48 protein-coding genes and 1 tRNA gene (1 of these 49 running past the window's edge) are annotated in these 45499 nt (G+C 43.1%); 39 read left to right on the top strand and 10 right to left on the bottom strand.

The genetic code is table 11. The annotated features are described in order from the left end of the window. Positions 1-119: 119 nt before the first annotated feature. On the top strand, positions 120-875 hold the full coding sequence (locus ARB69_RS03615; RefSeq protein WP_055151163.1) for an N-acetylmuramoyl-L-alanine amidase family protein: 756 nt from the start codon (positions 120-122) through the stop codon (positions 873-875). Between the two features lie 18 nt (positions 876-893). On the opposite strand, the gene ARB69_RS03610 is transcribed toward ARB69_RS03615, so the two are convergent. The 5 genes from ARB69_RS03610 to ARB69_RS03595 all read right to left on the bottom strand — a co-directional run bounded on the left by ARB69_RS03610 (position 894) and on the right by ARB69_RS03595 (position 2352). Next, positions 894-1151 carry a hypothetical protein gene (locus tag ARB69_RS03610; RefSeq protein ID WP_055151161.1) on the bottom strand — a complete coding sequence of 86 codons (258 nt, stop codon included), beginning with the start codon at positions 1149-1151 and terminating at the stop codon, positions 894-896. Further along, complete coding sequence (locus ARB69_RS03605) at positions 1144-1470, bottom strand: hypothetical protein (protein ID WP_055151158.1); 327 nt, start codon at positions 1468-1470, stop codon at positions 1144-1146. The genes ARB69_RS03610 and ARB69_RS03605 overlap by 8 nt, the downstream gene beginning before the upstream one ends. Before the next feature lie 23 nt (positions 1471-1493). After that, positions 1494-1787 carry a hypothetical protein gene (locus ARB69_RS03600; RefSeq protein WP_055151155.1) on the bottom strand — a complete coding sequence of 98 codons (294 nt, stop codon included), beginning with the start codon at positions 1785-1787 and terminating at the stop codon, positions 1494-1496. A gap of 86 nt (positions 1788-1873) precedes the next feature. Continuing rightward, entirely contained in the window at positions 1874-2014 is a 141-nt protein-coding gene (locus tag ARB69_RS26590) for a hypothetical protein (RefSeq protein ID WP_157355612.1), read from the bottom strand. Between the two features lie 83 nt (positions 2015-2097). Beyond that, complete coding sequence (locus ARB69_RS03595; protein ID WP_242857520.1) at positions 2098-2352, bottom strand: helix-turn-helix domain-containing protein; 255 nt, start codon at positions 2350-2352, stop codon at positions 2098-2100. Between the two features lie 162 nt (positions 2353-2514). Between ARB69_RS03595 and ARB69_RS03590 the strand changes: the two genes are divergently transcribed. From ARB69_RS03590 to ARB69_RS03560, 6 genes are all read left to right on the top strand, one after another. Next, positions 2515-2820, top strand: coding sequence for a ParB N-terminal domain-containing protein (locus tag ARB69_RS03590; RefSeq protein WP_055151149.1), 306 nt, complete (start codon positions 2515-2517; stop codon positions 2818-2820). Positions 2821-2872: 52 nt separating this feature from the next. Next, the gene (locus tag ARB69_RS03585) at positions 2873-3325 is read left to right on the top strand and encodes a hypothetical protein (RefSeq protein WP_167702480.1); all 453 of its coding nucleotides are present in this window, start codon (positions 2873-2875) and stop codon (positions 3323-3325) included. A 202-nt stretch (positions 3326-3527) separates the two neighbouring features. Beyond that, on the top strand, positions 3528-4235 hold the full coding sequence (locus ARB69_RS03580) for a hypothetical protein (RefSeq protein WP_055151142.1): 708 nt from the start codon (positions 3528-3530) through the stop codon (positions 4233-4235). 571 nt (positions 4236-4806) lie between these two features. After that, positions 4807-4878, top strand: a tRNA-Lys gene (locus ARB69_RS03570). 230 nt (positions 4879-5108) lie between these two features. Continuing rightward, positions 5109-6539 (top strand): aminotransferase class I/II-fold pyridoxal phosphate-dependent enzyme, encoded by a 1431-nt coding sequence (locus ARB69_RS03565; protein WP_055151134.1) that lies wholly within the window; start codon positions 5109-5111, stop codon positions 6537-6539. After that, complete coding sequence (locus ARB69_RS03560) at positions 6532-7125, top strand: guanylate kinase (protein WP_055151131.1); 594 nt, start codon at positions 6532-6534, stop codon at positions 7123-7125. The genes ARB69_RS03565 and ARB69_RS03560 overlap by 8 nt, the downstream gene beginning before the upstream one ends. A 28-nt stretch (positions 7126-7153) precedes the next feature. On the opposite strand, the gene ARB69_RS27080 is transcribed toward ARB69_RS03560, so the two are convergent. Continuing rightward, positions 7154-7309, bottom strand: a complete 156-nt coding sequence (locus ARB69_RS27080; protein ID WP_025653901.1) for a hypothetical protein — start codon at positions 7307-7309, stop codon at positions 7154-7156. Positions 7310-7911: 602 nt separating this feature from the next. Between ARB69_RS27080 and ARB69_RS03550 the strand changes: the two genes are divergently transcribed. The 15 genes from ARB69_RS03550 to ARB69_RS03480 all read left to right on the top strand — a co-directional run bounded on the left by ARB69_RS03550 (position 7912) and on the right by ARB69_RS03480 (position 23904). Continuing rightward, the gene (locus tag ARB69_RS03550; RefSeq protein ID WP_050639247.1) at positions 7912-8907 is read left to right on the top strand and encodes an ATP-binding protein; all 996 of its coding nucleotides are present in this window, start codon (positions 7912-7914) and stop codon (positions 8905-8907) included. Between the two features lie 4 nt (positions 8908-8911). Further along, positions 8912-9817 carry a PSP1 domain-containing protein gene (locus ARB69_RS03545; protein WP_050639248.1) on the top strand — a complete coding sequence of 302 codons (906 nt, stop codon included), beginning with the start codon at positions 8912-8914 and terminating at the stop codon, positions 9815-9817. Then, on the top strand, positions 9807-10502 hold the full coding sequence (locus tag ARB69_RS03540) for a tRNA1(Val) (adenine(37)-N6)-methyltransferase (RefSeq protein ID WP_050639249.1): 696 nt from the start codon (positions 9807-9809) through the stop codon (positions 10500-10502). The genes ARB69_RS03545 and ARB69_RS03540 overlap by 11 nt, the downstream gene beginning before the upstream one ends. 76 nt (positions 10503-10578) lie before the next feature. Then, the gene (gene rsmI / locus ARB69_RS03535; protein ID WP_050639250.1) at positions 10579-11424 is read left to right on the top strand and encodes a 16S rRNA (cytidine(1402)-2'-O)-methyltransferase; all 846 of its coding nucleotides are present in this window, start codon (positions 10579-10581) and stop codon (positions 11422-11424) included. Between the two features lie 807 nt (positions 11425-12231). Continuing rightward, complete coding sequence (locus ARB69_RS03530; RefSeq protein WP_055151128.1) at positions 12232-13389, top strand: pyridoxal phosphate-dependent aminotransferase; 1158 nt, start codon at positions 12232-12234, stop codon at positions 13387-13389. Between the two features lie 19 nt (positions 13390-13408). Then, positions 13409-14584, top strand: a complete 1176-nt coding sequence (locus tag ARB69_RS03525) for a M20 family metallo-hydrolase (protein ID WP_050639252.1) — start codon at positions 13409-13411, stop codon at positions 14582-14584. A 15-nt stretch (positions 14585-14599) separates the two neighbouring features. Further along, positions 14600-15364: an aspartate/glutamate racemase family protein gene (locus tag ARB69_RS03520; RefSeq protein ID WP_055151125.1), complete on the top strand. Its 765-nt coding sequence runs from the start codon at positions 14600-14602 to the stop codon at positions 15362-15364. A 12-nt stretch (positions 15365-15376) separates the two neighbouring features. Then, complete coding sequence (locus ARB69_RS03515; protein ID WP_050639254.1) at positions 15377-16423, top strand: sugar ABC transporter substrate-binding protein; 1047 nt, start codon at positions 15377-15379, stop codon at positions 16421-16423. 72 nt (positions 16424-16495) lie between these two features. Beyond that, positions 16496-17995, top strand: a complete 1500-nt coding sequence (locus ARB69_RS03510) for a sugar ABC transporter ATP-binding protein (RefSeq protein ID WP_055151122.1) — start codon at positions 16496-16498, stop codon at positions 17993-17995. Between the two features lies 1 nt (position 17996). Beyond that, complete coding sequence (locus ARB69_RS03505) at positions 17997-18968, top strand: ABC transporter permease (protein WP_025653924.1); 972 nt, start codon at positions 17997-17999, stop codon at positions 18966-18968. 18 nt (positions 18969-18986) lie between these two features. Next, positions 18987-20393 (top strand): dihydropyrimidinase, encoded by a 1407-nt coding sequence (hydA, locus tag ARB69_RS03500; RefSeq protein ID WP_055151119.1) that lies wholly within the window; start codon positions 18987-18989, stop codon positions 20391-20393. A gap of 15 nt (positions 20394-20408) precedes the next feature. Then, a complete protein-coding gene (locus tag ARB69_RS03495; protein ID WP_050639257.1) occupies positions 20409-21365 on the top strand; it encodes a bifunctional 4-hydroxy-2-oxoglutarate aldolase/2-dehydro-3-deoxy-phosphogluconate aldolase in 957 nt (318 codons plus the stop codon). A 20-nt stretch (positions 21366-21385) separates the two neighbouring features. Further along, positions 21386-22144 carry an IclR family transcriptional regulator gene (locus ARB69_RS03490; RefSeq protein WP_050639258.1) on the top strand — a complete coding sequence of 253 codons (759 nt, stop codon included), beginning with the start codon at positions 21386-21388 and terminating at the stop codon, positions 22142-22144. Positions 22145-22493: 349 nt separating this feature from the next. Beyond that, complete coding sequence (locus tag ARB69_RS03485; protein WP_242857521.1) at positions 22494-23438, top strand: sugar kinase; 945 nt, start codon at positions 22494-22496, stop codon at positions 23436-23438. A 10-nt stretch (positions 23439-23448) separates the two neighbouring features. Beyond that, the gene (locus ARB69_RS03480) at positions 23449-23904 is read left to right on the top strand and encodes an Lrp/AsnC family transcriptional regulator (RefSeq protein ID WP_025653928.1); all 456 of its coding nucleotides are present in this window, start codon (positions 23449-23451) and stop codon (positions 23902-23904) included. A gap of 22 nt (positions 23905-23926) precedes the next feature. Here the strand turns inward: ARB69_RS03480 and ARB69_RS03475 are convergent, their stop codons facing one another. Further along, positions 23927-24598 (bottom strand): ABC transporter ATP-binding protein, encoded by a 672-nt coding sequence (locus ARB69_RS03475; RefSeq protein WP_025653929.1) that lies wholly within the window; start codon positions 24596-24598, stop codon positions 23927-23929. 138 nt (positions 24599-24736) lie between these two features. Beyond that, entirely contained in the window at positions 24737-25261 is a 525-nt protein-coding gene (locus tag ARB69_RS03470; RefSeq protein WP_025653930.1) for a nucleoside recognition domain-containing protein, read from the bottom strand. A 215-nt stretch (positions 25262-25476) separates the two neighbouring features. Between ARB69_RS03470 and ARB69_RS03465 the strand changes: the two genes are divergently transcribed. After that, the gene (locus ARB69_RS03465) at positions 25477-27228 is read left to right on the top strand and encodes a DUF885 domain-containing protein (protein ID WP_025653931.1); all 1752 of its coding nucleotides are present in this window, start codon (positions 25477-25479) and stop codon (positions 27226-27228) included. A 39-nt stretch (positions 27229-27267) separates the two neighbouring features. On the opposite strand, the gene ARB69_RS03460 is transcribed toward ARB69_RS03465, so the two are convergent. Further along, on the bottom strand, positions 27268-28344 hold the full coding sequence (locus tag ARB69_RS03460) for a GGDEF domain-containing protein (protein WP_055151113.1): 1077 nt from the start codon (positions 28342-28344) through the stop codon (positions 27268-27270). A 100-nt stretch (positions 28345-28444) separates the two neighbouring features. Here ARB69_RS03460 and ARB69_RS03455 point away from each other — a divergent pair, with 100 nt between their 5' ends. Then, positions 28445-29062, top strand: a complete 618-nt coding sequence (locus tag ARB69_RS03455) for a nucleoside recognition domain-containing protein (RefSeq protein ID WP_055151110.1) — start codon at positions 28445-28447, stop codon at positions 29060-29062. Between the two features lie 283 nt (positions 29063-29345). Here the strand turns inward: ARB69_RS03455 and ARB69_RS03450 are convergent, their stop codons facing one another. After that, positions 29346-30107, bottom strand: a complete 762-nt coding sequence (locus ARB69_RS03450) for a DeoR/GlpR family DNA-binding transcription regulator (RefSeq protein ID WP_083487010.1) — start codon at positions 30105-30107, stop codon at positions 29346-29348. 221 nt (positions 30108-30328) lie between these two features. Between ARB69_RS03450 and ARB69_RS26585 the strand changes: the two genes are divergently transcribed. The 15 genes from ARB69_RS26585 to ARB69_RS03380 all read left to right on the top strand — a co-directional run. Beyond that, positions 30329-30472, top strand: coding sequence for a hypothetical protein (locus ARB69_RS26585; RefSeq protein ID WP_154253276.1), 144 nt, complete (start codon positions 30329-30331; stop codon positions 30470-30472). Positions 30473-30478: 6 nt separating this feature from the next. Then, positions 30479-31225, top strand: a complete 747-nt coding sequence (locus ARB69_RS03445) for an FGGY-family carbohydrate kinase (RefSeq protein WP_330377515.1) — start codon at positions 30479-30481, stop codon at positions 31223-31225. 224 nt (positions 31226-31449) lie between these two features. Continuing rightward, positions 31450-31710: a type II toxin-antitoxin system Phd/YefM family antitoxin gene (locus ARB69_RS03440; RefSeq protein WP_025653939.1), complete on the top strand. Its 261-nt coding sequence runs from the start codon at positions 31450-31452 to the stop codon at positions 31708-31710. After that, complete coding sequence (locus ARB69_RS03435) at positions 31700-32014, top strand: type II toxin-antitoxin system RelE/ParE family toxin (RefSeq protein WP_055151101.1); 315 nt, start codon at positions 31700-31702, stop codon at positions 32012-32014. Before ARB69_RS03440 ends, ARB69_RS03435 begins: the two co-directional genes overlap by 11 nt. A 524-nt stretch (positions 32015-32538) precedes the next feature. Further along, a complete protein-coding gene (locus ARB69_RS03430; RefSeq protein ID WP_055151098.1) occupies positions 32539-34950 on the top strand; it encodes a CRISPR-associated helicase/endonuclease Cas3 in 2412 nt (803 codons plus the stop codon). Positions 34951-34961: 11 nt separating this feature from the next. Next, positions 34962-35684, top strand: a complete 723-nt coding sequence (gene cas5c, locus ARB69_RS03425) for a type I-C CRISPR-associated protein Cas5c (RefSeq protein WP_055151095.1) — start codon at positions 34962-34964, stop codon at positions 35682-35684. Positions 35685-35687: 3 nt separating this feature from the next. After that, complete coding sequence (cas8c, locus tag ARB69_RS03420; RefSeq protein ID WP_055151092.1) at positions 35688-37619, top strand: type I-C CRISPR-associated protein Cas8c/Csd1; 1932 nt, start codon at positions 35688-35690, stop codon at positions 37617-37619. Then, on the top strand, positions 37600-38448 hold the full coding sequence (gene cas7c / locus ARB69_RS03415; RefSeq protein WP_055151088.1) for a type I-C CRISPR-associated protein Cas7/Csd2: 849 nt from the start codon (positions 37600-37602) through the stop codon (positions 38446-38448). Before cas8c ends, cas7c begins: the two co-directional genes overlap by 20 nt. Positions 38449-38683: 235 nt before the next feature. Continuing rightward, the gene (locus tag ARB69_RS03410; protein WP_055151085.1) at positions 38684-39712 is read left to right on the top strand and encodes a LacI family DNA-binding transcriptional regulator; all 1029 of its coding nucleotides are present in this window, start codon (positions 38684-38686) and stop codon (positions 39710-39712) included. 153 nt (positions 39713-39865) lie between these two features. Further along, positions 39866-40957 (top strand): autoinducer 2 ABC transporter substrate-binding protein, encoded by a 1092-nt coding sequence (locus ARB69_RS03405; protein WP_055151083.1) that lies wholly within the window; start codon positions 39866-39868, stop codon positions 40955-40957. Positions 40958-41027: 70 nt separating this feature from the next. Continuing rightward, positions 41028-42512 (top strand): sugar ABC transporter ATP-binding protein, encoded by a 1485-nt coding sequence (locus ARB69_RS03400; protein WP_055151080.1) that lies wholly within the window; start codon positions 41028-41030, stop codon positions 42510-42512. Between the two features lie 12 nt (positions 42513-42524). Next, positions 42525-43547 (top strand): ABC transporter permease, encoded by a 1023-nt coding sequence (locus ARB69_RS03395; protein ID WP_050639274.1) that lies wholly within the window; start codon positions 42525-42527, stop codon positions 43545-43547. Then, the gene (locus ARB69_RS03390; protein WP_050639275.1) at positions 43547-44539 is read left to right on the top strand and encodes an ABC transporter permease; all 993 of its coding nucleotides are present in this window, start codon (positions 43547-43549) and stop codon (positions 44537-44539) included. Before ARB69_RS03395 ends, ARB69_RS03390 begins: the two co-directional genes overlap by 1 nt. 15 nt (positions 44540-44554) lie before the next feature. Next, positions 44555-44902 carry an L-rhamnose mutarotase gene (locus ARB69_RS03385; protein WP_050639276.1) on the top strand — a complete coding sequence of 116 codons (348 nt, stop codon included), beginning with the start codon at positions 44555-44557 and terminating at the stop codon, positions 44900-44902. An 18-nt stretch (positions 44903-44920) separates the two neighbouring features. Beyond that, positions 44921-45499, top strand: the 5' portion of a protein-coding gene (locus tag ARB69_RS03380) for an RpiB/LacA/LacB family sugar-phosphate isomerase (protein ID WP_055151077.1). The gene runs 6 nt beyond the window's last position; the window shows 579 of its 585 coding nt (coding positions 1-579); its start codon is at positions 44921-44923; its stop codon lies beyond the right edge, outside the window.

The raw sequence follows: 45499 nt of genomic DNA, 5'->3' as shown, positions 1-45499 counted from the left end.
ATGTCAGAAGAAAAAGAAGTATTGACAGAAGAGGTATTTACCCCGCAGGTGGTAGAGGATTTCGGAATGGTCGGAATCGAAAAATTAATGGGTGTCATGGAAGGACAGGAGGAGTAAGCATGGGATATAACTATGTGACAGATCACACCAATGTCAACTATACCCCAGGTAATTCAGGCAGGCTCTATATCGTCATGCATTATACTGGCAACCTGACAGATACCGCAAAAGCTAATGCAAACTACTTCCGGGATACAAAACGAGGTGCATCGGCTCATTTATTTGTGGATGAATCAGACGTGTATGAAGTTGTATCACTTAATGATTCAGCCTGGGCGGTGGGTGTAGATTATGGTGGGAACCTGTTTGGACTCTGTACCAATTACAATTCCATCAGCATTGAGATGTGTTCCTCAGGCGGGAAGATTTCTGACCGGACAATCGATAATGCGGTAAGTCTGACAAAAAGTCTGATGAAAAGATACGGGATCCCAACCGAACGCGTGGTGCGTCACTGGGATGTGTGTGGTAAGAGCTGCCCTGGCTGGGCTGGTTGGCTGCCGGGGAATGAAAGCATCTGGAATGATTTTAAGAACCGCCTAGCGGGCGGGGGAAGCGCAGTAACTGACAAAAAAGAAACCAGAAATGAAGGGAGAGAAACAACTATGCAATGTTTTTACACAGTAGATGGCAAGGGACCGGTGATTTATTTTGATGGATTGAATTTTCATCCGCTTTCGCATCCGGACGAAATGACCGTATTGAACAGCATTTACAAGGCAAACAACGGCAAGGATATACCATGTTTTAGCTGGCAGAGTAAGGCACCGTGGCATGCAAGGCTGCAGGCAGCGATCAAGAGAACACAGAAATAATATTATAGCCCGGGACCATCAGGATTCCGGGCTATAATTAAGATAAGAATTTATTGATTCAGATATTTTACATAAAAAAGCATTTATTTCTTGGTCATCATTGTGATAACTATCAATAAATGCGATAATATCATGAAGCCATTCATTATTTTTTTTAATCTTTTCAGGAGTGTCGTTACTTTCGCAAGACATTAATCCTGCAACTAAAAATCTTATCCTAAGTTTATAATCATCTGCTTGTAAAGCATCGATGATTAAGTCTTCTATTTTATTCATTTTTTTCGCCTTCCTTTTTCGAGCGTCTCCACTCTCTCAAAATTTTTGCATTTTTTGTTGGAGCATCCGAATTATAGACGCCCTTTGTATAGGGCAGGTAACTATTTACACAAGTCTTGGTAAGTTTGAGCTTACGTGATATATCGTCAATAGATAATCCCTTAGAATATAAATCGTTAACAGCTCTGCTTGTGTCAGACTCAAAAGCGCCCTCTGTAATCAGTATTTTTCTGACTTTTTGACAGCTCATGGAGAATGCTTTTCTGGTCTGACGTATAGAACCGCATGATTCATAATATTCTACAATTTCACTTTTCATGCTTATTCCTCCTTAATGGTGGGTTATACCATTTTAAAGCTACATGTAACGCGGTGCACTTTCTCACCATCGTACCACTCCATTACAGGAGAGCCGCCGAAACTTAATAAGATTTCATTCGCCAAGTAAGTAGCGCCATCTGGCGTTACGATCATCGTTTCGCCGGCAGTGTTTTCACAAATTTCAAATCCTGCAGGAAGTTCTATTTCCACTTTTTCACTTATGCTCGCTTGGCTGTGAGGGCAGCCAAATGTAAAGATAGTCCGTTTTTCATGGCGTAAAACGTCATAATTTGCATATCCGATAATTGTATTCATAATCATATCCTCCTTGATTTTGGAGTGCTAAGTTGCTATAATTTCTTTGATGGGGAGCGGTGGCAAGCCCGCCCTCCCTGTTAACCCTATTCTGTTTTTTCTTTTTCCTTCCTTGGCTTTGCGTCTACAATCCGTCTTATCAGTTCCAGTATTTCGTGTTCCGAATGACCTTTTTCGTCACACCATTCAATTACTTCTTTGATTTCTTTTTTATCCATTTCTTCCATATGCTCTCCCTTCCGATATTGTTAAGTTACTTGCCTTCCTTAACTATCTTTATTATATCACTAAAATTAGTGAATGTCAATCATTAATCACTAATTTTAGATAAAATGTTTTCCCTATCATCCTCAGTCTCTACAAACTTTATCAAGTCCCGTGGCTGCATTTCTAGTATACAGCACAGCCGATTAAGGTTATCCAGTGATATGCTTGTATCATTATCACGGAATTTCCGCATGGTTGACTGGCTAAACAGCCCAGTGTTTTTGGCGGTAGTAGTGTTTATACCGGCTTTTTTTAATGCGGTGATTATATCTATTTTGTATTCCAGCAATCTTAGCACCTCCTTTTTATCGTATCTACCTATAATAATACTCTAATCTCGACAAAAGTCAATCAAAAAATCTCTAAAAAAGGAGAAAAAGCTATTGACAATCACGAATAATAGTGATATAATATAGTTACAAGGTAAGGAAAACAAGAAAACAAAACGGAGGAAATGAAGATGAAGATTATCAGCAGTCAGAGATACATTGATGAGGAAATAGTAGAACAGAAAATAGAAGAAATCAAGAATGATGAATTTATAACACTTCCGATCATAGATGCAGAAATGCAGGATTTAAATGGAAATAACCTTTTTATCCTCATAGACGGACATCATAGAAAAGAAGCTGCTGAGGCGCTTGGATTAGAAGTGAGATATGAAGAAGTAAAAAACGAACACTATTGTACTGGAGAAGACCTTCTTGACGAATGCTGGGGCGGGGATGATTGGTATTATGTGGAGAATGGACATCTGGTGTGGTAATCAAGGAATTCCGCCCCGGCCGGGAAAAGCCGGGAGAAAGAAGGAGAATATGATGAAAAAATATGAAATTAATGACAGCGTGGATAACTTTGCAAAAGTTTTTGCGAAACTTATGCAAGCAAGCTATAGTGTGAATGATTCTGTATTTCAGAATGCAGATACAAACGCGTACATAGTAGAAGTAGATGAACCAGATAAAAAATGGTGTAAAAAAGAGTTAGAGGAATTCTGCACAGAAGGGTTTGTAGTTGACGCCCTCGCAAGAAATGTCCTGTTTGACAGAACAACCGGAAACTCTGTAGGGTGGGGCGAATGCGGGATTGACATATCTGCATTTGGGGTTGAATATACAACTTGCGGCGGTCTTGTTTTTGGATGGGACGTATATCCGCAATGGAGCGGAGACGACTACGTAGAAAATACACTTACTGTCTATTGTTACGCCAGGGAAGGCGGAACGCTTGAAAAATCCCTGGTTGAACATGGATTTGTTGCATATAATTAACACAAATTGAAAATAAAAAGGAGCCATCCTAAATAGAGGCTCCTCTTTATAAAGGTAAAACTAAACGTATTCCAATCCACACCGGGGAGATGGCCCCAGTGACCGCAGTAACCCGTCTGTTACTGTGTATAACAATTATATTATAACAAAAAACGAAAAAATGTCAAGAAGAGTAAATAAACAGTTCCAGGAGGGATATACCATGAAGAATATTAACATATTAAATTGTGTCAGAAAAATAAATCATGCGGCAAAATACTGTGGACGCATGAAAAAAGAGTCATATAACCGAAGAGAATACGAACTAACTAGATTTTATAAAGATGAACAGCGAAAACTGTATTTATTAAAAGCTATGTCAATTTTGTACTTAGAGGAAAATGGCGCCCTAAAAAGATCAGATCAACAAAAAGACATTTCATCTGGCACAATTTTAGAGGCATTTTCGTCTGACGATGGAATATACAATTTTCATTCTATATCTATTTTCAAAGAGAATGAAAACGCCAGTGAATATAAGATTGCAGACAATGATCGTACTGACAGGACTGTATATTATATGCCTTATATGAGATATTTAATAAAAATATTACCAGAAAAATATTGTGAAATTTACAATATGCTTACATGCTGCGACTTCTATTTCCCATATTGCCAACAATCAGTCAAGAAAATCGAAAGACTGAAAGAATTAGGAGTAATGGGGGAAATATATAAATCCAGATCAGGATATTACGATGACCGTAATTATTATTGCAATATGTATCTCAAAGGAATTGAGATATGTAAAATAATAGCAGTTATAGATTGCGGTAAGGAGGAGTTTGATTTAACAGATAAATCGGGGTACATAGAATATTGTGAATACATACCATTCTATGAATTATGGTCCGATGCAATTAATAATTGACGCTTTTAATCCATTATAGTATAATAATCATGTCTAATAGTTGCCCAGTCGGCTGTATAAGTACTTGTACAGCCGTGGATTGAAAAAAACTATTTATCTATAGGGCATTGATAGTTTTTACTATTAGGTGCATATGCAAGGGAGAGTCGGGAGTATACACCGGCTCTCTTTTTATAATAGGAATAGATAGAGAAGAAACTAAGTGAGGACTGGACAATGGAAATAACCCCTTATGTACAATATGAATCCATAGATACCTGGCATCTATACCAGGAATTCCGGAGCATTCCCGGAAATAAAATGGATGTCGAAATGCGGAATGGGTCAACAATGACAACGGATATGATGCACAATATACTCCATACGGCATATAAGCTGGTGGGCCGGGCAGAAATGACCAGGTCTCACTGACTTGACAATCGGTAGCAAAAATGTGAAAATACAGGTGAACCACTGAAAGCGCGAATGCGCCGTAGGTGGTGTTTTTGTGCAATTTGGATGCGTCCTATAAAGTCTATAAAATCATAATGTCCAAAAAATGTCCAAGGCAAATCCAGAAAACGCCTAAAACTGGGCGTTCGCGGCACTTTGAGCACTTGACTTTTAATCAAGTTGTCCGGGGTTCGAATCCCCGCACGCTCATTCAAAAAAATGCCGCAAATCCTTAAAATACAGAGGGTTTGCGGTATTTTAGTTTTTATGCAGATTGTAATTATCCACAATCTGCGGGCGCGCATTGGTTTCATTCTCCCAAGACAGCTAAAAAGATTGTGGTTATCCCTTATTTTATGGTACCATATAAGAGGGTTATTGGACGGAAAAATTAGACGTAGAAATGGAATTTACGGCGTTAGCCGGAGTATAGGAGTATGAATGGACAATTTATATAAAAAATTGCGGGAATACAGCCGTTCTGATTATTATGGATTTCATATGCCGGGGCACAAGCGGAAAGGAATCCTGACAGGTTGTGATCTGCCGTATTCAATCGATATTACAGAGATAGAAGGATTTGATGATCTGCACCATGCAAGAGGTATTTTAAAGGAGGCAGAAGAGCGTGCTGCTGCATTGTACCATTCTTTAGAGACACATTACCTGATTAATGGCAGTACAACAGGGATCTTGAGCGCTGTAATGGGGTGTACGGCAAAAGGGGACAGAATCTTAATGGCGAGAAACTGCCACAAATCAGTTTACCATGCAGTTTTAATGCATGAACTGAGACCAGTATATATTTACCCGCAATTTTATACAGATATGGAATTAAACGGACCTGTTAAATCAGAGGATGTAGAAAATGCCTTGGATAAGTATGTGGATATCAAGGCGGTGGTAATTACGTCTCCAACATATGACGGAGTTGTATCGGATATAAAATCTATTGCGGCTGTGGTTCACAGGAAGGGGATTCCTTTGATTGTCGATGAGGCTCATGGAGCCCATCTGGGGTTTCATCCATATTTTCCGAAAAATTCAGTATCCCTTGGGGCCGATGTGGTTATACACAGCCTTCATAAAACTCTTCCTGCACTGACACAGACAGCCTTAATCCATATCAATGAAAATAAGAATTTAAAAGAAAATCTGGATATCAGTGGGGAGATCACGCAGTATCTGCATATGCTGCAGACGAGCAGTCCTTCCTATGTACTGATGGCAGGTATAGATGTATGCGTTGAGATGATGTCCTATGAAGGGCATACGTATCTTGATAAATATGCAGTGTTATTAAAGCAGTCACGTGAATTGATGCGAAAATTAAATTGTTTGAAACTACTTGAAACAGAAGTATATGATAAATCTAAGATAGTGATTTCAGTAAAAGGGACTGGTATAACGGGACGGCAGCTCTATATGACTCTTTTGGAGCGATACCATCTGCAGCTGGAGATGGCGGCCGGGTCTTATGTGATTGCCATGACTTCGATGGGAGACACAAAAGAGGGCATGAAGCGCCTCACAGATGCGCTGCTGGAAATTGATGCGGGCCTGTCAGCTGAAAAAGGGGTGTCTGCAGATTTTGCACTTCCTCCGCTTAGGCAGATATATACGAGTGCAGAGACAAAAGAAGCTGTGGGAAGAGGAAGCGGCCGTAGAACCCAAAGCCTGGAATGGGGAAAATCTGTTGGTAGAGTTTCATCAGAATATGCTTATATTTATCCTCCTGGGATTCCGTTAATTGTTCCCGGGGAAGAGATTTCTGAAGAAGCAGCCGCTTTACTTGAAAAATACCGGAATCTGGGATTTTCTGTGGAAGGTTTGAAAGAAGAAGGAAAAATTGAGGTGTTGATCAATGGGTAAGATATGTTACATTATGGGAAAAAGTTCCTCCGGAAAAGATACTATTTTTAAAAAATTGAAGGAGATACTGCCTCAGTTCAGAACGATTATTCTATATACGACAAGGCCGATCCGGGCAGGGGAAACGGATGGGGTGGAGTATTATTTCACTGATGAGGCAAAGCTGGAAAGTCTGGAGAAGCAGGGGGCTGTCATTGAGATGAGAGCCTATCATACAAAATGCGGCGTATGGAAGTATTTTACGGCAGACGACGGGCAGATAGATCTGGAAAAATATGACTATATTGTCATTGGGACGCTGCAGTCTTATGAGGAAATGCGCCTGTATTTTGGGAAGGACAGGCTGGTACCTGTTTATATAGAAGTGGAGGACGGGGAAAGGCTCTCAAGGGCGCTTATGAGAGAGCAGCAGCAAAGTGAGCCTAAGTATTCCGAGATGTGCAGACGGTTTCTGGCAGACCAGGAAGATTTTTCAGAAGAAAACCTGGAAAATGCAGGAATTATAAGGCGGTTTCAAAATAATAATATGGAAGAATGTATTCAGGAAATACAGATGTATCTGGAGAGAGAGATGGATGAGGGATAGTTTATTTATACAAAGAGGGAGAAACAGATTACTCTGCTTCTCCCTCTGCTACTATATCCTCGAGTACACGAATCAGGTCGTGAATGTTCTTTAATTGGACATTTCTTTCGAGTATACAGTCTTTCAAGTTGATCGGTAATGATTCAAACTTGTCCCGGAGTTCCGGTGCTATATAAGATGCCATATTCTCACCTCAGTATAGGATGTCCGGATCGGAGATAAATTATGAGTGAAAAATAGAAAAAAGAGTGATGATTCAAAAAACATTTCATGCCCTATTTGGGACAAAACAGCAGTCAGGCGGAGGGAAATCACCTTTCCCTTTATTTTTTTGATTTTGGGGCGTTTTAAGGACATTGAAAAGTGTTTTACGGACTCACTGTGCTGAAAGTTGTTTCTTAAAAAATAATTCGATAATAAATTAATTGACTGTGATAGGGCAGTGATAGTTACTGTTCAGACCGTGCCGTGCACCTCGCTGCACGGCATCGGAGCCGATGAAGTGATGGTCTCGGGGCATCTGCCCTTCGCCGTAGGCGACTTTAAATGGGCAGATGCCGTTACTGTGCACACCCATAGGGTGTGAACAGTAACCAGTGATAAATTCTCGAAGAAATCCCGTATTTATGGGCTATATCTTCATGAAAATTTATGATATACTTAATGAGTAGTTCACAACTTTGTAAGAAACCTATTGTACAATAAACGTAACTGTTCATACTTTGAACAAGTACAGTAACCAGATGGTAACTTACAAAGGAATACGGAGAGGCAGCAGGTGATGTAATGAGCGGTTTTAAGGATGTAGTCGGACACAAAAATATTATACAATATATAGGCAATGCAGTGAAGACGGACAAGGTCTCACATGCATATATAATGAATGGGGAAAAAGGGGCAGGCAAGAAGCTGCTTGCTAATTTATTTGCGATGAGCCTGCAGTGCCGGAACCGGGAGGAAGACGGAGATGCCTGCGGCAAATGCCAGTCCTGCAAACAGGCGCTGAATCAGAATCAGCCGGATATCATTAAGGTTACGCATGAGAAACCCAATACGATCAGCATCGACGATATCCGTGAACAGGTAAATAATGATATTGTGATCAAACCATACAGCAGCAGATATAAGATTTATATTATAGCAGATGCGGATATGATGAGCGTACAGGCCCAGAACGCGATTCTTAAGACGATTGAAGAGCCGCCGGAATATGCGGTTATTATGCTGCTTACGGAGAATGCGGAGACGCTGCTTCCCACAATCAGGTCCAGATGTGTGATGCTCAAGCTGCGGAATATTAAGGACCAGCTTGTGAAAAAGTATTTGATGGAACAGATGCAGGTGCCGGATTATAAAGCGGATGTCTGTGTGGCGTTTGCTCAGGGCAATATGGGAAAGGCCATTATGCTGGCCACTTCGGAACATTTTAACGAGATTAAGGAAGAAGCGGTTCATTTGCTGAGAAATATCAATGATTTGGATTTGAATGAACTGATCGAGGCAGTGAAGAGATGCATGTCTTATAAGCTGGAGATCACGGATTACATGGATGTGATCGCAGTATGGTACAGGGATGTGCTTATTTATAAGGCAACCAGAAATGTGGACAGGGTTGTATTTTCGGATCAGCTGAAGTATATTAAAGAACGGGCGAGCAAGAGTTCTTATGAGGGAATCGAGATTATTCTGGATGCACTGGAAAAGGCAAAGTCCCGCCTGAAGGCGAATGTAAACTTTGAATTGACTATGGAATTGCTTTTATTGACAATAAAGGAGAATTAACGGGATGACGAAAGTAATAGGTGTGAGATTCCGCACTGCAGGAAAGATATACTTCTTTGCACCGGGGAAGTTTGATATCACACAGGGTGACAATGTAATTGTTGAGACAGCGAGAGGCGTAGAATACGGGCGTGTTGTAAGCGGACCAAAAGAGGTGAAGGACGAGGAAGTTGTGCAGCCGCTGAAGTCGGTGATCCGTGTGGCTACTGAGCAGGACCGCAAAGTAGAGGAGAAGAACCGTGAGAAGGAAAAAGATGCCTTTAAGATATGTCTGGAGAAGATCCGCAAGCACGGCCTGGATATGAAACTGATTGATGCTGAATATACATTTGACAATAATAAAGTGCTGTTTTATTTTACGGCGGATGGCAGGATCGATTTCAGGGAGCTGGTAAAGGATCTGGCAGCAGTATTCAGAACCAGGATCGAACTCCGTCAAATCGGTGTGAGGGATGAGACAAAGATCCGCGGAGGAATCGGCATATGCGGGAGACCTTTGTGTTGCAATACTTATTTATCTGAATTTGCTGCAGTTTCTATCAAGATGGCGAAGGAGCAGAATTTGTCCCTGAATCCGACGAAGATATCGGGCGTTTGCGGCCGTTTGATGTGCTGCCTGACCAACGAGGAAGAGACATACGAGGAGCTGAACAGCCAGCTTCCTACTTTGGGAGATACCGTTACAACGCCGGAGGGGCTTTCAGGAACGGTTCATTCACTGAGCGTACTGCGGAAGCTTGTAAAGGTTATAGTGGTGCTGGAAAACGATGAAAAAGAGATACGGGAATACAGAGCGGAGGAACTGAAGTTCAGGCCGCGGCGTAAAAAGGCAAAGGTGTCCAAGGAAGAGATGAAGAAGCTGGCCGCGCTGGAAAAAGGTGAAGGAGCATCGAAGTTAGATGACAACTAAGTTAAGACCGGGAGAGAGGCTGGATGATCTCCAGCTGGACGGATATGAGATTATTCAGAATCCGGAGAGGTTCTGTTTTGGGATCGATGCCGTTCTGCTCTCCGATTTTGTAAGAGTAAAAAAAGAGGAGACGGTTCTGGATTTGGGGACTGGGACGGGTATCCTGCCCATTCTCCTCGCGGCAAAGACGCAGGGAAAGCATTTTACGGGGCTGGAGATACAGGCGGAAAGCGCAGATATGGCGGTGCGAAGTGTGGAGCACAACCGGCTGGGAGACCGGATTGATATTGTAACAGGAGATATCAAAGAGGCAGCGGAGATATTTCGGCCTGCCTTTTTTGATGTTATCGTGACAAACCCCCCGTATATGCTGGCGGAGCACGGACTTCAGAATCCCGGGGATGCCAAAGCCATTGCCAGGCATGAGGTGCTCTGTACGCTGGATGATATACTGCGGGAGAGCGGGAAGCTGCTGCAGGAGAGCAAAGGTAGATTTTATATGATTCACAAACCGTTTCGTCTTGCAGAGATTATTATCAAGATGAATCAGTATAAGATCGAACCGAAGCGTATCCAGTTTATCCACCCGTATGTGGATAAAGAGCCGACGATGGTTCTGATTGAAGGAATCAAGGGCGGAAAGTCCAGGGTAAAAATCGAACCTCCTGTTATTATGTACAAATAGATGTAACCGTTCAGACTTGCCCGAACGGTTACCAATAGACAGCGGGTGGGATATCTGTGGCTGATAAGGAGGAGTTATGTCAGGAATATTATACTTATGCGCTACCCCGATCGGAAATCTTGAGGATATGACGTTTCGGGTGATCCGGACTCTGAAGGAGGCGGATCTGATCGCGGCGGAAGATACACGCAATAGTATCAGACTGCTGAATCATTTTGAGATCCGGACTCCTATGACTAGCTACCATGAATATAATAAGTTTGAGAAGGGCCGAAAACTTGTGGAAAAGCTGCTGGACGGCCAGAATATTGCGCTGATTACAGATGCGGGAACACCCGGGATCTCAGATCCGGGAGAGGAACTTGTCCGGATGTGCTGCGAAGCAGGGATAACAGTGACCTCTCTTCCGGGTGCGTCGGCTTGCATTACGGCGCTGACAATATCCGGTCTGTCTACCAGGAGGTTTGCTTTTGAAGCTTTTCTTCCCACGGACAAGAAGGAGAGGGAGTGGGTGCTGGAAGAACTGGAGGGAGAGTTTCGGACGATTATTTTGTATGAGGCGCCGCACAGGCTTGTGAAGACGCTGAAGCTTCTTCTGGAGCGTCTGGGGAACAGACGGATTACCGTCTGCAGAGAGCTGACGAAAAAGTATGAGACTGCATTTACTACGACCCTTGAGGAGGCTGCTTTGTATTATGGGGAGCATGAGCCAAAGGGGGAATGTGTGCTTGTGGTTGAGGGCCGCAGCCGCAGTGAGGCTGTCCGTGAAGAACAGGAAAAATGGGAAGAGATGAGCATTGAGGCACATATGGAATATTATACTTCCCGGGGAATGGCAAAAAAAGAGGCTATGAAGACGGTAGCAAAAGACCGTGGAGTTCAGAAACGGGAGATTTACAATTATTTGGAACGTCAGAAATAATCATATTGTTAAGAATTAGTCAACATAGACAGAGAGATTAAAAATTTCCACCTGAATTTTAGAAAATTGTAACATTGACGATTTGGGAAGGAAAGTATAGAATAAATTACAAGTTCAAGAAAACCAGGCAGACAAAGGCGTCGCATTTAGAGGCGGCCCTTTTTCTTTTAAGATCTCCGGACAGGACATTTTGGACAGACATCGGGTAAGACAGCAGGACAGACATCAGGTACAGACATCAGTTAAGGCATCTTGAAGAGACATCGGATCAGGCATCCATGCAGAGCATGACAGGAGTTCCGGAATATACAGCATCAGACTTGGATTGAACTATGTTAGGGCGTATTACATTTTATGTAATGCGCCTTTTCATTTACAGATTTATTGGGGAAAATAGAATAGCTGAGGAAAAAGAAAAAAGGGTATGGCCCTTTTTTTTGTCCGTTTTTACGAAGATAAGGCTGTTTAGTAAATATTTCAGGCTCTCTCTTTTATAAAACTTAAAAAACGCAAGCTAAAATAAGAAGAAATAAAAAAAGTTCGTCAAGATAAACATATTAAAAGTCTTAAATAGTATAAATAATGGTAAAAATTCACTAATAAAATTTGGTGAATGATAAAAATTAGTATAAAAATATAATTAAAACGAAATAAAACAGATAATAAATGTTGAATATGCACAATTGCAATGCTAGAATGTTAAAAAATGAAATCGCGATTCATTATATGAAATGCAAGTCCTGCATTTTACACTTATTACCTAAAAATGAGATGGTGTTTCACAATGCGGGACAAAGGAGGAATCATATGGAAATATCCAGAAATACGCAAGGTATAAAACCATCCTCCATACGGAAGATGTTTAATAAAGCATTGCTGTATGATAATGTAATTAGTTTTACATTGGGGGAGCCGGATTTTACAGCTTCCGAAAATGTGGTAGATGCCGGATGCCGGGCCATCCGGCAGGGATATACAAAATATTCCGCAAATGCAGGGCTGCTTCCGCTTAGAAAAGCGATTGGTGAAGCCCTAAATAAAGAGACTGGGCAGAACTATGATGCGGATCGGGAGATTACGGTAACAGTAGGGGCTATGGGGGCTTTATATCTTTCGCTGAAAGTACTCATTAATCCGGGGGATGAAGTCATTATAAGTGAGCCTTACTGGACGAATTATGTACAGCAGGTAAAGATGTGTGATGGAGTTCCTGTATTCGTCATATGCAGAGAAGAGAATCACTTTATGCTGGATGTAAATGATCTGGAGAAGGCGATTACGGAGAAGACCAAAGCGGTCATATTAAATTCCCCTTCCAATCCGACCGGAGGAGTGCTTGATATGCAGAGTCTGGAAGCAATTGCACAGGCAGCCAAAAAGCACGGGCTTGCGGTGATCTCGGATGAGGTATACAAAACCATTGTTTATAATGGAACCAAAGCTCCCTCCATTGCTTCCGTGGAAGGAATGAAAGAACGTACCATTGTGATTAACAGTTTTTCAAAAGGGTATGCCATGACAGGGTGGAGAGTGGGATATGCCGCAGGGCCGGAAGAGGTGATAAGCAATATCACGAAACTGCAGGAAAATGTGGCGGCATGCGCAGCTATGCCCAGCCAGTATGCGGCCCTGGAAGCTTTGACCGGCCCGCAGGATTACAAGGAATATATGGTGGAAAAGTATAAGGAAAGGCGCGATGTGATGGTGACAAGGCTGAATGCAATTCCCGGCATGTCCTGCAGCGCGCCAAAGGGTACCTTTTATGCATTTGTGAATATCAGGAATCTTCCTTTGACATCAGAAGAGTTTGCAGACAGGCTTTTAGAAGAAAAACAGGTGGTGGTAGTTCCGGGAACTGCTTTTGGTGAAGGAGGAGAAGGATATATCAGGCTGTCTTATGCAACTTCCCTGGAAACGATTGAAAGAGGCATGCATTTAATCGAAGAATTTGTAAAAACTCTTTAACAGCCAGGAGGTAACCTGAATGGATATTAATGGTGACAGGCTCCTCAAGGAGCTTACAGAACTTGGAAATATAGGATATAAAGAGGGTGTTGGAACGAGCCGAATGGCATATTCCGAAACATTTAACCAGGGGCGGAATTATGTGAAGCAGCTGATGGAAAGTAGCGGGATGGCAGCAAGGGTTGATGAAGTCGGTAATCTTACCGGTGTGCTGAAAGGGGAAACCGACAAAATCATATCCATAGGCTCCCATATTGATACAGTACCGGGAGGCGGAATCTATGACGGCGCCCTGGGAGTTCTGGCAGGGATTGAAGCAGTAAGGGCATTAAAATCAGCCGGATACCGCAGCAGACACAGCATAGAAGTGATTGCATTTACCGAGGAAGAGGGGAATGTGGTTGGCGGCACATTTGGAAGTAAAGCCTTTACCGGACAGCCCCAGGAACCAGATTCGCTGCAAAGGGCAGTCAGGTACAATATTACGGAAACGGATATCCTGAATGCCAGGCGGAATCCGGAAGATTACAGATGCTATCTGGAATTACATATTGAACAGGGTGGACGGCTGGAACAAGAGCAGATCCCCTTTGGAATTGTGCAGGGCATTGTAGGAATTGCAAGGTATAGGGTGACTGTTGCAGGTAAAACCAATCATGCCGGCAGTACTCCCATGAATCTGCGCGATGATGCTCTGGTAAAAGCAGCTCCCATGATCACGGGAATGATGGATATCGCACGGGATATAAACTCCGATATGACATGCACCATAGGGAAAATCCGGGTGGAACCCGGCGCAGTCAATGTAATCCCCGGATTAACGGAATTTATGATTGAACTAAGATGTATGGATACGCAGGATATCAAAAAAGCCATCCATAAATTTAAATCAGAGTTTCAGAGTGAAGATATTACAATTGAAAATTTTCTGTGGCAGGAAGCGACAAATATGGATGGAGAATTAATGGAAGTCTTTCAAAAGTGCTGTCTTGGAAGAAAAACAAACTTCTGCCATATGCCAAGTGGTGCTGGTCATGATGGGATAAACATGGCATTATTCACACCTTCAGCAATGATTTTTATCCCGAGTATCGGCGGAATCAGCCATAATATAAGGGAAGAAAGCAGACCGGAAGATATCATAAAAGGAAGTAATATACTGTTGGATGCGATTCGAATGATTGACCGGCAGTGATGAGGGGGAGGCAGTATGAAAATAAAACTGATCAATCCAAATACGACAGTGGCTATGACACAGAGCATTCAAAGCTGTGCAGAAAAGTATGCGCGAAAAGATACTGAAATATATGCGGTCAACCCAACTGTCGGTGTAAACAGTATCGAGTGTTATGTAGACGAATATCTGGCGATTCCCGGAGTATTGCGGGAAGTCCAGAAAGGGGAGCAGGAAGAGGCCGATGCGTATGTCATTGCCTGCTTTGGAGATCCCGGCCTACAGGCAGCAAGGGAAATCACGGACAAACCGGTCTTAGGAATTGCAGAGTCCGCCATCGCCGCTGCCAAAGTAATTGCACCGTATTTTTCAATTGTATCTGTTCTGGACCGTTCAATCAAGGTGACGGAAGATGTGGTTGTCAATTATGGAGCAGAAAAATTCTGCAGATCCATCCGCTCCACGGGACTCAGTGTTCTGGAATTTGGAGAAAGCCCGCAAAGAGGGCTGGATGCGCTTCTGCATCAAAGCAGACTTGCAGTGAGTGAGGACAAGGCGGAGTGTATTCTTCTTGGATGTGCAGGGTTTGTTGATTTTGTAGAAAAGATAAAGAAGGAATTGGGGGTTCCGGTGCTCGACGGGGTTATGCCGGCCGTAAAGTTTGCAGAAGCATTTGTGGAAATGGGGCTTGGCACCAGCAAATCAAATACTTGGAGTTATCCTGAGAAAAAAGAATATGCAGGTTATGATCTTGAAACGGTAACATGGATGCCAGGAAAACCGATGATATGTGGTAAATAGGAGGAAATATGTATGAGAAAGAAAAGATTGTTAGCATTTGTACTTAGTTGTGTAATCGTATGTTCCGCACTTCTTGCAGGATGTTCCGGGGGAAGCAAAGATGAAAAACAGCCTGAACCTAAAGCTGAACAGACAGAGGAGACAAAAGAAGAGTCCGGAGAGCCGGCTAAGGTATTGGATTCCGGCGATGTTAAGGTCGGTATCAGTATCAATGCGCTGGATGCGATTAATAACCGCCAGGTATTTGAAATGATGCAGAATAAGGCAGAGGCAGCCGGTTATGAATACGTTGCGACCAATGCGAACGGCACGGCAACCCAGCAGTCCACGGATATTGAGAATCTGGTTCAGCAGGGATGCAATGTGATTGTTGTTTTGAACGGCGATACAGAAGGGCTGACCAATGCGGTAAAAGAGGCATCTGAAAAGGGTGTATACGTAATCAGCGTAGAATCAGGATATATTCCGGGGATTTCTGCTTACTTTGCAAAAAACGATTTTGCCCTGGCATCCGCAATGTATATGATGCTTGCAGGAGAGATGGGGTATGAGGGTGAAATTATAGCAACCGGGCATAATGATCATCCTGCTATCCGGGCAAGAGTAAATGTCCAGGAAGCAATGCTGAAGGAATATGCCAACATTAAACTGGTAAACCGCGTAACAACGGGATATCCGGGAACGACAGAACTTGCTTATAACGGCGTGGAAAGCGCACTGCAGCAGAATCCGGACGTTAAGACAATCTGGTGTACCTTTGACCTGGAGGCACTGGGGGCGGCACAGGCATGCGAAGCGCTGGGCAAGAAGGATATCAAAATTGTAGGAGCCGACGGAGAAATTGATGTGCTCCGTATGATAAAAGACGGAAAATATATTATTGCGACATCCGTAGCTGACTTGGAGGCAACGACCGATGATGTTATTCAGACGGTGGCTGATTTATCTTCCGGAGCGGAAGTAAAGATGTTCCATGAGATGCCATTTATTATGATCACAGAGGAAAATGTAGATGAATGGATTGAAAGGACAGAGTCCTATCTGAAAGAAAGCGAATAAGAATTGTAAAGGGCGCTTGCAGGCGCCCAATACTCAAATACAAAAACTGTTTTAAGCCGGAAAGGAGTAAATATGGCAGAGCAGGAAATGGCAGTAGAAATGAGAAATATCAGTAAATATTTCAATGGCATATGCGCACTCCATGACGTAAACCTGCAGATAAAAAAGGGGACTATCCATGCCCTGCTTGGCGAGAATGGGGCGGGAAAATCCACCTTAATGAAGATACTTTGCGGAATTATTAAGAAAGAACAGGGGTCCGTTTATCTGTTCGGAAAAGAAATGAACATAAGGTCTGTGATAGAGGCCCAGGATCATAAGCTTGCGATTGTGCCTCAGGAACTGGCATTAGTAGATTATTTTACCGTAGCCGAAAATATTTATCTGGGGCGTGAGCAGGTAAAAGGGCCGGGCCTGGTATCACGCAGCAAAATGTTTGAAGAAGCAGAAACGATTCTGAAAGAACTCAAGATTCATCTGGATCCAAGAACGTCTGCCGGTAAACTGAGTGTTTCAGACAAACAAATGCTTGTAATTGCAAAAGTGCTGTCGCTGGATGCAGAAGTGATCATTATGGATGAACCTACCGCCAGGCTGGGCGTTAAGGAAATCAAGGAGTTTCTGGAGTACATGAAATACTTGAGAAGCATTGGAAAAACCATTATTTACATATCCCATAAATTAGAGGAGATTTTTGAAATCTGTGACGAAATCACAGTACTGCGCGACGGTCAGGCGATCGGAACCCATCGGACCGCGGATATCACGGTTGACCAGCTGATTAAAGAGATGGTCAACAGATCCTCGGAAAGTCTGGATATTAAAAAGAATCTAAAAGAGTTCGGGGAAGAGATCCTGAAGGTCGAGGGACTGTCATGCGAAAGAATGGTGGCGGATGTACATTTTTCTTTGAAAAAAGGAGAAATTCTGGGCTTCTATGGACTAGTCGGTTCTGGGCGTACAGAGATGATACGCGCAGTTCTTGGCATTGATCCCATGAAGAGCGGTGAAGTCACCTATAAAGGAAACAGGGTCAGGTTTAAAAATATCCGTGAATCCATGGCTGCGGGGCTGGTTTTAATCCCGGAAGAGAGAAGAAAACAGGGACTTGTTATGAATCTGTCTATCCGCCAGAATGCGTCGCTTACGAAGCTGAAAAGATTCAGTAAAGCCGGATTTATGAATAAGAGTAAAGAAGTGGAAAGCGCGGAAAAACTGCGGGAGGAGTTACAGCTCTCCTGCCCCGGCATTGAAAGCCCGGCCGGTGCATTAAGCGGCGGGAACCAGCAGAAGGTTGTCCTGGCGAAATTTGTAGACATGCCGGTGGATATCTTTATATTTGATGAACCGACCAGAGGGATAGATGTGGGGGCAAAAAGCGAGATTTATACATTGATAGAGAAAATTTCAGAACGGGGAGCATCTGTCATTATTATTTCATCCGAAATACCGGAACTGCAGTCAATCTGCGACAGGGTTGCAGTCATGCGGGAGGGCCGGGTTACGGGAGTATTGGGCAGTGAAGAGTTCCAGGATGCGGAGACCATTCTGAAATATTCTATAGGAGGCTAATATGACAGGACAGGTGCAAATGAAAAAGAAAGTGCATTTTTCAGAATTTGTGATGAAATACGGGACATTGATGTTTTTGGTGCTTCTGTGCATCGCATTTTCGGTATTACGGCCAAGCACATTTTTAAGTGTGGGCAATCTTTTGACCGTACTGAGGCAGATTGTAATCTTGAGCATACTGGGCGGAGGCCTTACGGTTGTTATGATTACAAACCGCATTGACCTGACGATAGGCTATACGACCAGTTTTCTTGGAATTGTTGCAGGTGCGCTGATGGTAGACTTCGGGATTCCTGTTCTGCCTGCAGCGATCCTGACTTTGATAGCGGGGGCCATACTGGGGAGCCTGAGCGGTATTGCTGTGGCATTAATTGGGATTCCTGATTTTATTGCGACTTTATCCTTGGGATTTTTGATTTCAGGCTTTAACCAGTCCTATACAAAAGGGCATCCGATCTCAGGGCTCCCGGCGGAGTTCAGCATATTTGGCGCTAAGTTTGTTAAGGGAATACCGACTTCCATATTTTTTATGATTGTATTTCTGGTTATTATTTTTATACTGCTTAACTTTACAAGGTTCGGAAGACATGTTTATGCAATCGGCGGTAATGAAGAGGCATCCCTGATGTCAGGTGTAAATGTAAAGGCGAATCTGATCTGGGCTTATGTTGTCAGCGGTGTCGGCGCAGGACTGGCCGCATTGATCCTGGCGTCTAAGCTTGGAACCGCACATCCTACGGCGGGGGATAATTATCTGATGGAAGCGCTGGCCACCGTCTATGTTGGGGGAACGGCATTTAAGAGCGGGGAACCTAATATTGCGGGAACCTTTGTGGGTGCTATGATTATCGGAGTTCTTACAAATGGACTGACCCTCTGCAACGTTCAGTATTACAACCAGGACATTGCGAAAGGGCTTGTCATTTTTCTGGCTGTCACCATAACATCCATCCAGAGAATGAAAAAGAAATAAGAAGGAAGGGGCATACATATGAGTATTTTAATAAAGAATGGAACCGTATTGACAGCGGAAAACGAGGTAAAAGCCGATATTTTAATCATTGATGAAAAAATTGCTGCGGTTGGACAGAATATAGGGCAAGAGACGGATGAGGTGATTGATGCAGAGGGAAAATATGTATTTCCGGGAGGAATCGACCAGCACACCCACTTTTCTGCACTTTGTAATTCGGGCGATAAGGATACCGCAGGATACGAGACAACGAAAGCAGTTATCGTAGGGGGGACTACTACGATTATAGATTACGCGCCCCAGGATCCGGGCTGCGGGCTGATTGAATCTGCACAGTACCGTATCAACACGAGGGCAAAGGGTAAGACATGCGTTGATTTTGCCCTGCATTCTCTGGTAACCGAAGTGACGGACGCTATGTTTGACGAGATAAAACAGCTGCCGGACTATGGCATTGCAAGTATCAAGGTGTTTATGGCGTATATTGGTTCCCCGCTCCACGTAGGGGACGATACCTTATATAAGGTACTCCAGGAAAGTAAAAAGGTGGGGGTAACCGTATTTGTGCATGCGGAAAATGGAGAGATCATCGATATGCTGCAGAAGGAGTGTGTAAAAGCCGGGAATGTAACGCCGGAATTCCATGCGGTATCCCGCCCGCCGCTTGTTGAGACAGAGGCTGCCCAGAGAGCCATCTACATAGCGGATCAGTTAGACGCACCGCTTTTTATCGTACATGTTTCCTGCAAGGGGGCGTCAGACGCCATTGCAGAGGCAAGATATAAAAAACAGAGAGTATATGGCGAGACATGTACACAGTATCTTACGACGACAAAGGACCGCCTGAAAGATCCGGACTTTAATATTGCCGCCCAATTCGTATGTTCGCCGGCGCTCCGTGATGAGAGTGATATTGACGCCATGTGGCAGGCGTTATATGATGGTGTATTAAGCGCTGTGGTATCGGATCACTGTGGAATTGACCTTGCAGAAATGAAGCAGACGGGAAGGGAAAATTTTGTGGATATACCAAACGGGGCTCCCGGGGCAGCCGACCGCATTCATATGATCTGGACAAATGGCGTGGCTAAAAACAGGATTTCCAGACAGAAGTTTGTGGAGGTATGTTCGGAAATGCCTGCAAAGATTAATGGCATATATCCAAGAAAAGGTACCATAGCAGTTGGGTCAGATGCGGATATTGTCATTTTCAATCCGGACTACAGAGGTGTTATAAAACTTGCGGATAACCCGAATGGCGTAGACTATAATATTTATGAAGGAAGAGAGCAGATCGGGCAGGTGGAAACCGTACTGCTGCGCGGTAAAAAAGTAGTAGAACATGCACAATTTGTGGGCGAAATGGGACAGGGAGAGTTCATACCAAGTAAACCATATGCTTATTGCTTTGAAGGAAGAGAATAGTCAGGAGGCTGTTTTATGGACAAGATATTAGAAAAAATCCGCGAGTACGGAGTGATGCCTCTTGTTACGCTGGATGATCCGCAGGATGCGTATGTACTTGGCAGAGCACTGACGGATTGCAGCCTGCCCATTGTGGAGATTACGTTTCGGTCCGGCGCGGCGGAGGAAGCAATCCGTATTCTCAGAAGCACCTATCCGGATATGTTGGTCGGAGCAGGGACGGTGCTGGATGCGGATATGGCGGAGCGGGCGATCAAAGCGGGAGCACAGTTTGTACTGGCGCCTGGTATGAATCCCGGCATGATAGAATATTGCCTTGAGGAGGAAATTCCTGTATTTCCGGGGTGTATGACTCCAACAGATCTGGGACAGGCGCAGAACCTGGGGCTTAAGGTTGTGAAGATATTTCCGTTTATGCAGTTGGGCGGGATCCCGATGCTCAAAGCAATCTCAGCCCCTTTTGGCAAAATGGAATTTTTGGCAACCGGAGGAATCAATGATGAGAATTTAGCCTCGTCCCTTGCATTTCCAAGAATGGCTGCATGCGGGGGCAGCTGGCTGATTAAAAAAGAAAAGCTGAGAAAAGGCGACCTGGAAGGCTTGAAAAGCGATATTAACCGGACTTTAACGGCAATGCTCGGGCTGCGGTTTGCACATCTGGGGATCAATTATGGGATGGAGGCAGCGAAAACATTGGAGCAGATTCTGAATGTACAGACTCTCTGGGGGCAGACCTCCGGCTTCACCGGAGATTATGTTGAGGCTGTAAAAACCGCAGGACAGGGGAAAAATGGGCATATAGCGGTTGGAACCTGTGATATCGGGCGGGCAATATTCTATCTGCAAAGGAAGGGTTTTGGTATTCAAACGGAGTCTGTCAAAAAAAATGAAGCAGGTCATATCTTAGCTGCTTACCTGAAAGAAGATGCGGGCGGTTTTGCAGTCCATCTTCTTCAGGAAACATTAAACTGAGAGATCTGGAAAGGGTTACTATGTCAACAGCAACGGTACAATCAATTGATAGGGCATTTGAGATTCTGGAGGCGTTGGGAAACTGCCCGAATGGGATGCAGGTCAAAGAATTGTCGGCTGCGCTTGCACTGAATAAAAGTACGGTGAGCCGTATTCTTTTGACTTTGGCCAGTAAAGGTTATGTGGTAAAAAATAAAGATAATTATTATCGGCTGGGAATGCGTCTGGTGGATTTGTGCAGCTTCTACTTAAACAGTCTTCAGCTGAAAACGGAGGCGCTTCCTTTTTTAGAAGAGCTTAGAAACCAGACGGGACTCATCGTGCATCTGGGAAGTCTGGATGAAAATGAAGTAGTTTATCTGGATAAAATCAGTTCATTTAATAATATACGGATGTATTCCCAGATAGGGAAACGCGCCTATGTTCATTGCACAGGGCTTGGAAAAGCAATGCTATCCCGGATGAGCAGGGAAGAAGTAGAGGAGATCCTGGCCGTGAAAGGGCTTCCGATGATGACAGAATATACCTGTACGGACCAGAAGAATTTTTTTGACGAACTGGATCGGACACGTGCCAGGGGCTATGCCGTAGATGAACAGGAAAATGAGGCGGGAATCAGGTGCGTGGCGGCGCCGGTTTTTGACTACAGAGGGAATGTGATAGCCGCGGTAAGCGCAACGGGATTTATCGATATGTTTCCAAAAGCGCGGATAGAAGCAATGTCTGTGTATGTGAAGAAATGTGCGGAAAGTATTTCAAGAAGCATGGGGTATCGCTGAAAATCCGCGCGTGTTATTATTTAGATACCCCACTTATTCCGAAAATCGGATGAGCACGGAAGGCTATACCCAAAGGGCATCCCGTAACTCATGCCCTGCGGGCGGGTCTGCCGCTAAGCTGCAGAATAAGGTATACCCAAAGGGCACCCCGTAACTTATGCCCTGCGGGCGGGTCTGCCGCTAAGCTGCAGAATAAGGTATACCCAAAGGGCACCCCGTAATGCATGCCCTTTGGGTATAGGAATGAGATATATTTATTAAGGGATACTCCCGGGAAGACACCGCCCATTTAAGTGTCTGTATTTCCGGGAGTAGTCTGAAGAAAAGCGAGGTGAGACATTTGGCGGAAGTGATTACATTTGGTGAGGCAATGGTTGTCTTTATTTCTGAGGAAACAGGGGAGTTTAAAGATGTTTCTGACTTTACAAAAGGCCTTGCCGGTGCGGAATTGAACGTTGCGGTTGGAATCACCAGGCTTGGACACAATGTAAAATACATAACCAGGCTAGGCACGGATCCATATGGTGATTATATTTTTGACTTTATTAAAAAAGAAGGCATTGATACAAGCGGGGTAATATTTGACAAGGACCATTTGACAGGTTCTTATATCAAGTCGAAAGTCCATCAGGGGGATCCGCAGGTTTTTTATTATAGAAAGAATTCGGCGGCATCCTGTGTGAGTAGGAAGGATATAGATCAGGTGGACTTTAAAGGCGCAGGGGTATTACATCTCAGTGGAATTACGGCGGCTATCTCTGAAAGTTGTCTGGATGCCTGTTATTATGCGTTGGAGAAAGCAAGACAATGCGGAATGAAGGTAGTATTTGATCCGAATATCAGACGGAGGCTTTGGAACAGCGAGGAAGAAATGATTTCGACTTTGAATGACCTTGCAGGCAAATGTGATGTTGTATTACCCGGGATCGAGGAAGGCAGAGTGCTGGCGGGCACAAAGGATGAAAAAGAAATCGCCCGGTTTTATTTGTCACTGGGGGCTAAAACGGTAGTTGTTAAGTTAGGGTCATCCGGAGCATTTTATCAGGAATATACTGGGAGAAACGGTTATGTAAACGGTTTTAAGGTGGATAATGTTGTAGATACAGTCGGTGCGGGGGATGCTTTTGCATCCGGCTTTATCAGTGGTATTCTGGAGGGAATGCCGGTTGCAGATGCGGTTGTCAGGGGGAATGCAATGGGGGCTATTATTATTACCTCCAAGACCGATAATGAGATATTGCCGACAAAAGAGGAATTAGAAAAGTATTTGCAGGAACACTTGATGCTGGGATGAGGAAAACAGGATGAACGAATTAGACAAAATTGACATTCAGCTTCTGAAAGCACTACAGGAGAATGCGCGGACTTCGATCAAGGAACTGGCCAGTCAGGTATACCTTTCTTCGCCGGCTACAGCATCCCGGATATCCAGAATGGAGAAGATGGGGTATATCAAGGGATACACTGTTATCGAAGGAGAAAGCGAACTGGGGTATCCAATCAAAGCAATCATTAATATTCAAACGGATAGAAAAGGCAGAGAAAGTCTGTTTTCTTTTATCTATAGATGCCCGAATGTTACAGAATGCGCTTTTGTTTCGGGAATATATTCCATAGTGATATCTGTCTTTTTTGAAAACACACAAAAACTGGATAAGTTTATTAATGAAATCCAGAAACGTGGGGCTGATACGATGACACAGATCGTGCTGTCAACACCTATACTGCACAGAGGCATAGGTGGAATTATGGAGGATTAAAAAAAGGGGTCTGCCCCTTTTTTTAATCTCTGCCGATGTGCTCTCTGATCTCGGTGATCTTCCCTTCCTTCATGAATATTACCCGGTTCCCCAGCGTAACAGCTTCGTCGTAATCATTTGTCACGTATAATACGGTAATTCCAAGCACTTTATTGATCTTCTGAATATCTTCGATCATCTCCATCCGCCGCTGTTCATTCTGCCTTGCAAAATCTTCATCAACAAGAAGAACCTTGGGGTGGCAGACAACAGCACGTCCAAGTGCAACTTTCTGTCTGGCTTCATCTGAGATCGACTTAATCTTTTTATCAAGCTTATCTGCGATGCCGAGAAATTCAGCAGCCGTCTTCACACGGGTATCGATCACTCCGCGCGGAAGATTCCGAAGCCTTAGGCCAAGTGCCATATTATCATAAACATTAAAATAGGAATACAGTACATAGTTCTGAAAAGCCATTGCGAGGCTTCTGTCCCTGGGAAGTATGTCATTGAGGAGATCATCTCCCAGGTATATCTCTCCTGAGGTAATATCCTCCAGGCCTCCAATCATGCGGAGAATGGTGGACTTTCCGCAGCCGCTGGGGCCGTGAAAGGCAACGAATTCTCCATCTTTAATATGGAGAGATACGTTCTTAACGGATATAAATCCGTTAGGATAAGTCTTATTTAAGTTCTTAAATGTCACGCTTGCCATAGAAATACCTCCGCTTATTCTTATCACAATTTTAGCACATACCGTATATCAATGCAAAGGGGGGCAAGGTTTTTTAAGGGAGTTTTTATGAAAAGTTCAGAATATTCAGAAAACGGTGAGCAAAGGGGTCAGACCCCTTTACATCATTCCTGCGATCAGTACGCTTGCGGCAAGTCCGGCTAAGGTTGCCAGCAGAGCTCCGGTGAGTGTATAGCGCGTTTTTTTAATTTTTGCGGTCATGAAATATACGCTCATCGTATAGAAAATTGTTTCTGTGCAGGCCATGGATATGGAGGCGATAAGCCCCAGCCGGGAATCGGTGCCATATTCTTTGAAGATGTCCAGGAGGAGGCCGGTGGCAGCGGAGGAGGAGAACATTTTTACAATGGTGAGTGGGACGAGTTCTCCGGGGAAGCCTATGTATGCGGTAAAATGGCCGATGATTGACGACAAGAAATCAAGGAAGCCAGAGGCGCGCAGGATTCCGACTGCAACCATGAGGCCGATGAGGGTGGGCATGATTTTTATGACGGTGAAGAAACCGCTTTTTGCCCCTTTAATAAAGTTGTCGTATACATTGGTTCTCATAAGTATGCCGTAAGTAACGATAGCCAGAATAATAAACGGAACTATAAAATCCGTAATATACAGAAAAAACTGCATAAACATCCCTCGGCAATCTGTAATATCATTGCTTTATTTATATGCTTATCCGGAGAAAACGATACCTTATTTTGCAGCTGGGCTGCAAATCCGCCCGTCATGGCGTGAGCTTACGGGGTATCATTGGGTATGAATTAAAAGGATGGAATGTCTGGCGTTAGCATAACAGGGGATTTTTACTCATAATATGAAACAAAGACTTTGGGGGAGTTCCTATGCCATCTCTAATTCCCAAACATATCAGAAAACGGCTTCTTGCCGCGTGTCTTACCGTCAGCACAACAGCGGCCCTTTTGTTTACAGGGTGCAGCGTCAGTACAAATACCAACCAGAATAAAACATTCCAGTCATTTACAAAAGAGGTGTTCTGCCAGGAGGTTTCCTCGAATTCGATCAGTCTGCATTATTCACTGAAGGAGCCGGAAAAGTATGGAATCAAGGAAGCACCGGTTACTTTTGGCGGTTTTACTGCGGATTCGAAAGAAGCGGCGGCCTCATTGGAAAATCTTCGTGCGGCACTTGACAGGTTTTCTTATGACAGCCTGTCGGTGGAAAATCAATTGACCTATGACGTCCTGGACTATTACCTGAATATGGCAGAAAAGAATACGGATTATCTGCTGTACGATGAGCCTCTCGGCCTGGTCAGCGGAATCCAGACGCAGCTGCCGGTGCTTTTATCGGAATACCAGTTCTATGACGAGAAAGATGTGGATACATATTTAAAATTGATGCAGTCAACGCCGGAATATTTTGAGTCACTTATTGCATTCGAAAAGCAAAAATCGGCAGCAGGCCTGTTTATGGCGGATTATGCAGCGGATACGGTGATTTCCCAGTGTACGGCTTTTATGGAAATGGGTGAAAGCAATTATTTGATTTCTACCTTCGTGGAGCGGATCAAACAGCTTGGACTATCGTCTGAGACTCAAAGCCGCTATATTAAGAGAAATGCCCAGATGCTCCAAAGTTATGTCCTGCCTGCTTATAATCAGCTGATTTCAGCCGTACAGTCTTTAAAAGGTACTGGAAAAAACGAGGAGGGGCTCTGCCACCTTCCCGACGGAAAGACCTATTATGAACAGATCGTGGCTGAATCAACAGGGTCAGAAAAGACTGTTCCAGAGCTGGAGGATCTGACCAGGAGACAGATTATATCTGACCTTGAGGCCATGGAGGAAGTGCTCAATATAACCGGAAACCAGGCAAAAGAGACAGCAGCCATGGAGGAGAGTAATCCGGTTACTATACTGAATGAACTGGAGCGCAAAACGGGCGGGGCATTCCCAGAGCCGCCTGAAACGGTGACACAGGTCAAATACGTGCCGGAGGCTATGGAAGAACACCTGAGCCCCGCATTTTATATGATTCCCGCCATTGATAATACGGCGGAAAATGTAATCTATGTGAACCAATCTCATATGAGCAACAACCTGACACTCTATACCACACTTGCACATGAAGGGTATCCAGGCCATTTGTATCAGACAGTATACTATGCCGGGACAGATCCCGACCCGTTAAGAAGCATTTTTAATTTTGGCGGATACGTGGAAGGATGGGCAACTTATGCGGAAATGTGCAGCTATTACCTGTCCTCACTGAGTAAAGAGCAGGCTACACTGCTGCAGAAAAACAGCTCCATTGTACTCGGGCTCTACGCACTTGCGGATATGGGGATTCACTACGACGGGTGGAGCAGGATTGACACGGTGGCATTTTTCAAAAATTATGGGATCAAAGACGCGAAAACAATAGAACGTATTTATGAACTTATTATAGGTTCGCCGGGAAATTATCTGAAGTATTATATCGGTTATGTAGAGTTTTTGGAACTGAAAAAAGAATGGGCCGCAAAAAAGGGGAATCATTTTTCACAGAAAGAATTCCACGAGGCAGTGCTGTCTGTAGGACCGGCTCCTTTTGCTCTCGTGGAAGAATATATGTGGAAAATGCCTGTTGATTAGAGGAACAGCCGGAAACCACGGTGATTCATTATCTGAAAATCATGGAAGAATATGATAGAACGCATACTGATTCTTGCCATTTTGCTTTGAAAGGTACAGCGCTTCATCCGCGTGCTTAAACAGCTCCCTGAAAGTGCATCTGTCTTCCGGGGCCAGAGCGATGCCTATGCTGGCTCCTATTAGGGGGAGTTCCCTGTCAGCCGCAGTGTTTATCGCATTGATTGCTTCAAGAAACTGTACAATACGGTCCCGGGGGACGTCGTCACTTGAACAGTCGGGGAGAAAAATTAAAAACTCATCGCCTCCGATGCGCCCAATAATATCCGAAGAGCGGAACGTTTCCTGCAGTACGGCCCCTACTTCTTTGAGCACCTGATCGCCGCAGTCATGCCCACGGGAATCATTGACCAGTTTAAAATTATCAATGTCGATGACTAAAAGTGCACCCTGGGCATTGGCGAGGGAAAGATGGGAAGTAATCTTTCTCTCACAGAATCCGCTGTTCCAGAGACCGGTCAGCTTATCCGTATCTCTTTGCATTTCCAGAATGTTATTAGACATGATCTGCCGGAAATTGAGGTAGTTGAACTGGTGTGAAGTAAAAATGCTGAGCAGATAAAACACAACGGTATTTATAATATCATAAGAGGCAGTGTAAGGAGTCTTATATATTTTGGATAACATACAAAAGATCACGCAGAATATGCCCATAAACATGCAGATTCGGGACGGTATGTCAACGATAAAGAGGGGAAGCCCCACAAGAAATACTATAAAGGCTACTGCGTTGAGCTCCGGCTGCATAATGGTACCTAAATAGACTGACACCCCGAGTATGATGGCAGCCATAGTATAAAGGGCTGCAGGTATTAGCCTTTTATACGCCTTCAGGGATGTTTTCGCCAGGATATTCAGAAAAACGGAAGCTGCGGTAATAATAGTATACGGAACCGTTGCTTTCAGGAAGTTTTCCAGAAAAAGGCTGACCAAAATGAGCGGAACGCCCATTAAGAATCCCAGAGTTGTTATAAGACGCAGGCTTTTCAGATTTCTGTCTGCAATATCTTCATAATAAGTATGATAATTTTCAACAAAATAGTTACTATATGGAATCATAATGATAACCCCCGATTAAATATACTGATACATTGTTTCTATTCTATCATATAAAGTACGTAATATTATGAATAAAATAAAAAATTTTAGGAGGGAACCTATGCTGAATTACTTATGGGCGGGCATGATTATAGTCGGTGTTATCTTCGGGGCTTTTAACGGGAAGATGCCGGATATTACGAATGCGGCGCTGGACTCTGCAAAAGAGGCAGTAACCCTGTCCATCACGATGATGGGAGTGATGTCTTTTTGGGTGGGTATGATGGAGATTGCAACAAGGGCTGGGATTATCGAGATTGCTTCTAAGAAGCTGCGGCCGCTGGTACGGTTTTTGTTTCCGGATATACCGGAGGGGCATAAGGCGAATGATTATATTACGACAAATTTTATTGCAAACTTTCTGGGACTGGGCTGGGCGGCTACTCCTGCAGGACTGCAGGGGATGGGGGCGCTGGCAGATCTGGAGAGGGAGAGACAGGAAGGGCGGGCGCCGGGTGCAGCGCAGAAGCCAGGGGTTGCCTCGGATGAGATGTGTACGTTTTTGATTATGAATATTTCATCATTGCAGTTGATACCGGTGAATGTGATCGCTTACCGAAGCCAGTACGGGAGCGTGAATCCCGCGGGAATTGTCGGGGCGGGAATTGTGGCCACGGCGGTGAGTACGGTGGTGGCTATGGTTTATTGTAAGATGAAGGCGAAGAGGCGGAGGGCTTGATTGCCCTCTGCTTTTGTAATCATATATTTTCATAAACCACCTGCTATGCAGATATGTTTACAGCCGGCTTATAAAGGGCTTACTTTGATTAGCCCACCTGTCACGACGAAACAGATCACTTGTTACGGAGTAGTAACCAATTATGTATCGTCCTCTTATAATAGATGTGGCACACTCGGTATGACTACTATTTTGCTGTCTGAATTGATTTTCATGATCAGGGAGCAGTCATTGTAGTATATTGGCATAAGATGAATAAGCGAAATAAAACATGTATTATCTGCTAAGCGGGAGAACCAAGGATAATCTCTACACCTGCTTCTTTAAGTCTGGTTACATAAGTGGGATCCAGGCCGCTGTCAGATATCAGGCATGTGATCTCGTTGATATCTATTGTTTTTTCGATGAACGGTTTTACAGAAAATTTAGTTGAATCAGCCAGGATATAGCATTTTTTTGCGCACTTAATCAGGCTTTGTTCTGTTCTGGGATCAATATCGAGAGAGGTAATTCCCACATCAAGATTCACAGAGTCACAGCCGGAATATGCTTTGTCCACCTTCACAGTGCTAAAAAAGGCTTCGGATGTAGGACCAAAACACGCACCGTTGCGTTCGCGGATCTGGCCGCCGCAGACATAAAGCTTTATGTTGGGATGGAACAGAAGAAGGTTTGCTACAGGGATGGAGTCCGTAACGACAGTCAAATTTTTCTTATTTGTAATTTTAGACGCAAGAAGAAGAGCCGTAGACCCACTGCTGATGGCAATAAAATTGCCGTCTTCAATCGTTTCAGCTGCGGCGGCAGCAATCTCCTGCTTCTTATTAAAATTGACAATCCCATCAAAGATATCCGGCTGAACCGTTCTCGTATTAAAATCTTTTGGATAATCCGCCTTGATTGCGCCACCGTGGGTGCGCAATAGTAATCCTTTTTCATGCATACTTTGGAACGGAAGGCGTATTGTAGAAACGGACAAGCCTGTGAGCTCGGTTGCTTCAGCAACAGTTATCCTGCCATTCTTTTGAAGTAAATCTAATATCACTTTTTCTCGTTCTTCGTAACAACAGATATTCTAAAGAATATCTCCAGGAAGCAGAGATACGACTTGAGGAAATGGAAGATCCCAATTATGAATTTCCAACTCCATTCAGTAAATTAGATTGGATTCTGGCAATTGCAACAATTATAGTATCCGGAGCACTGCTTATTGGCGGATATTGGATGTAATATAAAGGGATTTTACTGTATATGAGGAGGAATAAAATGGCAAAGAATCGAAATAGTTCAGATGATCAATATACAAAAGAAGCAACATTTGGCACACTGCCGGTTCGCAGATCAGAACGTCAGTATGGAATGTTAGATGCATTCCTCGTGCTCAGCGGGTACGGCGTAGCAACCTGGTAGCCAGGAATCGCCTCTGAAAGCACAGGATCGGCGCTTGTAACTGTTGCGACCATTGAAGAATTAAGCCCTGATTCAAAAGGTGATGTACCGACACTCTGCAGTGGCATTGCGGGGAAATATATATATCAGCCATATTGTACAGGGGCTATGATTACAAAATGGTTTAGGGATGCATTTTGTGAGCAGGAAAAAGAGCTGGAAAAGGAGACAGGGCTCAATGCATATACGCAGATGGATCAATTAGTGGAATCAACGCCTCCGGGTGCGGATGGCCTGATTATGCTCCCATATTTCCAAGGGTCGGGAATTCCAGAGCTTAATGAGAAAGCAAGCGGTGTCTACTATGGTATAAATGCAGGACATACAAGAGGGCATTTTATCAGGGCTATTATGGAAGGGCTTGCAATTGCTTTGAAAAGGATGCTTGAATGTGAAAAAGAGCTCGGGGCGGCCATGGATGAAATCCGTTCACTCGGCGGCGGCTCTAAATCAAAGGCCTGGTGCCAGATTAAGGCGGATATACTCGGGATTCCGGTTAAGGTGATTAAAAATAGCGGCAGCACTCCATGTATGGGGTGCGCAATACTTGCCGGAGTAGCAAATGGGATATGGGCATCAGTAGAAGATGCGGCGGAGAAGTTTGTGGAGATTAAGGAGACTTATTATCCTAATACAGAAAACGCAGAGGTTTATGCGGAAGCTTATCAAAAATATGTGGAGATTACAAATGCACTTAATCCTACATTCCGATAACGCAGGCGTGAAAAGTAATGACCGCTCGTTACTTTTTATAATCCAGCCAGTATCAGTAAATCGGAGGTTAGTCTCGTCGACTAACCTCCGATTTAGTTGTTGGTTGGAGTGTGAAAAGTAAGGATCACTCAATTAAATATAAGGAGAAATTAGATAAATTATTGCATCTATGATAATATTATGATAAAATTAAGATAAAATAAAAGGATAAAGGAGCATCACATATGATACAGATACGTCCTGTTTCTGACCTTCGAAATAAATTTCCAGAGATTGAGGAAATTGTAAACGGAGGAAAACCTGTCTATCTAACGAAAAATGGTTATGGCGCAATGGTGGTCATGAGTTTAGAGCAGTATGCGAATCTAACCGACAATATCGAAAGAAAATTGGATGAAGCCGACAAAATGGCCGAATATACGGATGAACGACTTTCACATGAAAGCGTTTTTGGACATGTCAGGGATGTGATTAATGGAAAATAAAAAGTATAGGCTGCAGTATCTGCCATTATTTGAGCAGGATTTAATTGAGACAGTTCATCACATTACGTATGTACTGAAAAATCCAGATGCTGCCTTGCGTTTGGCAGATGATGTGGAAGCCGCTATATTAGAGAGGCTTTCAAATCCACTTGCATTTGAGCCGTTTCGTTCGGCGAAGGAAAGAGAACTTTTATATTATCGGATTTATATTAGAAACTATGTAGTCTATTATGTTGTTATAGATGATGTTATGGAAGTTCGGCGGCTCATATACAGAAAGCGAGATATAGACAGGCACTTATAAAGATATAGAACCCAAAAGTTGGTTTACCATATATAAACTACTTTTTATAGTTACCAATATTCCGATAACTTATTAGGATGTTGGTAAGTAGAAATGAGAATAATTCCTGGTAATGTTTCATTAAGGATCAAAATTTGCCGAGGGTACCCGCTAAGACATTAAAATAACATAGGTTAGGGTCATGGATTAGATATAATTAATATGATCGCGAAAGATGTAACAGGGGATGTTATAAAATCTATTTCAATTAAAAAATAGATATTTTATAACATCCCCTGTTTGGAGTTTTATTGACTTTCCTCTATTTATTCTTCAATCCACACTATTTTTCAATCCACACTATTAAAATATTTTATTATGTGAACTTCAAATAATGACTATAACTATTGGCCATTATAAAATACTTAACATTATATTACAAGCATAAAATTAAATAAATTCATAAAAAGAGGTAAGTATTGAAATTATATTTATAATGTGATACCATCAGTTGTAAGAAAAGAAATCCTGGAGGTATATCCCATTTGAAATTATTGGCACATATTACTACATACAAAGGCAAGCGGAAAGAGCAGTCTTTAAAAGAACACAGCTATAAGACCGCCAAGTACGCTTCAGAATGTTTGTTGAACACAAAGTTTTCAAATACTGCCTATCTTGCAGGCCTTCTGCACGACATAGGAAAGGCAACCCAGCTTTACAATGAGTATTTGGAGAAAGCATTCCAGGGAGAAAAGGTACAGCGTGGCAGTGTAAACCATACTTTTGCAGGTGTTATTTATCTTTTTGAAAAGTTCCATACAGATGTTAACTCACCGATGGAAAAGCTGACATGTGAAATTACCGCAACGGCTATAGGTTCCCATCATGGGCTGTTTGACTGTGTTGACCTGGATGGTAACAATGGTTTTATACATCGGCTGCGGAAAGACAGGTCATCGCTGTGCTATGATGAGGCTGTCAGTAGTTTCTTTGAACAGGTAGCTGATGAAAGCGAAGTGCAGATGTATTTCCAAAAGGCTGTAAAAGAGATTACGGACTTTTTCGAAGAGGCAAGAATAACATACAATAATAATGGTTATAAAACATTTTTTCAAATAAGTATGCTGTCCAGGCTGATTCTGTCTTCAGTGATAGAAGGGGATCGAAGGAATACTGCTGAATTCATGAGTCAATGGAAGGAGGATGAAAGGGAAGATATAAACTGGGATAAGTGGCTGGCCTACTGTGAAGACCAACTATCAAAGCTGGATACGTCATCTACGCTTAACCGTATCAGGCATGATATTTCAGGACAGTGCATTGCTTTCGCAGGCAATCCCCCGGATATCTATCGTTTGAATGTACCAACCGGTGGCGGAAAGACATTAAGTTTGCTGAGATACGCACTGGCACATGCACAAGAATTTAATAAAAAACGGATTATCTATAGCATTCCGCTGCTCAGTGTGCTGGATCAGAATGTCCGGGTAATACGTGATTATGTTCCGGATAAAGAGAAGGTATTGGAACACCATTCTAATGTAGTGCATGAAAAAGACAAGGGAGAAGAGCTGGATCCATATGAGCTGCTGAAGGAAAGCTGGGGTGCCCCGGTTATCGTATCAACACTGGTTCAGCTGCTGGACATTTTGTTTAAGCACCAGACCTCTGCAATAAGACGGATGCAGGCATTATGTGACAGCGTGGTTGTGATAGATGAGGTTCAGTCATTGCCGGTGAAGGTAACGGAAATGTTTAATATGGCGATGAATTTTCTGAAGCAGTATTGTAATGCAACGATTATTTTATCTTCTGCGACACAGCCCTGCTTTGAAGAGCTGAAGTGGCCGATCCATCTGGCAAAGGAGCCAGACATGGTTCATCTGGATTCATTACAGCTTCGGACATTTATCCGGGCACAGGTGATTGATTGTACAAGCCCTTACGGGATGGACTTAGATGAGTGTACAGAATTTTGCGGCAATTTGGTAAAAAAGCACTCTTCGGTTCTGATCGTATGTAATACAAAATCACAGGCACGAAAACTGTTTCGGCGGCTGCAAAAGGAAGCCAAACAGTTAGGCGGCTATATATTACATCTTTCCACATCCATGTGCCAGGAACATCGTTCAAATGACCTGAAAGAACTGCAAAATAAATTATCTCTGCTGCAGGATGACGTAAGAAATGGAGGTGGGCAGCAGAAGGTGATTTGTGTTTCCACACAGGTAATCGAAGCAGGAATGGATATTTCATTTGAAGCAGTAGTGCGTGTTCTTGCGGGAATTGATAATCTGGTACAGGTTATTGGAAGATGCAACCGAAGCAATGAGTACGGAAATATAGGAAAGGTCTATTTGATTCATCTTAAAAATGAGGACCTGGGTATGCTTCAGGATATCAAATACCGGCAGATTTGTACCCGGAAAGTGTTGGAATTCAGGAAGCAGATTGGTGAAACCTCCTCAATCAGCGGGCAGGCAGTACATAGATATTATCAATACCTGTTTGAAGAGATTCGGGGCAAAGTACGGTATCCGGTGAAGTCTTACGGAACGGAGATATATCTTATGGATCTATTGTCAAACAATAATGGGAGTGCTAACGGGAAAGAAAACGATGGATATCTGCTGCATCAGCCATTTAAGACGGCCGGTCAGATTTTTGAAGTATTTGATAAGGATACCATAGACGTGCTGGTTCCGTATCAACAGGGAAAGAAGCTGATTGAGCAGCTCAAAAGTATGGAGGAAAAGCAGTTTCATCTGGAGAACTTTAAAGAAATTATGCAGAAGGCAAAAAAATATACGGTCAGCATTTTTGAGAATGAGAAAGAAAGGCTTGAGAGACAAGGCGTACTGCATGGTATACTGGAGAACAGAATTTTTGTTCTGGATGATAAGGCATATCATGAAAGCTATGGATTGATGGACATGGAAGAATACGGGGAATAAAGGAGGAAAAGATGGAGCACAGAAATTCAGTAGAGTTTGAAGTGACGGGAAAGTACGGGATGTTTGCAGATCCCGTCACCCGGGTCGGCGGAGAAAAGTTTAGTTATCAGGTTCCGACCTATGAAGCGTTGAAGGGGATTTTACATAGTGTATACTGGAAGCCGACTCTGATTTGGATCATTGACAGTGTGCGCGTCATGAATCCTATTCAGACAGAGACAAAGGGCATACGTCCTATAAAATATTATAATAATAAAAATGATCTTTCTTATTACACATACTTAAAAGAGTGCAGATATCAGGTGAAGGCACATTTTATAATGAACGAGAACCGACCGGAGCTGAAAGAGGACCGCAATGAGCACAAGCATCATAATATTGCCAGACGCATGATTGAAAGGGGCGGCAGGAGGGATATCTTTCTTGGAGCGAGAGAGTGCCAGGGGTATGTAAAACCCTGTGTGTTTGGCCAGGGAGAGGGATTTTATGACGATATTTCCGAGATCAACTTCGGTACAATGTATCATGGGATCACATATAGTGACGAGGCATATTCGGAGGAGACAAGAGGAAAGATGTCTGTACGTTTTTGGCAGGCTGTCATGAATAACGGGGTGATTGCATTTATACCTCCCTGGAAATGCATCCACAGGCCGGTACGTGAGATGAATATCAAAAAGTTTGGCGTGAAGCAGGAGAACTTTTCTGTGATCCAAGAGGAAGAGGTGATGTAACAGATGTCCTGGATGAGCCAGATTTATAAAACGTATGAAGAAAATGTAGGAAAGGGACAGAATCCGGACGAACAGATGACGCCGGTGGCGCATATGAACGCAAATGCACAGATTGAGGTTACACTGAGCTGGCGGGGAGAGTTTCTGGGCGCAGTAAAGGTAGAAAAAGAAGATGCCGTTACGCTGATTCCCGTCACAGAAGCATCTGCCGGAAGAAGCTCGGGGAAGACGCCCCATGCATTGTGTGATACGCTTTCCTATGTTGGGGGGGATTATTGTCATTATTGTGAAAATGAGAAGGAGAGGAAAAGCGCTGAGGCCAAGTATAAACTCTATATGGAAGCCCTGAAAAAGTGGAGGGAGTCAAAATACAGCCATCCCAAAGTTGAGACAGTACACCAATATTTGTTAAGAAAAGAGCTGATTCGGGATTTGGTGAAAGCGGGAGTAGTTGAGCTGAAAGAGGATGGTACATTCCAAAATAAAAAATTAAGCGGGAAGCCTTATGAAAAAGCACTGGTCAGATTCAGAGTACTGAGCACAGAAAAGGAAGCTGACGGCACATGGCAGGATGCATCACTGATTCAGGCCTATACGGAATATTATTTTGCCAACCAGGATGGGAAAAGGGATATCTGTTATTTTCTGGGACAAGAAAGCGCAATTTCCCAAAACCACCCCAAGGGAATTGTGGCGGCTAATTATGGTGCGAAACTTATAACTGCAAATGATAAGCAGGGTTATACTTACAGGGGAAGGTTTCAAGATGAAGAGCAGGCCCTTGCATTTAGCTATGAGGCGTCTCAGAAAATACACAGTGCGCTGACATGGCTTGCAAAGCAACACGGAGCCTATGCGGGGACGCAGGACAAGAGGCTTTTTATCTGCTGGAATCCTGAGGGGAAAAAGGTACCGTCCATTTTTGGGGATCTGGGACTTACGGGGGATGATTCTGTGGAGGCTGAGGAACCGAACTACCGGAAAAAGCTGATCAAGACATTTCAGGGATACAGAAATCAGTTTGATGAATCAGATTCCGTAGTGATCATGGGACTGGATGCGGCCACCACGGGGCGCCTTTCTGTTACGTACTATTATCAGTTAATGGCCTCCGATTTTTTCGATAGAATTACATACTGGGGAGAGACTTGTAACTGGTTGCTTTTGAAGTTTGACGGGCAAAATCATCCTTATTACGGTATCGAGACGCCTACTTTTGAAAGAATTGTAAAATGTGCGTTTGGACGCGAAAGGGATAGCTCCCATGGGAAGAGCAGATTCATTGAAATAGGTGATAAGCTCCTGAAGGAACAGATACAGAGGTTGGTGAAATGCATGGTAGAAAAGCGGCCTGTCCCGTACGATCTGGTACAGGCGCTGGCGGTACGTGCATCCACGCCGATGGCTTACACAAGAGGAAACAGGGAAAGAGTCTTATCGACAGCGTGTGCAATAATCAGAAAATACTATTACGAGAGAGAAACGGAAAAGAAAGGGGAAGAGGAGTATATGAAGCTGAATTTAGAAAACCATGACAGAAGTTATCTGTTTGGAAGATTATTGGCTGTGCTGGAGAAAGTGGAGAGGCTGACCTACGACAGGGATGAAAAACGTGAGCCCAATGCGATCCGTCTGCAGTCGGCTTACGTCAATCATCCAATGCAGACGTGGAAGGTATTAACAGATCAGTTGAATCCATATCTTCAGAAGCTGCACCCAGAGGCGAGAAAGAAATATAAGGATATGATTACCGATATTGTTACTGCCCTTGAGGAAAAGGATGAACAGCAATTGAACAGGGGATTAGAAGAAACATATCTGATTGGATATTATCTGCAGCGGGCAGAATTGAATAAGCGTGTAGATATAAAGACAGGAAAACAAAATACAAATGATCATGAGGAGGCAGGAGAAAATGAGCATCTTACAGAATAAGATTGATTTTACAGTGTTAGTTAAGGTCATCAATGCAAACCCAAATGGTGATCCGCTTAATGGAAACCGTCCAAGGACGACGTATAGCGGTCAGGGAGAAATATCCGATGTATGTATAAAACGGAAAATCAGAAACCGTCTGCAGGATATGGGAGAAAATATTTTTGTACAGTCAGCAGAACGCAGTGATGATGGTTATACATCTCTGAGTGAAAGGGCTTCCCAAAATATAACCCATTACCAGTCGGATGATGACTATGCAGAACAGGCATGTGAAAAATGGATAGATGTACGTACCTTTGGGCAGGTATTTGCCTTTAAAACAAAAGATAAAAAAGAGGGTGTTTCAGTAGGGGTGAGGGGGCCTGTGTCAATTCACCAGGCTTTAAGCTGTTCACCGGTAGATATTAACAGCATGCAGATCACAAAAAGCGTTAATGGGGAACCATCTGAAAAGAGAAGCTCTGACACAATGGGGACGAAACATCTGGTTGAATTTGGCCTGTATAGAATTAAAGGTTCTGTAAATGTCCAGCTGGCAGAAAAAACTGGATTTTCGGAGGAGGATGCCGAAAAGCTGAAGGAGACGCTTTGTACACTTTTTGTAAACGATGCATCTGCTGCAAGACCTGACGGAAGTATGGAGGTTGTGAGCGTATACTGGTGGAAACATAATAACAAAATTGGGCAGTATTCGGCAGCCAAAGTGCACGACTCATTAAAAATATCCTTGAAAGAAGGAGTAGTGATTCCGTCTTCGGTCGAGGATTATGAGATTAGGCTGGAGGAATTACCGGCATTGGAAGCTGAGGTAATTTCGGGAATGTGATTAAGTCCACGGCGGTGAGTACGGTGGTGGCTATGGTTTATTGTAAGATGAAGGCGAAGAGGCGGAGGGCTTGATTGCTCTCTGCTTTTGAATTTAATTAGTAAAGATAACTAAAAAAGAACGATTATTATTGTGAATAATGGACAAAATATAAAATTTTGTTGACAAATTTAAATACAAAGAGTTATAATCCACTTATAAATGAAACGTTTCAATTAAAGCATAGAGGTAAAGAATGTCAGCAATAAAAAAAGAAAAAACAACAATCACTCAGGTAGCAAAACATGCAGGTGTGTCAATTGGAACTGTTTCAAATTATCTGAATGGAACTGCTCAGGTTTCCCCACAGAAAGCGGAGAATATCCAGGCCGCGATCGATAAATTACATTATACCCCGGATACGGTTGCAAGCTCTTTAAGGAGGAAGAACAGCAAGACGATATATATCCTGACGCCAAACCTGAATAATACATTTTACACGCGGATTATCAGTTCCTATATGGCATATGCGTACCAGGCGGGATATACGGTACAGATTTCCGGTTACGAATACTCTGCCGAAGTGGAAAAGAAGCAATTGGCTGCTCTTGAAAACTGCAAACGGGGAACCATTGTAATCATCTTTAATGGCAGTAAAGATGAAGCGGAGATCAGGAGGCTTATGCAGAATGATATCCATGTCATATTAGCCGACCGGAATGCAGAGGGTTTAAATGTATCCAGTGTATCATTTGATAACCAGGATATGTTATATACAATTGTAGAAATGTTAAAGAAAAAGAATTACAAAAGAATTGGCTTGTTTATAGAACCTGTTACTTTATCGAACTTACAGAAAAGATATGAACATTTTTTAAAGGCTTCCGAAAAATTTGGCTATAAAAATCCTTTAGATAATGTATTTACGGATAAAAGTCTGGCTCTTAATAAATTACACAGCAGTTATATTTTTATGAAAACAATTCTGGAAAATCATAAGAAAAAAGATTTGCCGGATGCCTGGATTGCCTCATCGGATTACCTGGCGATTGGTATGATGCGGGCAATGAATGAATTGGGATACCGTGTTCCACATGATTTTGGGATCATAGGTTTTGATAATCTGGATATTTCAGGGTATGTAAACCCAAGGCTTACGACTGTGGAGCAGAATCAGGAACTGTTCGGCGAAATGCTATGGAAGGTAACAAAGAAGCTGGTTAAAACACAGGAGAATCAACATTTGGTAATTCCACAAAAATTAGTTGAAAGGGAATCCTGTTAAAATAATATGTATTGCGTAAGCGGTACATTTATTTTTATAAAATATTGAAACGTTTCAAGATGTGCTTTACCGGGTATGTCAGCTATTATTTTTTGTATACGTTTTGAAACGTTTTAATATAGAAACCCAAAAATATTAAAGGAGGAACAGGAAATGAAAAAAGGTATCGCAGCATTATTATGTGCAACAATGGTATTGGGTCTAACGGCTTGTGGATCTGATACAAAGGAAACGTCCGGAGAGAAAAAGACAGAAGAAACAGCGGCATCAGAAAGTGTGTCATCTTTGGCGTCAGACGAGGCTGTAAAAAAGGCCTCAGATGAGGGGTGGGAGATCGCCGTAGTGCCGAAGGATTCTACAAACCCATGGTTCGTAAGAATGAATACAGGAGTAGAAGAATTTGCGGATCAGACAGGTGTCAACTGCTACCAGATTGATACAGGTGAAATTGATGCAACGCATCAGGCTCAGATGGTCGAAGATTTGATTGCCCAGGGTGTAGATGCAATTTGTGTGGTTCCTGTAGATGTGCAGTCTATGGATGTGGTACTTAAAAAAGCCCAGGATGCAGGAATTGTAGTAATCGCCCATGAAGGCGCAGAACTGAAAAATGTAGACTATGACATTGAGGCTTTTTCAAATGCAGGGTATGGCGCGTTTATTATGCAGAATCTTGCAGAAGCGATGGGAGAAGAAGGTGTGTATACCACTATGGTGGCATCGTTGACAAACGGCTCACACAATGAGTGGGCGGATGCTGCAGTTGAATATCAGAAAGAACACTATCCTAAGATGACGCTGCTGGAAGAAAATCCGCGTGTGGAATCTAATGATAATGGAGACACAGCATACAATGCAGCAAAAGAACTGATTAAGACCTATCCGGATCTGAAGGGTATTTTAGGTACTTCGTCCTACGACGCGCCGGGTGTCGCAAGAGCAATCCAGGAGCTGGGACTGCAGGATAAATTCTTTACTACAGGGACAGGCATGCCGGCAGATAATGCGGAGCTGCTTAAATCAGGTATTATTAAATCTCTCACATTATGGGATCCGGCCATGTCCGGCGAAGCTATGGTTTCACTGGCTTGTAAAGTCCTGGCGGGAGAGAGTATCACAACACCATTAAACCTGAATGTAGACGGATATACAGAGATGTCCGAACGAGAAGGTTCTAAAACCGTACTGGAAGGCCAGGGCTGGATCACAATTGATGCAGACAATGTAGATAGTTTTGGTTTCTAATAAACTTTGAGAATCGGAGCGCCGTTTCGGCGGCGGTTCGATTCTTTTAAAAGCGAAGAGGAGGACGCATATGTCAGAGTGTTTGTTAAAGGCAGAACATATTCAAATATCATTTGGAAATGTTCATGCACTCAAAGATGTTTCATTGGAAATCGTTCCTGGAGAAATTCATTGTCTGGCAGGTGAAAACGGCTGCGGGAAATCTACACTTATTAAAATTATCTCGGGTGTACACCAGCGCAGCGGGGGCACCATCGAATTTGATGGAAAGAAACTGGAAAAGATTACACCAATTGACGCAATCAATATGGGAATTCAGGTTATTTATCAGGATTTCTCTTTATTCCCTAATTTGACTGTAGCAGAAAACCTGGCATTAAATTCAGAATTAGCATCAGGCAAAAAAACAATCAGTTGGAAGAACGTAAGGAAAATCGCGGAAGAAGCAATTAAAAAAATCAATATGGATATTGATTTGGATGAAAAAGTAAGCCGTTTATCTGTTGCCCAAAAACAGATGGTAGCAATCAGCAGAGCGCTCATGTTCAATGCAAAATTGATTATAATGGACGAACCTACGACTGCATTGACTAAAAAAGAAGTAGATGCACTATTCAAGATCATATTAAAACTGAAAGAACAAGGGATTGCAATTCTCTTTATCAGCCATAAATTAAATGAAGTATTTGAAATATCAGACCGGTTTACAATCTTTAGAAATGGAGAGATGGCGGCAACCGGAAAAACCGATGAATTAGATGATAAGAAATTTACTTACTATATGACAGGACGTGAATTCGCAGATAAAACTTTTGTTCCTGAAAAAGTGACAGATACACCTATTTTTGAACTAAGGAATCTTTCTTTGGAAGGTTCATTTAAAAATATCAGCCTTACTTTACGAGGCGGTGAAATCCTGGGGATTACAGGTCTTCTGGACTCAGGCCGTACGGAACTTGCGCTGTCTATGTTTGGGCTGAAGCCCGCTACATCGGGGGAGATAATCCGAAATGGAAAACCTGTAAAAATCACAAATCCGAGAGAGGCCATTGCTAACAAAATAGGATATGTACCAGAAGACCGTCTGTCAGAAGGGTTGTTTTTACAGAGATCCATTGGTGACAATATTATTATTTCTGAGATAGATTCTTTAAAGAAGAAAAATGGCCAGTTCGATTTGAAAAAAAGAGATGAAGAAGTAGACCGATGGGTAAAAGAATTCGAGATAAAAACAAAGAATCCGGATAATCCCGCAACCACCTTATCAGGCGGAAACCAGCAGCGCATAGTTTTGGCAAAATGGCTGGCATGTAATCCGGATGTTCTGATCTTAAATGGTCCGACGGTCGGTGTTGATATTGGATCGAAACATGATATTCATGCAATCCTTCAGCGATTAGCCCAAAAAGGCCTGGGCGTTATTATTATTTCTGATGATCTCCCGGAAGTAATACAGAACTGCTCACGCCTTTTAGTCATCAAAGAAGGTTCTATAGTTGCCGAATATGATACTCAGCAGGTAAAAGAACAGATGATTATTGATGCAATGATGTAAGGAGACAGGCGAATGAATAAAAAATTAAAATCAACATTTAAATCCAATGAAATATACATATTTTTCATTATAATTGCGTTAGGAATCTTGGTGCAGATTCGCTCGGGACAGTTTTTTACCGGAAATAATATGGTGGATTTGTTAAGTGCGATGATTGTACCCGGAATGTTTGCTGTGGCGGAATTCTTAGCGATCATTGCCGGAGGCATTGATGTATCTTTTCCGGCATTGGCTTCTCTGTCTGCATATGCATCCACCAAGATTTTACTGGACCAGAATTATGACGGCAATGTGGTTCTGGCGTTTGTGATTGCCATGGCGATTGGCGCTCTGTTAGGCGCTGTAAATGGTTTTCTGATTGGTTATCTGAATCTCAATGCTATGATCGTTACATTAGGCACTTCCAGCGTATTTCAGGGATTCATGCAGGGGGCACTGCGGGCAAAACAGTTGTCTGTTATACCAGCTGGTATGAAAGAGTTCGGTACAAATTCGTTTATCACGGCAACGAACAAAACGAATAATCTGACTTCCATCCTGCCCTACACTTTTATTATTCTGTTGATTGTTTGTGCAGCCATGTTCCTTATCCTGCGGTATACGATTTTTGGACGTGGTATCTATGCGATCGGAGGAAATCCGGTTAGTGCACATACGGTAGGATTTAATGTAAAACGAACAAAATTTTTCATGTATATTATCATTGGCATGATTGCGGCAGCAGGCGGTATCTGCCGTGTATGCATGATGCAGCAGATGCATCCGACCAACATGCTTGGAATGGAAATGAATATTATTGCAGGCGTTGTGCTTGGCGGAGTTGCTCTGACTGGCGGGGCCGGAACCCTGATTGGATGCATACTGGGTACATTTTTGATTATACTGGTTCAGAACTCCATGATTCTCCTGGGCGTGCCGACTACCTGGAGTAATGTGTTTGTTGGAATCGTAATTGTTGTGGGCGTGGCATTAAGTGCATACCAGTCTATCAGGACTGAAAAAGTAAAAAGTAAGATGGTAAAGGAGGCAGCATAATGGACAGAGTAAAAAGTTTTTATTCAAAAAACCGGGAAGTGAGCCGTCTTTTTATTATTATGATTGCTTGGCTGATATTTATGCTGCTGACACAGGCCGGAAAGTTTTTTACAGGTGCAAATTTCCTGACTATGGCTGGACAGTTCCCGGAGTATGGCCTGATGGCATTAGGAGGCATGCTCTGCATGATGACCGGAGGAATTGATTTATCGGTAGTTGGAACAGCCAATATGACAACGATTATCAGTGTCTATGTGCTGAACTGGATTTTTGGTGTAGACGGGACAATGCCGGCAGGATTCTCTGTTGTGATATTTCTGATTGCCATACTTACCGGCTGTGTGATAGGGGCTTTTAATGGTTTTTTGATTTCGGAATTAAAGGTGCCGCCTATTTTGGCCACCTTAGGAGTAAATCAGCTGATTACCGGTCTGTGTATTGTCATTACGGGGGGAGCGGCTGTATCTTCCTTCCCAAAACAATTTTGCGATATTTTTTCTACGAATTTGTTTGGCATTATTCCGGTTCGTGTGCTTGTCTTCATACTGGTGGCTGTTATTATCTGGTTCATGCTGGAGAGAAGTACCTATGGGACGAAATTAAGGTTATATGGATCAAGCGCGCATGTGGCGGAGTTTTCCGGAATAAACACAAAGAAACTGGTTTTTAAAACCTATATGACTTCAGCTGTTTGTGCCTCTGTAGGCGGTCTGATGATGCTTAGTACATACGCATCTGCAAGAGCAGATTATGGAAGTAATTATACCATGCAGTCAATTCTGCTGATTGTGTTGGGCGGCGTCAGCCCGAATGGCGGAAAAGGCAGATTATCTGGTGTGGCTGCGGCAATCATTCTTTTAAAATTTATAGAATCAGGTATTAACCGTTTCAGAAGTGTTTCCACATACTATGTAACACTGATTTGGGGCGCGGTTTTAATCCTGGCTCTTGTAATAGACTATTTTAGTGCACGTCCTAAAAAAGTAAAATAGCATGGGAGAATAACTATGAGCAGAAAAGTATTTGGGCAGATTGGCCGGCTTAAAAAAGATAAAATACAGGAGTATAGAAAGCTGCATATGGATGATGTTCATACACCGCATTGGGAAGGGGTGCTGCGCATGATTCATGACTGCAATATACGGAACTACAGAATCTTTATAAAAGATGATTTAGTTTTTGGATATTTTGAATATGTTGGACACGACTATGAGGCAGATATGGCTAAGATGGAAGCTGATGAAGTAACCAGGCAGTGGTGGAAACTTACGCGCCCCTGTTTTACAGAATATTCAGCTTCAAGCAAGGAAGCATTTTATGAGGACATGGATCAGATCTTTGATTTTGCAGAATAGAAAGTAGAGGCGATTATAATGAAAACAATTAAAGACAAACAGATTCTTGTTGGAGCAGATTTTGCGGGATTTCCATTAAAGGAGGCGGTTGTAGCTCATTTGAAGGAATATGGATGGACCATAACAGATGTAGGGGTTCAGTCAGAGGAGGACAGCAGTACAGAATTAATGTTTCACAGAATTGGACTTCGTGTTGGTTCCATGATATCGGAAGGAGAATTCGAACGCGCATTAATTTTTTGCGGAACAGGTATGGGGATCCATATTGCGGCAAGCAAGTGTCCGGGAGTATTTTCCGGCGTTGTGGAAAGTGTACCGGCGGCACTTCGTGCGATTACAGGGAACGGAGTAAATGTACTGGCAATGGGAGCTTTTTATGTAGCTCCTAAGATGGGATGCGATATTGCAGATGCGTATCTGAGTAATAATCTGGGTGATGGGTATGAGTGGTGGCCCAATTTTTATGAATTTCATAAACTTGCGTGCGATGAACTGAACAGCTTTGATTATAACAGATATAAAGAAAACGGGTATAAACTTGAACATTTGGGAGATTATCCTTTAGAGCTGATGCAGGATCCGGGGCTTTTCGGCTGC

Source organism: Faecalicatena contorta, from assembly GCF_001404335.1.
Taxonomy (GTDB): domain Bacteria; phylum Bacillota; class Clostridia; order Lachnospirales; family Lachnospiraceae; genus Faecalicatena; species Faecalicatena contortus_B.
This window is presented reverse-complemented; position numbering and strand designations above follow the sequence as displayed.

What these genes read in the sequence shown, in the direction of transcription:
- ARB69_RS03550 (WP_050639247.1), top strand. Translation starts at nt 7,912, where the DNA reads ATGAGCGGTTTTAAGGATGTAGTCGGACACAAAAATATTATACAATAT.
- ARB69_RS03560 (WP_055151131.1), top strand. Translation starts at nt 6,532, where the DNA reads ATGGGTAAGATATGTTACATTATGGGAAAAAGTTCCTCCGGAAAAGAT.
- ARB69_RS03490 (WP_050639258.1), top strand. Translation starts at nt 21,386, where the DNA reads ATGTCAACAGCAACGGTACAATCAATTGATAGGGCATTTGAGATTCTG.
- ARB69_RS26585 (WP_154253276.1), top strand. Translation starts at nt 30,329, where the DNA reads ATGGCAAAGAATCGAAATAGTTCAGATGATCAATATACAAAAGAAGCA.
- ARB69_RS03475 (WP_025653929.1), bottom strand. Translation starts at nt 24,598, where the DNA reads ATGGCAAGCGTGACATTTAAGAACTTAAATAAGACTTATCCTAACGGA.
- ARB69_RS03395 (WP_050639274.1), top strand. Translation starts at nt 42,525, where the DNA reads ATGAATAAAAAATTAAAATCAACATTTAAATCCAATGAAATATACATA.
- ARB69_RS03520 (WP_055151125.1), top strand. Translation starts at nt 14,600, where the DNA reads ATGAAAATAAAACTGATCAATCCAAATACGACAGTGGCTATGACACAG.
- ARB69_RS03525 (WP_050639252.1), top strand. Translation starts at nt 13,409, where the DNA reads ATGGATATTAATGGTGACAGGCTCCTCAAGGAGCTTACAGAACTTGGA.
- ARB69_RS03600 (WP_055151155.1), bottom strand. Translation starts at nt 1,787, where the DNA reads ATGAATACAATTATCGGATATGCAAATTATGACGTTTTACGCCATGAA.
- ARB69_RS03510 (WP_055151122.1), top strand. Translation starts at nt 16,496, where the DNA reads ATGGCAGAGCAGGAAATGGCAGTAGAAATGAGAAATATCAGTAAATAT.
- ARB69_RS03460 (WP_055151113.1), bottom strand. Translation starts at nt 28,344, where the DNA reads ATGATTCCATATAGTAACTATTTTGTTGAAAATTATCATACTTATTAT.
- ARB69_RS03470 (WP_025653930.1), bottom strand. Translation starts at nt 25,261, where the DNA reads ATGCAGTTTTTTCTGTATATTACGGATTTTATAGTTCCGTTTATTATT.
- ARB69_RS03615 (WP_055151163.1), top strand. Translation starts at nt 120, where the DNA reads ATGGGATATAACTATGTGACAGATCACACCAATGTCAACTATACCCCA.
- ARB69_RS03605 (WP_055151158.1), bottom strand. Translation starts at nt 1,470, where the DNA reads ATGAAAAGTGAAATTGTAGAATATTATGAATCATGCGGTTCTATACGT.
- ARB69_RS03385 (WP_050639276.1), top strand. Translation starts at nt 44,555, where the DNA reads ATGAGCAGAAAAGTATTTGGGCAGATTGGCCGGCTTAAAAAAGATAAA.
- ARB69_RS26590 (WP_157355612.1), bottom strand. Translation starts at nt 2,014, where the DNA reads ATGGAAGAAATGGATAAAAAAGAAATCAAAGAAGTAATTGAATGGTGT.
- cas5c (WP_055151095.1), top strand. Translation starts at nt 34,962, where the DNA reads ATGGAGCACAGAAATTCAGTAGAGTTTGAAGTGACGGGAAAGTACGGG.
- ARB69_RS03390 (WP_050639275.1), top strand. Translation starts at nt 43,547, where the DNA reads ATGGACAGAGTAAAAAGTTTTTATTCAAAAAACCGGGAAGTGAGCCGT.
- cas8c (WP_055151092.1), top strand. Translation starts at nt 35,688, where the DNA reads ATGTCCTGGATGAGCCAGATTTATAAAACGTATGAAGAAAATGTAGGA.
- ARB69_RS03455 (WP_055151110.1), top strand. Translation starts at nt 28,445, where the DNA reads ATGCTGAATTACTTATGGGCGGGCATGATTATAGTCGGTGTTATCTTC.
- ARB69_RS27080 (WP_025653901.1), bottom strand. Translation starts at nt 7,309, where the DNA reads ATGGCATCTTATATAGCACCGGAACTCCGGGACAAGTTTGAATCATTA.
- cas7c (WP_055151088.1), top strand. Translation starts at nt 37,600, where the DNA reads ATGAGCATCTTACAGAATAAGATTGATTTTACAGTGTTAGTTAAGGTC.
- ARB69_RS03405 (WP_055151083.1), top strand. Translation starts at nt 39,866, where the DNA reads ATGAAAAAAGGTATCGCAGCATTATTATGTGCAACAATGGTATTGGGT.
- rsmI (WP_050639250.1), top strand. Translation starts at nt 10,579, where the DNA reads ATGTCAGGAATATTATACTTATGCGCTACCCCGATCGGAAATCTTGAG.
- ARB69_RS03610 (WP_055151161.1), bottom strand. Translation starts at nt 1,151, where the DNA reads ATGAATAAAATAGAAGACTTAATCATCGATGCTTTACAAGCAGATGAT.
- ARB69_RS03480 (WP_025653928.1), top strand. Translation starts at nt 23,449, where the DNA reads ATGAACGAATTAGACAAAATTGACATTCAGCTTCTGAAAGCACTACAG.
- ARB69_RS03545 (WP_050639248.1), top strand. Translation starts at nt 8,912, where the DNA reads ATGACGAAAGTAATAGGTGTGAGATTCCGCACTGCAGGAAAGATATAC.
- ARB69_RS03400 (WP_055151080.1), top strand. Translation starts at nt 41,028, where the DNA reads ATGTCAGAGTGTTTGTTAAAGGCAGAACATATTCAAATATCATTTGGA.
- ARB69_RS03465 (WP_025653931.1), top strand. Translation starts at nt 25,477, where the DNA reads ATGCCATCTCTAATTCCCAAACATATCAGAAAACGGCTTCTTGCCGCG.
- ARB69_RS03530 (WP_055151128.1), top strand. Translation starts at nt 12,232, where the DNA reads ATGGAAATATCCAGAAATACGCAAGGTATAAAACCATCCTCCATACGG.
- ARB69_RS03435 (WP_055151101.1), top strand. Translation starts at nt 31,700, where the DNA reads ATGGAAAATAAAAAGTATAGGCTGCAGTATCTGCCATTATTTGAGCAG.
- ARB69_RS03440 (WP_025653939.1), top strand. Translation starts at nt 31,450, where the DNA reads ATGATACAGATACGTCCTGTTTCTGACCTTCGAAATAAATTTCCAGAG.
- ARB69_RS03515 (WP_050639254.1), top strand. Translation starts at nt 15,377, where the DNA reads ATGAGAAAGAAAAGATTGTTAGCATTTGTACTTAGTTGTGTAATCGTA.
- ARB69_RS03590 (WP_055151149.1), top strand. Translation starts at nt 2,515, where the DNA reads ATGAAGATTATCAGCAGTCAGAGATACATTGATGAGGAAATAGTAGAA.
- ARB69_RS03410 (WP_055151085.1), top strand. Translation starts at nt 38,684, where the DNA reads ATGTCAGCAATAAAAAAAGAAAAAACAACAATCACTCAGGTAGCAAAA.
- ARB69_RS03495 (WP_050639257.1), top strand. Translation starts at nt 20,409, where the DNA reads ATGGACAAGATATTAGAAAAAATCCGCGAGTACGGAGTGATGCCTCTT.
- ARB69_RS03540 (WP_050639249.1), top strand. Translation starts at nt 9,807, where the DNA reads ATGACAACTAAGTTAAGACCGGGAGAGAGGCTGGATGATCTCCAGCTG.
- hydA (WP_055151119.1), top strand. Translation starts at nt 18,987, where the DNA reads ATGAGTATTTTAATAAAGAATGGAACCGTATTGACAGCGGAAAACGAG.
- ARB69_RS03585 (WP_167702480.1), top strand. Translation starts at nt 2,873, where the DNA reads ATGAAAAAATATGAAATTAATGACAGCGTGGATAACTTTGCAAAAGTT.
- ARB69_RS03565 (WP_055151134.1), top strand. Translation starts at nt 5,109, where the DNA reads ATGGACAATTTATATAAAAAATTGCGGGAATACAGCCGTTCTGATTAT.
- ARB69_RS03505 (WP_025653924.1), top strand. Translation starts at nt 17,997, where the DNA reads ATGACAGGACAGGTGCAAATGAAAAAGAAAGTGCATTTTTCAGAATTT.
- ARB69_RS03580 (WP_055151142.1), top strand. Translation starts at nt 3,528, where the DNA reads ATGAAGAATATTAACATATTAAATTGTGTCAGAAAAATAAATCATGCG.